General features: G+C 67.0%; 49 protein-coding genes (2 of these 49 only partly in view). 23 read left to right on the forward strand and 26 right to left on the reverse strand.

Features of this window, described 5'->3' with window-relative positions:
- Positions 1-1,073, forward strand: the 3' portion of a protein-coding gene (locus tag BMY29_RS07635; protein ID WP_049988591.1) for a PKD domain-containing protein. The gene continues 148 nt to the left of window position 1, outside the view; the window shows 1,073 of its 1,221 coding nt (coding positions 149-1,221); the start codon falls outside the window, past its left edge; the stop codon is at positions 1,071-1,073.
- Positions 1,074-1,288: 215 nt separating this feature from the next.
- Here the strand turns inward: BMY29_RS07635 and BMY29_RS07640 are convergent, their stop codons facing one another.
- A complete protein-coding gene (locus tag BMY29_RS07640; protein ID WP_049988592.1) occupies positions 1,289-2,617 on the reverse strand; it encodes a polysaccharide deacetylase family protein in 1,329 nt (442 codons plus the stop codon).
- Between the two features lie 229 nt (positions 2,618-2,846).
- Here BMY29_RS07640 and BMY29_RS07645 point away from each other — a divergent pair, with 229 nt between their 5' ends.
- Positions 2,847-4,553, forward strand: coding sequence for an asparagine synthetase B family protein (locus BMY29_RS07645; RefSeq protein ID WP_049988593.1), 1,707 nt, complete (start codon positions 2,847-2,849; stop codon positions 4,551-4,553).
- A 128-nt stretch (positions 4,554-4,681) separates the two neighbouring features.
- Positions 4,682-5,248 (forward strand): hypothetical protein, encoded by a 567-nt coding sequence (locus tag BMY29_RS07650; protein WP_074854667.1) that lies wholly within the window; start codon positions 4,682-4,684, stop codon positions 5,246-5,248.
- A gap of 27 nt (positions 5,249-5,275) precedes the next feature.
- Here the strand turns inward: BMY29_RS07650 and BMY29_RS07655 are convergent, their stop codons facing one another.
- Positions 5,276-5,887 (reverse strand): DUF7344 domain-containing protein, encoded by a 612-nt coding sequence (locus BMY29_RS07655; protein ID WP_049988594.1) that lies wholly within the window; start codon positions 5,885-5,887, stop codon positions 5,276-5,278.
- Between the two features lie 390 nt (positions 5,888-6,277).
- Here BMY29_RS07655 and BMY29_RS07660 point away from each other — a divergent pair, with 390 nt between their 5' ends.
- Together BMY29_RS07660 and BMY29_RS07665 are read left to right on the forward strand one after the other, a co-directional pair.
- On the forward strand, positions 6,278-7,276 hold the full coding sequence (locus tag BMY29_RS07660; RefSeq protein WP_049988595.1) for a DUF1616 domain-containing protein: 999 nt from the start codon (positions 6,278-6,280) through the stop codon (positions 7,274-7,276).
- Between the two features lie 5 nt (positions 7,277-7,281).
- Complete coding sequence (locus BMY29_RS07665; RefSeq protein ID WP_049988596.1) at positions 7,282-7,863, forward strand: metal-dependent hydrolase; 582 nt, start codon at positions 7,282-7,284, stop codon at positions 7,861-7,863.
- A gap of 460 nt (positions 7,864-8,323) precedes the next feature.
- Here BMY29_RS07665 and BMY29_RS07670 read toward each other — a convergent pair whose 3' ends face one another.
- Genes BMY29_RS07670 through BMY29_RS07690 form a run of 5 tightly spaced genes read right to left on the reverse strand, consistent with a single transcriptional unit; the run spans position 8,324 to position 14,792 of the window.
- The gene (locus BMY29_RS07670) at positions 8,324-10,309 is read right to left on the reverse strand and encodes a hypothetical protein (protein ID WP_049988597.1); all 1,986 of its coding nucleotides are present in this window, start codon (positions 10,307-10,309) and stop codon (positions 8,324-8,326) included.
- Positions 10,299-11,261, reverse strand: coding sequence for a glycosyltransferase (locus tag BMY29_RS07675; protein WP_049988598.1), 963 nt, complete (start codon positions 11,259-11,261; stop codon positions 10,299-10,301). Before BMY29_RS07675 ends, BMY29_RS07670 begins: the two co-directional genes overlap by 11 nt.
- Positions 11,262-11,263: 2 nt before the next feature.
- Positions 11,264-12,334, reverse strand: coding sequence for a DUF354 domain-containing protein (locus tag BMY29_RS07680; protein WP_049988599.1), 1,071 nt, complete (start codon positions 12,332-12,334; stop codon positions 11,264-11,266).
- Positions 12,334-13,392: a glycosyltransferase family 2 protein gene (locus BMY29_RS07685; RefSeq protein WP_049988600.1), complete on the reverse strand. Its 1,059-nt coding sequence runs from the start codon at positions 13,390-13,392 to the stop codon at positions 12,334-12,336. Before BMY29_RS07685 ends, BMY29_RS07680 begins: the two co-directional genes overlap by 1 nt.
- A complete protein-coding gene (locus tag BMY29_RS07690; protein ID WP_049988734.1) occupies positions 13,392-14,792 on the reverse strand; it encodes a nucleotide sugar dehydrogenase in 1,401 nt (466 codons plus the stop codon). Before BMY29_RS07690 ends, BMY29_RS07685 begins: the two co-directional genes overlap by 1 nt.
- A 351-nt stretch (positions 14,793-15,143) precedes the next feature.
- Here BMY29_RS07690 and BMY29_RS07695 point away from each other — a divergent pair, with 351 nt between their 5' ends.
- Both BMY29_RS07695 and glmS read left to right on the forward strand, forming a co-directional pair.
- Positions 15,144-15,803: a helix-turn-helix transcriptional regulator gene (locus BMY29_RS07695; protein WP_049988601.1), complete on the forward strand. Its 660-nt coding sequence runs from the start codon at positions 15,144-15,146 to the stop codon at positions 15,801-15,803.
- A gap of 792 nt (positions 15,804-16,595) precedes the next feature.
- Positions 16,596-18,404, forward strand: coding sequence for a glutamine--fructose-6-phosphate transaminase (isomerizing) (glmS, locus tag BMY29_RS07700; RefSeq protein WP_049988602.1), 1,809 nt, complete (start codon positions 16,596-16,598; stop codon positions 18,402-18,404).
- A gap of 341 nt (positions 18,405-18,745) precedes the next feature.
- Here glmS and BMY29_RS21715 read toward each other — a convergent pair whose 3' ends face one another.
- Both BMY29_RS21715 and BMY29_RS07710 read right to left on the reverse strand, forming a co-directional pair.
- On the reverse strand, positions 18,746-19,147 hold the full coding sequence (locus tag BMY29_RS21715; protein ID WP_049988603.1) for a hypothetical protein: 402 nt from the start codon (positions 19,145-19,147) through the stop codon (positions 18,746-18,748).
- 340 nt (positions 19,148-19,487) lie between these two features.
- Complete coding sequence (locus BMY29_RS07710; protein WP_049988604.1) at positions 19,488-20,513, reverse strand: carboxypeptidase regulatory-like domain-containing protein; 1,026 nt, start codon at positions 20,511-20,513, stop codon at positions 19,488-19,490.
- Positions 20,514-21,252: 739 nt separating this feature from the next.
- Here BMY29_RS07710 and BMY29_RS07715 point away from each other — a divergent pair.
- Positions 21,253-21,714 carry an SPW repeat domain-containing protein gene (locus BMY29_RS07715; RefSeq protein WP_049988605.1) on the forward strand — a complete coding sequence of 154 codons (462 nt, stop codon included), beginning with the start codon at positions 21,253-21,255 and terminating at the stop codon, positions 21,712-21,714.
- 107 nt (positions 21,715-21,821) lie between these two features.
- On the opposite strand, the gene BMY29_RS07720 is transcribed toward BMY29_RS07715, so the two are convergent.
- From BMY29_RS07720 to BMY29_RS07730, 3 genes are all read right to left on the reverse strand, one after another.
- Positions 21,822-22,802, reverse strand: a complete 981-nt coding sequence (locus BMY29_RS07720; RefSeq protein ID WP_049988606.1) for an SDR family oxidoreductase — start codon at positions 22,800-22,802, stop codon at positions 21,822-21,824.
- A gap of 125 nt (positions 22,803-22,927) precedes the next feature.
- Positions 22,928-23,542 (reverse strand): hypothetical protein, encoded by a 615-nt coding sequence (locus BMY29_RS07725; protein WP_049988607.1) that lies wholly within the window; start codon positions 23,540-23,542, stop codon positions 22,928-22,930.
- Positions 23,543-23,818: 276 nt separating this feature from the next.
- Complete coding sequence (locus BMY29_RS07730; RefSeq protein WP_049988608.1) at positions 23,819-24,253, reverse strand: PPOX class F420-dependent oxidoreductase; 435 nt, start codon at positions 24,251-24,253, stop codon at positions 23,819-23,821.
- A 194-nt stretch (positions 24,254-24,447) separates the two neighbouring features.
- Between BMY29_RS07730 and leuS the strand changes: the two genes are divergently transcribed.
- The gene (gene leuS, locus BMY29_RS07735; RefSeq protein WP_049988609.1) at positions 24,448-27,213 is read left to right on the forward strand and encodes a leucine--tRNA ligase; all 2,766 of its coding nucleotides are present in this window, start codon (positions 24,448-24,450) and stop codon (positions 27,211-27,213) included.
- 92 nt (positions 27,214-27,305) lie between these two features.
- Complete coding sequence (locus tag BMY29_RS07740; protein WP_049988610.1) at positions 27,306-27,596, forward strand: DdfA family disk-determining factor; 291 nt, start codon at positions 27,306-27,308, stop codon at positions 27,594-27,596.
- Positions 27,597-27,824: 228 nt separating this feature from the next.
- Here BMY29_RS07740 and BMY29_RS07745 read toward each other — a convergent pair whose 3' ends face one another.
- On the reverse strand, positions 27,825-29,504 hold the full coding sequence (locus tag BMY29_RS07745; RefSeq protein WP_049988611.1) for a transposase: 1,680 nt from the start codon (positions 29,502-29,504) through the stop codon (positions 27,825-27,827).
- A gap of 146 nt (positions 29,505-29,650) precedes the next feature.
- A complete protein-coding gene (locus BMY29_RS07750; protein ID WP_074854668.1) occupies positions 29,651-29,989 on the reverse strand; it encodes a DUF6176 family protein in 339 nt (112 codons plus the stop codon).
- A gap of 183 nt (positions 29,990-30,172) precedes the next feature.
- On the opposite strand from BMY29_RS07750, the gene BMY29_RS07755 reads away from it, so the two are divergent.
- The 3 genes from BMY29_RS07755 to BMY29_RS07765 all read left to right on the forward strand — a co-directional run bounded on the left by BMY29_RS07755 (position 30,173) and on the right by BMY29_RS07765 (position 32,567).
- Positions 30,173-30,784, forward strand: a complete 612-nt coding sequence (locus BMY29_RS07755; RefSeq protein ID WP_049988612.1) for a DUF420 domain-containing protein — start codon at positions 30,173-30,175, stop codon at positions 30,782-30,784.
- Positions 30,785-30,931: 147 nt separating this feature from the next.
- Entirely contained in the window at positions 30,932-31,831 is a 900-nt protein-coding gene (locus tag BMY29_RS07760) for a thiamine-phosphate synthase family protein (protein ID WP_049988613.1), read from the forward strand.
- A 31-nt stretch (positions 31,832-31,862) separates the two neighbouring features.
- The gene (locus BMY29_RS07765) at positions 31,863-32,567 is read left to right on the forward strand and encodes a class I SAM-dependent methyltransferase (RefSeq protein WP_049988614.1); all 705 of its coding nucleotides are present in this window, start codon (positions 31,863-31,865) and stop codon (positions 32,565-32,567) included.
- A 31-nt stretch (positions 32,568-32,598) separates the two neighbouring features.
- Here BMY29_RS07765 and BMY29_RS07770 read toward each other — a convergent pair whose 3' ends face one another.
- The 5 genes from BMY29_RS07770 to BMY29_RS07790 form a co-directional block, all read right to left on the reverse strand.
- Positions 32,599-33,009, reverse strand: a complete 411-nt coding sequence (locus BMY29_RS07770) for an acyl-CoA thioesterase (RefSeq protein ID WP_049988615.1) — start codon at positions 33,007-33,009, stop codon at positions 32,599-32,601.
- A gap of 80 nt (positions 33,010-33,089) precedes the next feature.
- On the reverse strand, positions 33,090-33,857 hold the full coding sequence (locus BMY29_RS07775; protein ID WP_049988616.1) for a DUF7001 family protein: 768 nt from the start codon (positions 33,855-33,857) through the stop codon (positions 33,090-33,092).
- A gap of 80 nt (positions 33,858-33,937) precedes the next feature.
- Entirely contained in the window at positions 33,938-34,828 is an 891-nt protein-coding gene (locus BMY29_RS07780) for an NAD-dependent epimerase/dehydratase family protein (RefSeq protein ID WP_049988617.1), read from the reverse strand.
- Between the two features lie 75 nt (positions 34,829-34,903).
- Positions 34,904-35,833, reverse strand: a complete 930-nt coding sequence (locus BMY29_RS07785; protein WP_049988618.1) for a sulfide-dependent adenosine diphosphate thiazole synthase — start codon at positions 35,831-35,833, stop codon at positions 34,904-34,906.
- A gap of 188 nt (positions 35,834-36,021) precedes the next feature.
- Positions 36,022-37,491, reverse strand: a complete 1,470-nt coding sequence (locus BMY29_RS07790; RefSeq protein WP_049988735.1) for an MATE family efflux transporter — start codon at positions 37,489-37,491, stop codon at positions 36,022-36,024.
- Between the two features lie 225 nt (positions 37,492-37,716).
- Between BMY29_RS07790 and BMY29_RS07795 the strand changes: the two genes are divergently transcribed.
- The gene (locus BMY29_RS07795; RefSeq protein WP_049988619.1) at positions 37,717-37,983 is read left to right on the forward strand and encodes a hypothetical protein; all 267 of its coding nucleotides are present in this window, start codon (positions 37,717-37,719) and stop codon (positions 37,981-37,983) included.
- 5 nt (positions 37,984-37,988) lie between these two features.
- Here the strand turns inward: BMY29_RS07795 and BMY29_RS07800 are convergent, their stop codons facing one another.
- Positions 37,989-39,029, reverse strand: coding sequence for a zinc-binding metallopeptidase family protein (locus BMY29_RS07800; RefSeq protein WP_049988620.1), 1,041 nt, complete (start codon positions 39,027-39,029; stop codon positions 37,989-37,991).
- A gap of 239 nt (positions 39,030-39,268) precedes the next feature.
- On the opposite strand from BMY29_RS07800, the gene BMY29_RS07805 reads away from it, so the two are divergent.
- Positions 39,269-41,749 (forward strand): DNA topoisomerase I, encoded by a 2,481-nt coding sequence (locus BMY29_RS07805; protein WP_049988621.1) that lies wholly within the window; start codon positions 39,269-39,271, stop codon positions 41,747-41,749.
- A 163-nt stretch (positions 41,750-41,912) separates the two neighbouring features.
- On the forward strand, positions 41,913-46,280 hold the full coding sequence (locus tag BMY29_RS07810; protein ID WP_049988622.1) for an outer membrane protein assembly factor BamB family protein: 4,368 nt from the start codon (positions 41,913-41,915) through the stop codon (positions 46,278-46,280).
- 120 nt (positions 46,281-46,400) lie between these two features.
- Here BMY29_RS07810 and BMY29_RS07815 read toward each other — a convergent pair whose 3' ends face one another.
- Together BMY29_RS07815 and BMY29_RS07820 are read right to left on the reverse strand one after the other, a co-directional pair.
- On the reverse strand, positions 46,401-47,039 hold the full coding sequence (locus tag BMY29_RS07815; RefSeq protein WP_049988736.1) for a TlpA family protein disulfide reductase: 639 nt from the start codon (positions 47,037-47,039) through the stop codon (positions 46,401-46,403).
- 385 nt (positions 47,040-47,424) lie between these two features.
- On the reverse strand, positions 47,425-48,009 hold the full coding sequence (locus BMY29_RS07820; protein ID WP_049988623.1) for a TlpA family protein disulfide reductase: 585 nt from the start codon (positions 48,007-48,009) through the stop codon (positions 47,425-47,427).
- Between the two features lie 223 nt (positions 48,010-48,232).
- On the opposite strand from BMY29_RS07820, the gene BMY29_RS07825 reads away from it, so the two are divergent.
- From BMY29_RS07825 to BMY29_RS07835, 3 genes are all read left to right on the forward strand, one after another.
- Complete coding sequence (locus tag BMY29_RS07825) at positions 48,233-48,871, forward strand: class I SAM-dependent methyltransferase (protein WP_049988624.1); 639 nt, start codon at positions 48,233-48,235, stop codon at positions 48,869-48,871.
- Between the two features lie 110 nt (positions 48,872-48,981).
- On the forward strand, positions 48,982-49,203 hold the full coding sequence (locus BMY29_RS07830; protein ID WP_049988625.1) for a hypothetical protein: 222 nt from the start codon (positions 48,982-48,984) through the stop codon (positions 49,201-49,203).
- Between the two features lie 440 nt (positions 49,204-49,643).
- Positions 49,644-49,880, forward strand: coding sequence for a hypothetical protein (locus BMY29_RS07835; RefSeq protein WP_049988626.1), 237 nt, complete (start codon positions 49,644-49,646; stop codon positions 49,878-49,880).
- Between the two features lie 204 nt (positions 49,881-50,084).
- Here the strand turns inward: BMY29_RS07835 and BMY29_RS07840 are convergent, their stop codons facing one another.
- Positions 50,085-50,804, reverse strand: a complete 720-nt coding sequence (locus BMY29_RS07840) for a hypothetical protein (RefSeq protein WP_049988627.1) — start codon at positions 50,802-50,804, stop codon at positions 50,085-50,087.
- A 253-nt stretch (positions 50,805-51,057) separates the two neighbouring features.
- Between BMY29_RS07840 and BMY29_RS07845 the strand changes: the two genes are divergently transcribed.
- Positions 51,058-51,738 (forward strand): LysE family translocator, encoded by a 681-nt coding sequence (locus BMY29_RS07845; RefSeq protein WP_049988628.1) that lies wholly within the window; start codon positions 51,058-51,060, stop codon positions 51,736-51,738.
- Between the two features lie 264 nt (positions 51,739-52,002).
- Here BMY29_RS07845 and BMY29_RS07850 read toward each other — a convergent pair whose 3' ends face one another.
- Positions 52,003-52,677 (reverse strand): HD domain-containing protein, encoded by a 675-nt coding sequence (locus BMY29_RS07850; RefSeq protein WP_074854669.1) that lies wholly within the window; start codon positions 52,675-52,677, stop codon positions 52,003-52,005.
- A gap of 235 nt (positions 52,678-52,912) precedes the next feature.
- On the opposite strand from BMY29_RS07850, the gene BMY29_RS07855 reads away from it, so the two are divergent.
- Genes BMY29_RS07855 through BMY29_RS07865 form a run of 3 tightly spaced genes read left to right on the forward strand, consistent with a single transcriptional unit; the run spans position 52,913 to position 55,476 of the window.
- Entirely contained in the window at positions 52,913-53,329 is a 417-nt protein-coding gene (locus BMY29_RS07855) for a cobalamin B12-binding domain-containing protein (protein WP_049988630.1), read from the forward strand.
- Between the two features lie 20 nt (positions 53,330-53,349).
- Positions 53,350-54,477, forward strand: coding sequence for a methylmalonyl Co-A mutase-associated GTPase MeaB (meaB, locus tag BMY29_RS07860; RefSeq protein WP_049988737.1), 1,128 nt, complete (start codon positions 53,350-53,352; stop codon positions 54,475-54,477).
- Between the two features lie 54 nt (positions 54,478-54,531).
- The gene (locus BMY29_RS07865; RefSeq protein WP_049988631.1) at positions 54,532-55,476 is read left to right on the forward strand and encodes an alpha/beta fold hydrolase; all 945 of its coding nucleotides are present in this window, start codon (positions 54,532-54,534) and stop codon (positions 55,474-55,476) included.
- 219 nt (positions 55,477-55,695) lie between these two features.
- On the opposite strand, the gene BMY29_RS07870 is transcribed toward BMY29_RS07865, so the two are convergent.
- Together BMY29_RS07870 and BMY29_RS07875 are read right to left on the reverse strand one after the other, a co-directional pair.
- Positions 55,696-56,088, reverse strand: a complete 393-nt coding sequence (locus BMY29_RS07870; protein ID WP_049988632.1) for a Zn-ribbon domain-containing OB-fold protein — start codon at positions 56,086-56,088, stop codon at positions 55,696-55,698.
- A protein-coding gene (locus BMY29_RS07875; RefSeq protein ID WP_049988633.1) for a thiolase C-terminal domain-containing protein crosses the window boundary here: on the reverse strand, positions 56,085-56,864 show its 3' portion. It continues 390 nt past the right edge of the window; 780 of the gene's 1,170 nt are visible here — the last part of the coding sequence; its start codon lies off the right edge, out of view; it ends in the stop codon at positions 56,085-56,087. Before BMY29_RS07875 ends, BMY29_RS07870 begins: the two co-directional genes overlap by 4 nt.

The following is a 56,864-nucleotide window of genomic DNA, read 5'->3' on the forward strand; positions in this document are numbered from 1 at the left end:
TCATTCGCGAGGGTACCGACGAAGAGACGACGGTGTACGTCACGACCGCGGACGCCGACGGCCCGACGGCCGTCGTCGTCGGCGGGATGCACGGCAACGAGATCGCCGGCTACACGGCCGCCGAGCGGATCGCCGACTGGACGATCGACGCCGGGACGCTCGTCGCGATCCCCGAGGCCAACGCCGTCGCGATCGAGCGCGGAACCAGAAACGACGACGAAGGGAACAACCTCAACCGGCAGTTCACCGCCGGGGGGCAACCGGAGACGGAACTCGCCCAGGAGATCTGGGCCGTCATTAGCGACTACGACCCCGACGTGGTCGTCGACCTCCACGAGTCGACCGGCATCTACGCCGGCGACCCCATGGACGGCGTCGGCCAGGCGATCTTCCATTCGGCGGACCAGGCGGCGGTCGACGCCGCGGCGGACGCCGCCGACTACGTCACGCGGAACTATGTGGACGATCCCGACCTCGCCTTCGAGATCGGGCCGTTCTCCGCGCCCGGCACGGACCCGGACGGGCTGCTCGTGCACAAGGCGGCCCGCGAACTCGGCGCCGAGGCCTACCTCGCGGAGACCCTCTCGACCGACATCGAACTCGGGACCCGCGTCCAGTGGCACTCGGCGATCGTCGACCGACTCTTCCAGGACGATCTCCTGCTCAACGAGCCCGCCGAGGGCACCGCGCCCGACGAACCGGCGGACGACGAGTCCGACGAGTCCGAAGCGCCCGCCGAGGACGAGGGTGAGGACGAGGCCGAGTCCGGCGACGGCGGCGAGGAAGCCGACCGTGAACCGCCTGTCGCCGAGATCAGCACCGATCCCGCGAGAGCGGGCGAACGGGTGCTCGAACCGGGCCAGACGGTGACGCTCGACGCGTCGGGCTCGACGGCCCCGGACGGCGAGATCGTCCGCTACGAGTGGCGCGTCGGCGACGGCCCGTTCGACGAGACCGGCGAGACCATCGACGTGACGGTCAGTGCGAAGGGCGACCATCCGGTCGCGCTGCGCGTCGTCGACGACGCCGACCGGACCGATACCATCACGCTCACGCTCTCGGCTGACTGCTAACTCCGCAGCCGCAATTCGGCATCGGGTCCCCGCTGTCCACGGCGACTGCGATCTCGTCGCAGTACTGCCTCCTCCTTCGCAATGATCGACGGAGCGGCCGCTCCGAACTCCGGATCGGCGTCGTCATCGTTCGAGTCGAGAAATAGCGTCGCTTCGTCCTGCCCCGTGGGGATCGCGACGGTGCTACCGGTGAATCGGTCGTCGACCGGGTGTCGTTACTCGCCGCCCGCCCGCAGTTTCCAGAGGTCGTCGAAGGTGATGACCTCGACGTCGGCGTCGTTGATGTGTTCGAGCAGCGTCTCGTAGTCGCCCTCGGGCATCGTGTTCTCCATGCCGAACTCGTGGAAGTTGAGGATCGTACACTGGTTGTGCTGGGCGGCGAGATCGACGCTCCGTTTCGCGATTTCGAGGTCGTGGCCGATCGTCCGCGGCAACACCAGCGGGTCAAACCCGTAGACGCTCGTCAGGTTGACGTTACCGGACTGGTTGAACCCGCCGCAGTAGTGGTAGTCGGTCGCGAACTCGAGGCTCGTCTTGTCGAAGCTGTTGTGCGGGAAGACGATGTAGTTCGCCCCTTCGAAGTCGTTCTGAACGAACCACTGCTTGTCCTGTCTGAGACGGGTCTCGATCGACTGCTCGTCGTCGAGTTCGTGGATGGGGTTGTGCGTTCCGTGGACGACGATCTGATCACCCTCGGCCTGGCGCTCCTGAAGTTCGGAGAGGGACATAACGCCGTCGCGGGCCTGTTCGACCCACTGCGGCACCGGTGCCTGGACCGCCGGGAACCCGTACTCGTCGTGCATTGGCGCGGCCGTCTCGTAGAAGTCGCGCATCCCGTCGTCCCAGCTCAGCATGACGTAGCCCTTATCGGGCGTCTCGTGCGTGCGCAGGTCGTCGATCCAGACCTCCGCCTCCTGCGTGGAGTGAAGCACCTGAATCTCGATCCGATCGAGGAGGTCGAGCGAGGGCTCGTACTCGCTCTGCTGGAAGACGCCGGGGCTCGCTCGGAACCACCCGATATCGGGCGTGCGGTACCGGATGTTACGCAGCGAGTACACCTTCTCGCTGCCGAACTGATCGACTAGCCGCAGGTTGACCGCGATGTTCGGCGTCGTCGTCCGCACCGCAAACGACAGATCCGTCTCCGTCAGGTCTTCGTCCCCGACGGACCGCTCCGCGATGATGTTCTGGCTCCCATTGGACTGGAGTTTGAAGCTCTGATCCCCGTCGAAGACGATATCCGTGTCAGCTTCACCCGAGCCGCCCGAGACGGACCAGGCGTCGATATCGCTGAAGTCGTCGAAAGACTCGCCGGGGTCGCGAAACTCTTCGCGGCTGTCGAAGTCGGTCTCGAGCGACGGCACGCCGTCGGCGAGTCCCGGCACGGACGAGTCGTCCGAACTGTCCGAGAGTTCGTCCGAGACGCCGTCGCCGATCTCGTCGCCTGCAGACTTGAGCCGATCGGTACAGCCAGCCATTCCGGCGAGGCCGGTCGCACCCGCCAGCGTGAGGAACCGTCGTCGCGTCGAGCGTTTCCGTGACATGTGCGACCCGACGGTACAAACAGTGTTCCCATTATTATAGATCCGATAGTCGGGGGCCGGGGGCGCGAGGTACGGCGCAGTAACGGCCGCGTCGACGCTTAACGATGACATAGTAATGGAGATCACAGTCGAGGTGAGATGACGATGGCGTACGTGAGCGCGGTCCCGTCGAACGCGACGGCCACGCCGTGATCGAACGCGTACGCCGGTCGCGAGGTGGTCTTCGACGATGCATAGGGAACTCTTCGGTGTGTTCGGTGGTATCGGGACGTTCGAGCGGCTTCGATCGAGTGACGAGTTCGACGCGGTCCTCACCGGGCCGACGCTCACGGTCGGTATCCGGGACGCCGATCTCGGAACGCGCGGCTGGAGCGCCGTCTACGACGGTGACGAGGGGTGTTGCGTGATCTGGGGAGAGGTGTACGTCCCGGACGACGCGGACGAGACCAACGCCGCGCGCTGGCTCCTCGAGCGCTACGAGGCCGACGGCCGCGACGCGCTGTCGGCGCTCAACGGCTCGTATCTGGCCGTCGTCGATACCGAAGCGGGCGACGACGCGTTCGTCGCCACGGACCCCGTTCGCTCCCGGGAGTGTTTCTACACCGACGAGCCTGGCGCGCGCGTTTTCGGTACCGATGCCGCCGAGGTCGGGCGGACGATCGCGGAGCCGACGCTCGACCGCGACGGGATGCTCGAGTTCTTACACCTGGGCGTGACCCTCGGGGAGAAGTCAGCAGTCGAGGAACTGTCCCGACTGCCGATCGACAGTCGGCTCACGCCGACGACGGTCGACTCGCTCGAGCGGTTCGTCTACGAGCCCCGGTTCAGTCGGGAGGCCGACGCCGTCGACGAACTCGCCGACCGCCTCGAACGGGCGCTGGCGCGGCGTTCGGTGCTGCCCGGCAGCAAGGGTGTGCTCCTCTCGGCGGGCTACGACTCGCGGATCATCCTCTCGCAGATCGACGTCGACCGCAGTTACACGGTCGGGTCGTTGGACGCACAGGAGGTCCGCGGCGCGCGGTCCGTCGCCGCCCAGTACGGCGCGAGCCACACCGCCTTCCCGCCGGACGAGCGATACCTCCGGCCCGACGAGTCGAAAGTGCGCTACTCGCAGGGGATCAAGGAGTCCTTGCACATCCACCACGCCGGCTATACGGACGATATCGGGGTCGACACGATGTATCACGGCCTCCTCTGTGACACGTTCTTCCGCGGTCACTTCACCGCCTCCGAAACCGTCGACGTCCTCGGCAAACGGATCCCGACCGGCCGACTCGATCCCGATCCGGATCCCGTCGAGAATCTCCTCCAGAAGTTCGGCTACGACCGGGATTCGAGCCTCGAGCTGGCCGAGCGAACCGCCTTCGACGTCGATCCGACGACGTTCGTCAGGGACGCGATCGCCGACGAACTCGCGGCGAGGCGGTGGCGCGCGGACATCGTCCAGAACGAGCTCACGTGCTGCGGTATTGCGAACCAGCCGTCGGTCCCGTTCCACATGCACCTGTCCGATCACTTCCTGACGTCGTTTCTGGCGTCGGACCGCGAACTACTCGACTGGCATCTGCAGACGCCACCGGAACACCGGACGACGGACACGTTCCTCCGGGCGTGCGAACGGATCGACGACGACATCCTACGGCACAGACCGCCCGACCGACCCCACGATACCGCCCTGTTCAACGAGGTTGAGGGGTTCGTCCGTCGCAAGACGCCGTTTCTCACCTCGTTCGAACCGCCGTGGCCCGACCGCGAGACGCTCTTCGAACAGTACGACTTCGATCGCCGACTGCTGGGCGACCACGAGCACGTCCACGCGCTACCGGCCAGGCATAAACTGCGCATCACTGACCTCCGTAGCTGGCTCGCGACCTGGTCGGAGTCCCAGGACCGGTCGCTACCGTGGCTTCACTCGTCCGAGGCCCCGATCGCGTGATCGCCGGCCGTCGCCGGACGGAGTCGAATCGGATCGGCCGTGTTGCGGGATGCTCCCGCCGGAGTTATACCGTTCATAGGTGGTGAACCGTGAAAGTTCTTATATATCATGAACGGGTAGCGCGGAATATGCGTCTGACGCCGTCCCGGTTTCACACTTCGTCGACCGGGACTACCGAGGAGGGGACCGGGGAGTCCAAGACGGGTTCGGGAGTGACGTTCGTATACGAACCCAGGGAGGAACGCTCCGAGTCGGGGGCGGATTCCGACGACGGGGATCGTGCGTCCGAGCTGTTGCCGGCGACCGATACCGAACTTCTGGCCGTTCTCGACGACCTGGACACGCCCGTAACCGTCGACGAACTTGCCGACGAACTGATCGGTCCGCGACGACCGCCGATCGAAACGTGGGCGGGCGTCCACGAGCGGTTGTGTCGACACCGGCTGCCGGCGCTCGACGCGTCGGGTGCCCTCTCGTTCGACGAGTCACAGGGGCTCATCGAGCGGTCGACCGCGTCTCCCGATCGCGCGAGCGAGACGGAGACGCCGCGGTTCGTACCGGCCATCGTCGCACTGATTTCGTTCGGCGCGGTGTTCGGCGCCGCCGCCTTCGTCTCGACGTCACTGCTGGTCGCGCTGACGGTCACGCTTCTCACGAGCACGTTCGCCGCCTGGATCGTTCCGGCGTTCGTATAAGGGACTTCGCGCGTGGTTCGCTCGTCGTCAGTCGAGCATCTGGCTGACGGTAAGCAGCGTAAAGAGGAACAGAATAACCGCGCTCAGACCGATCCCCGAAAGGAACGAGACGAACGGCAGTTCCATGACTGCACTGATCAGGACCGCATAACAGACGACCGTCGCACCGAGGTAGTAATCGTCCCACGCCCCGTCGTCGGCCGCGGCCTCGTCGGTCGTCTCGTCGGCGTCGTCGAACTCGAGGTACTTGTCGACGTGATCGGCGAACGGTTTGCGCTCGACGACACCGCGATCCTGCTGATAGTCGATGAATCCCGCCTCGTCGAGCTTCGAGAGATGCGACTGATAGAGCGGAATGTAAACACGCTGGCGCTGCTCGGACGTGAGCTCCGCGACCGTCGTCTCGTGTTCCCACGCCGCGACCTGTTCCGCAACGTCACGCATGCGAACGGGCCCGTCAGACCCCCGGAGATACCGGAGGACCAGGCGACGCCGTTCGTTTTGCAGGAGGTGAAAGATTTCGTCCTTCGAAATCGCGGCCTCGTCGGCGGACTGCGCGGCGTCGGCGTCGACATCGGCATCGTCGTCGGCCGGACCCTGTTCGTCCTGCCCCTCCGAGCTGATATGTTTCGCCTTCATCGCTCTACTCACCCCCACTCACGAACGGCTAATAAAGGATAGAAACCGTGTATTCGTGAACGGAATACTTTAGCCAGATTCACTGGAAGTGATTTCTTTTTTGGTGTTTTTGAAACCGCTGAATGTTGTCGCAGCGGACCTAACTCTCCGGAATAAGATTTCCGACCGCGCTGTTCATTACGAGAATTCCGTGCTGAGTATTAATCGGGATTAATCCAGAATTTTCTGTCGTTCTATTCACCGGAACAGTCCAGAAGCACCGAAAGCGCTATCAGTGGACTACATATCTTAATTCTGATGTATGTTTGTCAGACGACCGGCAGACGACCCCCGCTCACCGGGGCTTATTCGGGCGATAATAAACCCCCTCTGGCGCCCAGTAGTCACGAAATGAGCGACACCAACTGGTGGTTCGTCGATCAGGCAGCCGTGATCGCGGTCACCGGCGCCATCGCGCTCGGGATTATTTCGGGGCTCGACGGCGTCGCGCGAACGGTGATAGCGATTCCGCTCGTGCTCTTTCTCCCCGGCTACGCGCTCGTCTCGGCCCTCTTTCCGGACGGACCGAACGACGAGTACCAGTCGTTCGACGAGGAGAAGACCGGCCTCGGGAACCCGCTGCTGGTAACCGGCGGTCTCGAGGCGATCGAACGGGCCGTCCTGTCGATCGTCTTCAGTGCCGCGATCGTTCCGACGATCACCCTCATCGCGTCCGTAACCCCTAGGGGAGTGACGGTCGAACCGGTGGTCCTCGGGCTTTCGATCTTCACGGTCGCCCTCGCGATCGTCGCGATCGTCGCCCGTTACCGCTGTGCGCCCGACCGCCGGTTCACTCCCTCGATACCGCTGCCGTTCTTCACGCGGACACAGCCGACCTCGTTCGGACAGCCCAACTACCGTCCGTACAACGTGGCGATCGCGATCGGCCTGGTCCTGCTGATCGCGAGCGCCGGATTCGCGGTCGCCAACCCGCCACAACACGACGGGTTCACGGAGTTTTCGGTCGCGACGGAAAACGTCTCCGGCGAGACCGACACGATGTACGAGACGACGTACACCGCCGGCGAGCCCCATGAGTTGGAAACCGAGATTACAAACCAGGAACACGAGGAGCGAACGTACACGTCCGTGGCGCTGCTTCAGCGGGTGAGCGCTGAGGGCAACGAGAGCGACGACGTGACCGTCCAGGAATCGAACGAACTGGGCAGACAGACGACGACGGTCGCCGACGGCGAGACCCGCAGCCAGACCCTCGAGATCACGCCGTCGATGCAGGGCAGCGGGGAGGAGCTTCGGCTGACGCTGTTGCTCTACGTCGGTGACGCCCCGTCCGAGCCGACGGGCGATGACGCCTATCGCGAGATCCACCTCCCGGTGGAGGTCGAATAACATCGATGTGGCCCTGGGAGCACCTGGCGTTCGCGTACGTCTGTTACTCGCTGGTCGCGAACCTGGGTCTCCGGCGGTCGCCCTCCACCCGCGAAGCGATCGCCGTCGCCGTCGCCTCGCAATTCCCGGACCTCGTCGACAAGCCGCTCGCCTGGTCCCTCGGAATCGTCGAGGCGGGCTACGCGGTCGCGCACTCGGCGTTCGTCGCGCCGGTCGTCTGTCTGGGAGCGGTCGCTGTCGCCGCTCGGCGCGGCGACCGGGCGCTCGCGGGGGCGTTCTCGATCGCGTACGGCTCGCATCTCGTCGGCGACCTCGTCTATCCGATACTCCGGGGCCAGGGGTTCGACCTCCGGATCGTGCTCTGGCCGCTTGCGACGCCGCCGGCGGACGAGGTCGGCGGCTTCGCCGACCACGTCGTCGGCTACCTCCTCCGGTACGTATTCACGCTCCTCGTCGGCAGGCTGACGCCGCAGATCGCCTTCCAGTTGCTGTTGGGCGGAACCGTCCTGGTGCTGTGGCTCTCCGACGGGGCACCGATCGTCGCCGACGCCTGGCGGGCGGTCCGCGAACGGCGACAGTCGCGGTAATCGACGCGGCGGACGCGTAGTCCGTTACTCACACGCCGTTTCGAAGTCGTGCACCGGGCCGGTCGAATCTAGCCCCGACCGGCCCGGTCGTCGCCCGCACTTCGGATCGCTTCGATCTCCTCGAGTCTGACGACCGGACAGCCGGCACAGGGCGCCTCATCCACGAGAAAGAGGACGCGAGTCGGTGCCGAGTGCACCGACGCTTGCCGTTTCTCTTCCCGTTCACATGCACCGTCACCGATCGCTCGACACCGTCGCCGATTGTCGCGTCGGTTCGTGACGCGAATTCGGTCCGACCGGCGAGTCCAGCGTCTCCTCGTCGAGAGGGGCAGCTAGAACGACTAGTGCACTCGATCGTCGTGAGACGCCGCTGACGCGGCGAGAGTACCAACGGGAGAGTCCGAAAAGAGAGCAGAACGACCAGCGGATCGGTCCGCGAGCGGCGGGCGAGTCGCGGCGCCTACGTCGTCGTCGGCCCCGGCGTACACATCGTTACGTCGCCGTTCGTGTAGACGGTCGCCTGGTCGGGCCGGCAGAGCTGGTCGTGAGAGACCTTACGGATCTCTGCGCGACCGGACTCGTCTCTGAAGTAGGACCCGTCGGTCGACTGCCTGGTTCGATGGACCGTGTAGTCGTGTTCGACGGCCTGGTCACCTTCGACTATCGCGGGGTTCGTCGCCGACCGCGGATACGCGCCGGTCCGGCCGATCAGCGTCTGATACGGGTGATCGGTGTGCAGGTGCTGATCAGGGCGGATCTCGTCACCGTCCGGCGAGCCGGTCAGCTCGCCGATCGACTGGGCCGCGGCGAGCTCCGACTGATCGTAGGCCAGGCGCTCGTGGTGCTCCGAGAAGACTGGATTATCGGTGGTGCTCTCGGCGGCGAACATCATCGCGCCCGGATACGCGAGCGTGCCGATCAGCAACACGGCGATGACGAGCCCCGGCCGGAGGTTCTGGCGGAGCGTCCGGAGCCCGATCGCGCTGAGGATCGCCATCGGCGCGTAGAGGAACGCGAACCAGCGCGTCGGGATGAAGTTTCGGATGCCGAACATCGGCAGCCCGAGGACGAACACCAGCATGAACGCCGCGGCCAGCAGGAGCGTGAACACCGACTGCTCGGCGCGGCGCCGGTGGACGACGTACAGACAGCCGATGAATGTGGCCCCGAGCAGGAACAGGAAGCCGAGGTTGTCCACGTAGGGGACGATCTGGTCGAGCAGCGTCGTCGCCGTCTCGGCGGCCGCCTCCTCCGACTCGGCGGAGCCGCCGGAGGCGATGTTGAGAAAGCCCGCGCTCTCCTCTAAGGTCTCCGTGAAGTAGCTCAGCACCGTCGCCAGGAACGAGTCCTGCCGGTACGGCGTCAGCGACCAGACGAAAATCGTCAGTCCGAGGTTGAAGACGACGAGCCCGACGAGGTTGACCGGCTTCTTCGTCCGGAAGACGCTCGTGTCCAGCCGCGTGAGTCCCAGCGGACCGACGACGAACACGAGCTGGGCGATAAACGCCGCGAGCAGGAACACGAGCATGATGAACGTCGACACCTGATGGGTGAGGATGACGGCGACGCTCAACAACACGAGCATCGCGAAGTCCCGAACCGTGTACTCGATCCGCATGACCCGGATCAGCGCGTACACCAGCGCCAGGAAGAAGACCAAGCCCAGGCTCGTGGCGATGAGGTGCATCCCCCACCGTGAGACGTGGCCCGCGAGGGCGTAGAACGCCGTCGCCAGCGTCGCCCACCGCGCCGTGACCAGCAGGTTCGTCGCGGCGTAGACGAGTAACACCGAGAGGGGCATCACGACGCCCACGGAGAGGTACAGCGCGGAGCGGACCGGGAGGTCGTACAGCAGCGCCGCGGCCGAGACGAACAGGTGGTAGAACGGCGAGCCGTAGTGCTTGTCGTGAGAGATCGCGCCGAGCGACTGCTCCGAGAGGATCGACTCGACGAGGCTGCTGTGGGTCCAGATGTCGATCCCGATGTACCCCGGCGTCACGTACAGGGCGGTAAACCGGAAGACGAACGCGAACAGGACGATCTGGAGCACCACCAGGCCGGGCCGGAAGTCGTCGTCGTTCGTGAACAGGACCTGGCCGATCAGGAGCGTCCCGACGACGCCCGCCAGGCCGAAGAACGCCGGCGTGCGCGTCTCCTGAGCGACCGCTAGCAGGACGAGCGCCGTCAGGCCGACGAGGACGACACTCGGCAGCGCCATCGACACCGGCGACGGCAGCGTCGGCAGCGCCCGCGTATCGTCCTGCTGGTACAGGGCGGTGAGGTAGAGGATGCACGCGGTTCCGAGGACGATCGGGACGGTTTTGAGATAGATCTGCGACGCGAAAAAGCGCAGCGGGAACAGTGCCAGCGCGATCAGCAGGCCGCCGATCGCCGCGACCGTGTCGAGACGCAGCGGCCGCAGTTCCGACAGCGATCTATACTTCATGGCTCACCCCCGTCCGGCGGGCCGTTCCGTCCGGTCGATCGAGCGCGCGGCGGTACACGCCGAGGAGGCGATCCCCCATCGCCTCGAGTCCGAGTCCGTCGACGGCATCCCGGCCGTTCGACCGGCGGGAGCCGTCGAGGACGCGCTCGAGGCCGGCGGCCAGGTCGGCGTCGGTCGACCCAACGACGCAGTCGTCGACGTCGGCGATCGTCTCGCGGACGAAGCCGACGTCGGTCGAGACGATCGGGACGTTACAGGCGGCGGCCTCCTTGACGACCATGGGACCGCTCTCCCGCTTCGAGGTCACGAGGAGGACGTCGCTCGCGTTCATGTAGTACGGCATCTCCTCGTAGGGGACGTCGTCGATCGTTCGCACCTCAAGGTCGACGTCGGCGCGCTCGGCGACGCGTTCGGCCCGCGGGTAGTCCTTGACGTCCCGGCTCGGATCGTACGGAAACAGCGCGATCCGCTCGTCGGCGTCCCAGCCGATCCGTTCGCGAGCCTCCTCGCGGGGGATCGGCCTGAACCGCTCCGTATCGACGCCGAACGGAATCTCCGCGTGCTCGACGTCGAGCTCGCGGGACATCACCGGGCTCGGGACGATGGTCGCGTCGGCGAGCCGAGCGCCGGCCCGGCTAATCCGACGGAGCCAGCCCATGTCGCTCATCAGGTCCGTTCCCCACAGGCTCAACACGACCGGCCTGGTCGGCTGGGCGAGCGCGAACGGCGCGACCAGGCCGTAGTGGCCGTGGACGAGATCGTACTCGTCGGACAGGACGTGCGAGAGCACTCGCGGATAGAAACGGAGGTAGTCCAGCGGCGTCCGCGGGGAGTCGGCGCTGTACTCTCCGGGCACGCCAACGACGGTACACTCGACGCCGCGGTCCTCGAGGACCGCGACCTGCTGTTCGAAGAACGATCGCGTGGACGTGATGAGATGAAGGACGTGCATAGTTAGCCGGGGTTCGGTGCGAGCGCCGACCGGTCCGGATCGCTCGCGGAGCCCGCCGTCTCAACCTCCCGGACGACGACGTCGGTCACGTCGATCCGGTCGGCGAGCAGTCGGTCGCGTCGGCGCTGCCACGTCGTCTGGTCGTCGTCGTCGACGATCGAGACCGCCCGTTCGATCGAGCGGGCGTGGCGGTCCTCGTCGTTGTAGCTGAACACGAGACCGTACTCCTCGTCGAGTTCGGAGACGTACCCCAGCGAGAGCGAGTTCACGTACACTGCCGGGGTTCCGAGGACCGCCGCCTCGGCGGCCATCGTCGCCCCCTCGCCGACGAAACAGTCGGCGTAGGCGAGCAGATCGTGCATCCGGTCGGGCGCCAGCGTGTACCGGTAGTCCTCGAGTTCGGCCGGCAGGTCGACCTCCGAGGTGAGTAGAACGGTCGCGCCGGCGTCCTCGAGCCGTTCGACGACGTCGACGGGGTCGTCGAACCCGCCCTGACCGACGTCGTGCGAGGAGTCCCAGCTGCTCAGCCGCATCACCGCGATGGTGTCGTCCGGCTCGACGCCGGCGTCGTCGAGGACCGTGGGATCGGGCTCGAACCGGTCGGGATGCAGGTACGCGAGTTCGTGATAGCCGGGGTACCGAATCTGTTTCGAGCCGATGTCGCCCCGGTAGCACTCCGGCGTGCAGACGACGTCGGCGAACGGGTAGGCAAGTCGCTTGATGATCGTCGCGTGCTCGGTGTCGTAGAAGACGACGCTCGTCGCGCCGACCACCGAGGCGACGTGGGCCGCGGCGACGCCGCCGATGGCCGTGATGACGTCCGGCTCGATCCGCCGCGCCCGTCGCAGGAGCCGCGTCTCGTAGGTCGCCTGAACCGCGGCCAGCGAGAGCAGCGAGTCCGACTCGCCGGCGAGCACCTCGTGGTCGATCTCGGCCCGTTCGAGCAGTTCGACCGTCACCTCGTTCTCTCGGGCGAAGACGTGGAGCTCGTGGCCCTGTTCCTGCAGTTCCCGAATCGCGTGCTTGAAGAAGTGGACGTGGCCCGGGTGCTGGATCGTGACGATCACGCGCATCAGCGACGCACCCCCAGGTCGGCGTTGTCCCGCGCGTCGACCCGCATCGCGAGCAGGAAGAGGCCGGCGCTCGCGACGAGCGCGAACGCGGCCGCAATCGGTTCGCGCGCGGACGCCTCGCCGCCGACCGCGTTCGCGCCGCCGACGGCCGCGATCGAGCCGGCCGCTGCCAGCGCGGCGATTCCCGCCACGTAACAGCACACGGCGGGGTTGAGACGGTTGGCGGCGAACTGCGCCGCCATCCGCCGGCAGAACCCCCGAAGCAGGGTGATCGAGGTGGCCGGGACGAACGTCCGGTACTGAATCGTACTCTCCTCGTCGTCGTACACCGCCGGCATCGACACGTCGGCGACGCGCATGTCCGCGACGTTCAGCCGGACGAGCAGGTCGTTGGGGTAGTCGTGATCGTCCGGGAGCGACTCGGCGTCGATCGCCGACAGCGCCTCGTGAGAGATCGCGGTGTACCCATTCTGGGGATCCTGCAGCCGCCAGTAGCCGCTCGCGATCTTCGTGAGCTGTGTCAGCAGCCAGTTGCCGAACAGCCGGAACGGCGGCATCTCCCGTCGGGAGGCCCGATCGGCGAGCCGGTTGCCCTTCGCGTAGTCGGCGTCGCCCTCCACGATCGGGTCCAGCAGCCGCGAGAGCTGGTCGGGATCCATCTGGCCGTCGGCGTCCATCGTGACCGCGACGTCGACGCCGTCATCGCGCGCGCGAACGTATCCGGTCCGGAGCGCGCCGCCGGCGCCCTGGTTCTCCTCGTGGCGGATAGGGACGATTTCGGTCCCCGACTCGACGACAGCGCCGCCGTCCGGAAGGGAAGCGCGGAGCCGCTGACCACCGGCCTCGTTTTCGGAAGCGACGGCCGCCGCGGACTCGTCGCTCGCCTCCCGCGAGGCGGCTGCGTACTCCCGGATGATCTCCCACGTGTCGTCCGTCGAGCAGTCGTCGACGGCGTAGATCCGATCGACGAAGTCCGGAATCGTCGCGAGCACGTCGCCGACGTGGGCCGCTTCGTTGTACGCCGGGACGATCACGCCGATCGTGTGTCCTCGATACATTATAGTCCGCGGTAGACGAGTTCGGCGTCGGCTGCTTCGTCCGAGTCGAACGATCCCGCGACGTCGATCAACGCGCCGTCGTCGTCGAGCGCCGCCGCGACGTCGTCGAGTTCGAGGTCATCGAACTCCGAGTGCGAGGTCGCGACGAGGACGGCGTCGAACCCGTCGATCGAGAGCGATTCCTGCACGTCGATATCGAACGCGTCGCGGACGGTATCGTTGTCCGCGTACGGATCGTATCCTTCGACGTCGATGTCGAACTCCCGGAGGTGCTCGACGACGTCGGCTACCTTCGAACTGCGGATGTCCCCCACGTCCGACTTGTACGTGAGACCGAGCACCAGCACGCGGCTCTCGCGCAACGTCTTGTGACACTGGTTGAGCGCCTTGATCGTCAGTTCGGCGACGTGACTCGGCATCGATTCGTTGACCGATCGGCTCGTGAGGATCAGCTCCGGATCGACCCCTGCCCGTTTCGCGCGGTGGGCGAAGAAGTACGGATCGACCGGAATGCAGTGGCCGCCGACGAGCCCCGGCCGGTACCCGTGGAAGTTCCACTTCGTCCCCGCCGCTTCGAGCACTTCGCGGGTGTCCAGGCCCAGTTCCTCGAAGACCCTCGCGAGCTCGTTGACGAGCGCGATGTTGACGTCGCGCTGGACGTTCTCGATGACCTTGCAGGCCTCGGCGACCTCGATCGACGGCGCGCGGTGGACCCCCGCGTCGACGACCGACGCGTACAGCGTCGCCACCTCCTCGAGGACTCGATCGTTTTGCCCACTGACGACTTTGACGACGTCCTCGAGGCCGTGTTCCTCGTCGCCTGGCGTGGCGCGCTCCGGCGAGTAGCCGACGAAGAAGTCCTCGCCGGCGGTCAGATCGGCGGCGTCTTCGAGCGCCGGTAGGAGGACCTCGCGCGTCGCACCCGGGTAGACCGTCGATTCGAGGACGACGGTCGTTCCGGGTTCCATCTTCGAACCGACGGTGGTCGCCGCGCTCTCGATATAGTCTAAATTCGGCCGATCGTCCTCGTCGATGGGTGTCGGCACGGCGATGATGACGTAGTCGGCCTCGCCGATCTGGCTCGCATCGGTAGTATAGGAGATGTCACCGTCCTGGACCGCCGCGTCAGAGAGGTCTCCGGTCGTGTCGATCCCGTCCTGAAGCCGCTCGACCGTCGTGTCGTCGACGTCGTACCCGATCACACGGTAGTTCGACCGCGCGAACCCGACCGCGAGCGGGAGGCCGACGTAGCCGAGCCCGACGACACAGATCGTCGCGTCGCGCGTGGCCCGCACCTCGGTGTGCTCGAGCGCAGTACTGCCCCTGTTCGAGTCGACCCCGTAGCGGTCGCTCTCTCGCTCGTCCGCTCGCTGCTCCGTGTCGCTGATTATCTGAGTCATGGCTGAGACGTTGTCGCTGAACCGTCGCACGACCGGTGCGACGGAGATCCCGAATCGTTGCACCCGCGATCCGCGGGCGTTCCTCAGCCATATCGACTGCCCAAGGGGGGTTTACTATAGCTCGAATAAGCGGGTGCAAGAGTAGTGCGCAGCGGCACCCGACGGCCACGACCGCTGGCGCTGGCGTCGACGGCCGCGCCAGCCCGCCGAGCGAACGCTTAAATCGTTGTTAAACTCGACTGTACCAACCTATAATGAAGACCCGTGGCCTCGGAGTTTCAGTGCGGTCGGTGAGCCCGCGACCGGCGCAAGTCGGTCGGACGCCGGCCGCGACAGAACCGTGACAAACCCATGGTGCCCACTTCCCAGATCGAAGTCCGAACCGCGTTCGAATCGATTCGTCGCACCGTTGCGGTCGATATCGGTCCGGCTTCGAGTCACTACGACGAGGCACGCGTGACTGCAGTGGAATTCGTCCCCAGGCTCGGCGACCACTCCGGAGAACCGTTGTCCTGGTTGCAACTGCTTCGCGTGTCCTCGAGTTGGGAAGCGGCCCTGCTCGCGGTTCTGTTCCTGCTGATCAGCGGGCTCGTCGGGATCCGCGCGGCCGAAGTGGTCTCGGACCGCGACGTCGATCTGCCCACGCTCCCGCTGATCGCGTCCGCCGCGGACCAGGCGGACGAATCAGACGGCACACGCACGGACGATCCACGGGGGTACGAGTACTACCTCTCCCCCGACACACCACCGGAACTCTTGAGCGACGAAGGAAAGGTAGTCCGACTGCTCGTCGCGAACCACGGTCGCATTCGCCAGCACCAGATCGCCGAAGAGACGGGCTGGTCGAAGTCGAAGGTTAGCCGGATCTGCTCGCAGATGTACGCCGACGGCACGATCGAGAAGCAATCGGTCGGCCGAGAGAACGTCATCACCCTGTCCGAACGGCAGTCCGACGAGACAGCGTCCGACGACGAGAGCCAATCGGATGACGTCGAGAATCCGCTTCCGTGACCGCACACCGAACACCGACCTCGGTTGGCCGATCCTCGTTCGAACGGCTCGAACCGCTCGAGTCGTTCGAACCGATCTGCTCGCGAGAGGAGTCGGATCGAACCTGCACCCCTCGGCGGAGGCTACCGTTCCGAACCGTCGCGGGTCTGTCGTAACGGCGGCGTCGGGATCGCCGTCCCACGAGTCCCGATCCGTCATATCGGACCCAATTCGCAGCGATCGGTGTGGCGCCCACCGTCACGCTCGATGGATGAACGGCAGTACGCGCCCGATCGGAATTATTTTCGTCCGTTCGGCCCGGCGACGGCGAGTGTAACCCGACCGCCCGATAACGCCGGTTAGTAGCTCGATAAGTCCCTCGACGCGACTAACGGCTCGGCACCGTCACCGGCTCGGATACCCGTCTCGGACCGGTTTACACCCCGCCGCGGCCGCACGAGAATCGAACGAATGCTCGGTCGATCACTGATTGTCGGATCGATTAGCTATCGATTGCAGAATCTGCAACCGAATTCCGCATTATAATCCGGATAGCTACCGTCTTATTCGTCGTATAGTAATGCCCGCTGTCGAGAGTGGTTGGAGTAACGCCCGACCCGTGGACGGCGGGTCCGGGACCACCACAACAATGACACGACACGAATCTGGCACTGCACTGCAGGCAGCGGTCTCGAACCGACTCGATTCGACGGCGGACGCCGATACTCGTCGCGTCGCACACCGTTCGCCTGGCGGTGCGCCGTGCCCGCCGTTGACGCCGACACCCGCCGCGGAAACGGAGGTGAGCGGCTGATGTGCGGGATCATCGCCCGCGTCGGTAACGGCAACGCGGCGGAGACGCTGCTGTCGGGCCTGGAGAACCTCGAGTATCGGGGCTACGACTCGGCGGGGATCGCCGTCCAGAACGGCTCCGGCGTCAAGGTCCACAAGTGTTCCGGCGAGGTCGACCGCCTCAAGTCGTCGCTGGACACCCGCCCGAGCGGCAACATCGGGATCGGCCACACTCGCTGGAGTACCCACGGCCCGCCGACCGACGAGAACGCCCACCCGCACACGGACACCGCGGGCGACGTCGCGGTCGTCCACAACGGCGTCATCGACAACTACGACGAGCTGCGGGCGGACCTCCAGGAGAAGGGACACGTGTTCCAGAGCGATACCGACACGGAGGTCATCCCGCACCTCATCGACGAGTACCTCGACGAGACCGACGACACAGAACGAGCGGTCCGGAAGGCCGTGGACACGCTCGAGGGCAGCTACGCGATCGCGGCCATCGTCGACGGCGAAGAGGCGGTCTACGCCGCCCGGAAGGGCTCGCCGCTCGTCCTCGGACTCGACGACGAGGAGTGGTTCCTCGCGAGCGACGTCCCCGCCTTCCTCGACCACACCGACCAGGTGATCTACCTCGAGGACGGCGACCTGGTCGTCCTCGAACCCGACTCCTATCGGATCACCGACCTCGCCGGCGAGCCGATCGAGCGGTCGATCGACACCGTCGACTGGGACCCGGACGACGCCGGCAAGGGCGAGTACGACCACTACATGCTCAAGGAGATCCACAACCAGCCGACGTCCCTCTCGAACACGATCGAGGGCCGGATCGAGGACGGCGACGTCGCCTTCGAGGACCTCGCGGCCGGCTCGTTCGAGGACATCGAGACCGTCCAGTTCGTCGCCTGCGGGACGTCCTATCACGCGGCCATGTACGGCGCCCAGCTGCTGCGCGCCACCGGCGTCCGGACGGAGGTCCTGCGCGCGAGCGAGTACGAGTCGATGACCGGCCCGGTCGACGAGGCCACCCTCGCCGTCGCGGTCACCCAGAGCGGTGAGACCGCCGACACGCTCGACGCGGTCCGCGAAGCGGCCGACCGCGGCGCGCGGACGCTCGCCGTCACCAACGTGGTCGGCTCGACCGCTGCGCGCGAAGCCGACGACGCGATCTACATCCGCGCCGGGCCGGAGGTCGGCGTCGCCGCGACGAAGACGTTCTCCTCGCAGGCGGTCACGCTCGCCCTGCTCACCCAGCGCATCGCCGCCGACGTCCCGTCGGCGACGCCCGTCGAGGACCGCGCGACGATGCTCGAGGAGCTACAGCGCCTCCCGGAGCACGTCGAGTCGGTTCTGGAAACGACGGACGCCGACGACCTCGCCCGGGAAACCCTCGACAGCGAGTCGTACTTCTTCATCGGGAACGGGCTCAGCCACTCGGTGGCCCTCGAGGGCGCGCTGAAGTTCAAGGAGATCACCTACGAGCACGCCGAGGGCTTCGCCGCCGGCCAGCTCAAACACGGTCCGCTCGCGCTCGTCACCGACGAGACGCCGGTGTTCTCGATCTACACCGGGATCGGCGACGAAAAGACGCGGACGAACGCGATCGAGGCCCAATCCCGTGGCGCACCGATCGTCGCCGTCGGCCCCGACGACCACCCGCTCGTCGAAGTCGCCGACGCCCGCCTGGCGGTCCCCGACACGCACCCCGTCTGGGCGGGACTGCTCGCGAACGTCCAGCTGCAGTTGCTGTCCTACCACGCCGCCAAGCAACTCGACCGACCGATCGACAAGCCGCGCAACCTCGCGAAGAGCGTGACGGTCGAATGATCGCCGCGGTCGCCCGCAGCAGCTAACGACTTTTCGTCGCGCCCGTTCGATTCCGGATCGCAGTTATCCCCCGAGACCGTCCTCCCCGCTGTCGTGTTCGAGAGCTACCGCTCCCGTCGCCTGGCGGGCACCGTTCGAACGACCAGAACCCGCTCACGTGGTGACGCACAGCGCGGCTTCGACGCGCGATCGATCCGCGTCCGGATAGCAGAGGGCGATCGCTTTAGCGGGGGTCGTTCGAACTGCGAGAGACTGGGGACGGTCAGCGATCGGCCACATCCACAGCTCCGATCGCGCGGAAAACAGAGGTCGCGCCGGCGACGCGCGAACGGCCGCCGCAGCTACTCCCCGTGACCGAACTCCCGCTCCCGTTCTAACCGCTGACAGCCGATTACTAGCGGATCGGGAATCTCGGTGGCGTGGGAGTGAAGCGCGTCGAAAACGACGGCGACTTCGTCGAAACGGGGTCCGCGAGTCGCAACGAGGGGGTCGCGGTCCCAGTCGATGAACTCCAGCTCGGCGAGCGTGGGTAAATGGTTGTGAAACAGGGCTCGTCGCAGCGTCTCTGGAGCTGCAGGGGCGTTCGGATTGACCGCACTCTCTGGGAGCGGAACCGACTCGTCCGGCGACGAATCCAAAAGCGAAAGGAGGAGTTGGCGACGCGGTTCGGCGGAGATCGCTCTGAATACGTCGTTCCACCGTCGGATGACGCGAGTTCCGTTCTCTCGTCGCGCGGACACCATACTCCCGTCCTCGCGCCCCTCCAACAAATCGTTTACTACGGATACAAATAATGGTATCACTGGTGGAGACACTCCGTCCGCAGCGGTACTAGGCGGCGTGCCACGTAGATCGAATGCGACGGCGCGTACGGCACCGATACCGGACGACACACTGGCTGCGCTTTCGCATACCGAGTCGGGGTCTCGGCCGCGGCTAACGGAACTGAGTTCGTCAGCGCCGTCCGCGATCGCGTCGAGACGCGAGGCGGATCAGTAACGAACGTACCCATGAGAAAAGCTGTCGGCCGGGCATCGGCATCAACGGCCGACGAACCGGAACGGGTTCCGAGTCGCAGCCCCGTTAGTCGTCTGCTTCGAGCTCCAAGGTGACGGACTCGTCGTCGCCGTCGATCTCGACGGTTTGCTCCGTTTCGTCGTAGTCGTCGGCGGACGCGGTCACCGTGTAGTCGCCGTCCTCGAGATCCTCGAACTCGACCTCGCCATCGTTGCCGACGTCCTGCTCGTCCTCCTCGCCCGAGCCGAGGAGACCGACGTTCTCTTCGAGTTCGACGGTCGCGTTGTCGACCGCGTCGCCGCTCTCATCTTCGACGGTCACCGAGAGTGTGTGCGAGCCGTCGCTGTCATCGCTGTCGTCACTATTGTCGGTGTCGTCGCTCGAATCGTTTTCGTCGAGGGTCAGCATCACCGTCTCGTCGTCGCCGTCGATCTCGACGGTTTGCTCCGTTTCGTCGTAGCCGTCCGCGTTCGCCGTGACCGTGTACTCGCCGTCCTCGCGGTCGAACTCGGCTTCGCCGTCGCCGTCGACGTCCTTCTCCTCGTTCGATCCGTCGTCCTCGACCGTGACGGTCGCGTTGTCGATCGAATCGCCGTCCTGATCTTCCACGATCGCCGTCAGCGTCTGGGTCTCGTCGGCGCCGCCACCGCTATCGTCGGTATCGCCATCGCCGGTGTCGCTATCGTCGTCGCTCGAACCGTCGCTGTTATCGCCGTCACCATCACCGTCACCGGACCCGTCGTTCCCGTCGGCCCCGTCGCTCTCGTCGCCCGCGCCATCACCGCTGTCGGACCCTGTCGTTTCGTCGTCGCTGCCGTCTCCGTCGGTCTCGTTCGTCGCACCACCGTCGGTCTCGTTATCACTGCCACCGGCGTCGTCATCGGTCGCCGCGTCGCCGTCGTCAGAGGATTGGGAGTCGTCCCATCTGTCGGTCGCCGAGCCGAGCGCTCCGCTGACGGAGGCGCCGCTCGCGGCGAGTATCAGGCCCGCCAGCAGGAAAACGATCCCGCTGACGATGAGCACGACTTGAACGCTGGTCTGAATCGAGCGCGTCTCCGCACGCTGTCGTTGGACACTGCTGTTGCCACGCATGGTCAGTGTATCAGTGAAATTAATGGCCGGCGTTCGAACTCGTCGGTTCGCTCGGTTCGCCTGGTGCCGCGACCGGAACGGAGCCCGGCCGGGCTGCGATCGACTGGGGACTGCGCCGCCCGCAGCGTGCAGTTAGGAGGGGTTTCATTACGCTGTAATTTCAGCGCCCGGTAATTCACTATACAGCAGCCAAGCCGATTGCAGTCACTGAAACAGTCGCGGAAGCGGCTGCAATGCCGGCTGCGGCGACGGCTCGGTGACGAGCGAAGCGGGCGGTCGATGCGGGACGGCTCGCCGACCCGGGTGCGACGGGGGACGGATTTCGATCGGAGGCGGACCGGCCGGTCGTTTATCTGGTCGCTAAGAGGGGTGAGCGGTTCCGAATAATTCCGTTCGGTCGCGCTCCGAACAACCGGTGATTCCCTCGGGTCGGGTCCGCCGTCGCTGGTCGTCGAGCGGAGCCTGGCCCGTCCGCTCGAATCGGCCCGACTCGATCGCGAGTCCGCGTTCCTGGCCGGATGATTTTTTTGGTCAGACGGCGGATAGTAATCGGGTTTTACCGAGCGTTCGAGGGCGTGGCCAGTCGGCCATTGGCCGATCGTAAACCGGTGTTGGCCCGCCTCACGGCTCGTTGACGGCCCGCCACGCGAGCGGTCACCGACGCGGTTTTCCGGCGAGTAGCTGGAACGGTCGTCGCGCTTTTTCCCGCTCCTCGCGGTAGCGTCGATTAGCAGAGACCATGAGCGAATCCACGACCGACGAGCCGACGACCGGTGAATCGCACGCCCGCGACCGACGCGACCGGGCGGGCCAGAAGTGGCTCAGCGGGTTCGTTTCCCTGATCGGGTTCTGGCTGGCCGCCGCCCCGTTCGTCTACGAGCCGGCCCAGTCGATGCTCTGGAACAACCTGCTGGTCGGCGGCGCGATCTTCCTGCTGGCGGGCTACAACTATTACCGGCTCTCCACCGGCCACTCGACCAGTACCGGCGTGATGTCGCTGGTCGCGCTGCTGGCGCTGTGGACGGCCGTCTCGCAGTTCGCCATCGGCGGCCAGTTCGCAATGGACTCCGTCGGCGTCGCCGACACGGGCCTGATCTGGAGTAACGTCGTGTCAGGACTCGTCGCGGCGGGGCTGTCGGCGTACATCGCCTACGCGGCCGGCCGCGACGTCCGCACCGGCACGGCGGCCGGAACGCGATAACCGGCCGTCCCCGTCCTCGACGATCCGTCGGCGTATTTTCCTCACTCTCGTCTCCCCGCCTCGCATCCATCCAGTCCCCGTCCCCGTCTCCGGATCAGACTCGGATCCTACTCAGCGTCCGCGGCCGCCGCGCGCCGCTCGAGCAACTCCAGGACGGGTTCCGTCGTAGCCAGGCGAATCCCGAGTCGGGTGAGCCGGTCCCGTATCGCGGCGGGGACGAGCGTACCGTACAGCGATCCGAGCAGGGGAACCGGACCGACGCGGTAGTGCGTGTCCGGGTTCGAGACGGTCGCCGCCTGGCGGACCGTCGCGGCGACCCGGTCGGGGTCGTTGATCAGCGGGCCGCCGCCCTCGACAGCGCGGACCCGCCGGAGGACGCGGTAGAGGTCGGCGTAGTGGGCGGGCCTGACGACGTCCGCGTCCGTTTCGGTCTCGTTTCCGTCTGACTCTACGTCGGCTTCGGATTCCGGCGGGGCCGGCAACGGGGATCGCGCCGCCGCGGCCGCGTCGTCGACTTCCCGCACGGCTCGGTCGTAGAACGGCGTCTGCACGATCCCCGGCTGGACGACGATCACGTCGATCTCCGTGCCGGCCAGTTCCTGACGGAGCGCGTCGCTGAGACTGGCCATCGCCCACTTCGAGGCGGTGTAGCCGCCGATGCCGGCCAGCGCGAGCCGATCTGCGGCGCTGGTGACGGTGATGATCCGGCCGTCGCCGCGCTCGCGCATGCCGGACAGCACCGCTCGGATCAGGCGGTGGGGCCCGAAGCAGTGGACGGCGAATTGACGCTCGAGTCGCTCCGTCGGCACGTCCTCGACCGGACCGAACTGGCCGTAGCCCGCGTTGTTGACGAGACAGTCCACGCCGCCGGCCTCGTCGCGAATCCGGTCGACGACGCGCTCGATCTCCGCGGGCTCGGTCAGGTCTAGCGCCGCGGTCTCGGCCCCGCGGTCGGCCAGGACTGTCAGGCCGCTCCGGTCGGAATCGCGGGCGGTCGCGTAGACCCGCCAGTCGCCGGCCAACAGCGCGTGGGCGGTTTCGAAGCCGATTCCGGACGAACAGCCGGTCACGAGTGCGGTAGGCGGCATAGGTTGACCTACGACGGCCGCGGGGAAGACGGTCCCCGTCGGTCGGGGTCGGTGAGTGTCACGGCCCGCGACTGGTTCGACGTTCGCGACGGCGGCGGCCGGAATCGACCGCGGAGGCCGCGCGATCAGTCGAACGGACCGACGTCGTCCGGTGGGCCGACATCATCCGGCGGGCCGGCGTCCTCGGGTGGTCCCGCGCCCGCGGGCGGCCCGGGATCGCTCTCGCCGGCCCCGTCCTCGTCGTCGGACCGGTCGGCACGATCGAACGCCCACTCGATCGCGTCGAAGTCGTCGTCTCCGTCGTCGCTCGCGTCATCCCCTCTGTCCCCGTCCGTTCCGTCTCCTGGCGCGCCGCCCCCATCGCCGTCCGGTTCGGCTTCAGCGTCGTCGCCAGGCTCGGTCTCGCTCGGCGGTTCGGCGTCGGCCGGCGGCTCGTCGTCCGACACGGCGGCGTCGCCTGGCGGATCGGACTCGTCGGGCCCCGCGGCCGACTCGGCACCGTCGGTAGCGGTGTCGGAATCGGAATTGGGCTCCGTGGCGTTCGCGGACTCGACGGGCGTCGCGTTCGAGTCGTTCGCCGCGGCGTCCGCCGTCTCACCCTCGGCGGCCGACGGATTCACGTCGTCCGCCGTCATGTCCGGCCCGAAGACGGTCACGATCGCGGCGAACGCGACGAGGACGACCGCGATGGTAACGAGCAGTGCGACCGCCGATGGCGCGTCGTCACGGAAGCGAGACATTCGACCGGACGGTGAGAGGCGGCCGATCGGCTTTGTTAATCTCAGCCCACAGGAGCGACGGGCGGGCTTTCCGGCCGGATCGTCGTCGGTCGCCGGTGGTCGTCGTCGCTCGTCGGCTCGGTCACGGCGTCCGATCGAACACTGCTGCGGCCGCGACGCGGGCTGACGCTCCGCGCGTGGCCGAAAATACTGTAGCCGCCACCGGGTGGGTGCCGACGAGCCGAGGAGCGGACGCGAGCGACGGTCGGTTCGGTCGAACTGTTCCGACTCGCCGTCTTACTCCTCGTACTCGCGTCCGCGGGCGACGACGTGCTCCGCGGGAATCCGAACGATGATGCGCGGTTCATCCTCCTCGTCGTGGTGGGGGTACTCCTCGACGTCGAGGTATCGTCGGGCCACCTCGTCGATGTGCTCGTCGGCCCCGTCCTCCGAGAGCGTCGCGCGGCCGCGAACGGACACGTATCGGTACGGATCGTCGGGATCGACGATCGAAATCGAGACCTTCGGGTTCGTTCGGAGATTTCGCTCCTTGGTGCGGCCGCGGAGCGTGTTTATCAGCACGGCCTCCCCGTCGTCGTGGTCGACCCAGACGGGACTGCTGTGGGGATGCCCGTCGGAACCGATCGTCGCGATGTGGCCGAACGATCGCTTCTCGAGAATGTCGCGGTGCGATTCGGGGATCCGTCCGCTGTGCGTTTCGAAAGCGCCCATCACCACTGACGAGCGTCGGAAGCAGGTTCGGTCTTTCGATACGAACGATTCCCGAATATCGAAATTCCACGCGAGGGGCCGCGGGACGATCAAACGATACGCCCGCCGTCGTCGATCACCTCGTTTCGCCGAACGGCCGAACAATGATATAGCCGGCACGTCCAGTGGTTGACAACGGAACGGATCGCAAGCCAATGACGAGTCATTACGATCACGCGCAGGTGCAGGAGTTTTGGCAGTACGTCTGGGAGCGCGACGACGTCTACGAGGTCGCCGACGATGCCGCGGACCCGACGTACGTCCTCGGGATGTTTCCCTACACGTCGGGAACGCTCCACATGGGCCACGTCCGCAACTACGCGATCACGGACGCCTACGCCCGCTACCGACGGATGCAGGGCGACGAGGTACTCCACCCGATGGGGTGGGACGCGTTCGGGCTCCCCGCCGAGAACGCGGCCTTCGAGCGCAAGACCGACCCCCGATCCTGGACCGAGGCGTGCATCCGCCGGATGCGCGAGGAACTCGAGACGATGGGCTTTGGCTACGACTGGTCCCGGGAGATCACCACCTGCGAGCCCGACTACTACCGCTGGAATCAGTGGCTCTTCGAACGGCTCTACGATGCCGGACTCGTCGAGTACCAGGCGGCGACGGTCAACTGGTGTCCCGACTGCGAGACTGTCCTGGCGGACGCCCAGGTCGCCGAGGACGACGGCGATCGAATCTGCTGGCGCTGCGAAACGCCCGTCGGACGGCGAGAACTCGACCAGTGGTTCTTCACGATCACCGACTACGCCGAGGAGTTGTCCGAGGGACTCGACGACCTGGAAGGCTGGCCAGACGGCGTCCGCGAGATCCAGCGCAACTGGATCGGTCGCCAAGAGGGCGCGCGGATCGCCTTCGAGGTCCCCGACGCCGACGCCGGCGACGGGACCGTCGACGTCTTCAGCACCCGCCCGGAGACGATCCACGGCGCGACCTACCTCGCGGTCTCGCCTGGCCACGACCTGGCGCGGGAGTTAGCCGACGCGGATGAGCGGGTCGCCGACTACGTCGAGACCGTCCGCGAGGAAGACCCCGACGAGGTCGGCTTCTCGGGGATCGAAACGGACGCGACCGCCGTGCACCCGCTGACCGGCGAGGAACTGCCGGTCTACGTGGCCGGCTACATCCTCGACGACGTGGGAACGGGGGCCGTAATGGGCGTCCCCGGCCACAACGAGCGCGACCACTCGTTCGCGCGCGAGCACGACCTGCCGATCGAGCGCGTGATCGTTCCGGACGAGGGCGCGGCCGATAGTAACGACGGCGAACGCGGCGAAACGACGCCCTACACCGGCGAGGGAACGCTGACGGCCAGCGGCGAGTACGACGGCCTTGACAGCGCGGTCGCCCGGGAGCGTCTGGTCGACGACGACGGGCCCGACGCGATCGAGGCGGACGTCACCTACCGGCTGCGTGACTGGCTGATCTCCCGCCAGCGCTACTGGGGGACGCCGATTCCGATCGTCCACTGCGACGACTGCGGGTCGGTTCCCGTGCCCGAGGAGGACCTCCCGGTCGAACTGCCGGAGTTCGTCCGGACGACCGGGAACCCGCTGGACGCGGCCGAGGAGTGGAAGCGCACGACCTGTCCCGACTGCGGTGCGGACGCCGTCCGCGAGACGGACACGATGGACACCTTCGTCGACTCCTCGTGGTACTTCCTGCGCTTTCTCTCGCCCGATCTGGCGGACGCGCCGTTCGACGCCGACCTGGCGAACGACTGGCTCCCGGTCGACGTCTACGTCGGCGGCGAGGAACACGCCATCCTGCACCTGCTGTACGCCCGCTTCTTCACGAAGGCGCTGGCGGACCTGGGACTGCTCGAGCACCGCGAGCCGATCGAGGAGCTTCGGAGCCAGGGGACCGTGCTCTACGACGGTGAGAAGATGTCCAGTTCGAAGGGCAACGTCGTCGCGCCCGAGGAGTACGGCGCCGAGACGACCAGGCTGTTCGTGCTCTCGGCGGCCCACCCCGAGCAGGACTTCGAGTGGACCGCGAACAACGTCCGCGGGGCCTACGACCTCCAGCAGACCCTCTACGGAATGGCGGCCGACTTCGTCGAGGAGGGAGAGACCCGCGTCGAGCGCCGGGTCCACGACGAGTACGTCGCCCGGGAGATCGACCGGACGATCGCCGCCGTCACCGAGGAGTACGAGCGGTTCCGATTCCACCGCGCCGCCACCGAAATCCGGGAGCTCGCGCGCCTACTCCGGCGGTACCGCGAGTACGACCGGCCCCGCGGACCCCACGGCGAGGTCTACCGCCGCGGCCTGGTGACCCTCGCGGCGCTGATCGCGCCGATGGCGCCCCACCTCGGCGAGGAGTGCTGGAACAAGCTCCGCGGCGAGGGCCTGGTCGTCGAGGCCGACTGGCCCGTCCCCGAGGGCGACGCGTCGGATTACCGGCTCGAGCGCGCGCTGGTCGACCGGACCCTCGAGGACGTCCGCGACATCGTCGACGTCGCCGCCATCGACGAACCCGAGCGGATCGACCTGGTCGTCGCACCCGACTGGAAGTACCGGGCCGCCGAACTCGTCCGGGAACGGGCTGCCGACGACGGTGACGACGGGGGCGGCGACGAAGCCGCGACCGCGGACGTCGACGTCGATTCGATCGTCGATCAGGTGCTCGAGACCGACGCGGCCGACGGCGTCGACAGGGGGACCATCACGGCCGTCGTCGGCGACCTCGTCGACAGCGACGGCGGCCGGGAGGCCGGCCAGGCGTTCCCGGCGGACCGCGAACGCGAGCTACTGGAGCGGGCGGCCTGGCTCGTCACCGACGAGTTCGGAGCGACGGTCACCGTCCGCCGAGCGGGCGTCGACATCGGCGCGGCCACCGACGCCGACGTCGACGGCGACGACCTGGCGGCGAAGGCGCGGCCGGGCAAACCCGCGATTCACATCAGCTGACGCGGTCGACGGTCATTGGACGGGCGCCGACCGGATCGGCCGAATCCGGGAAAGACAGTTTTATTCCATCAGGTTCGGAAGGAGCAGATACGATGGTGGAGGGTGGAGACAGCGTCGATACGGACGAGAGACCGCCAAGCCAGGCGGTGGTCGAAGCAGTCGCCGAGGCGGAGGACGTGCGACCGACGGACCTAGCGCCCCCGGAGTACGAGTCGCTGCACGCGGTCGTCGATCCGGCGGCGCTCGATGCGCTGTTCGCGGATCGCTCGAACAACACGCGCAGACCACGCGGGACCGTTTCGTTTCGCTTCTGTGACTTCGACGTCACCGTCGATCGGGACGGACGGGTCACGCTCGAGGAGCCGACCGAGCAAGCGGAGTGACGGTGACGAGGCTCTCGCGGGCGGTTTCTGCGGATCGACAGTACGCCAAAGTTTGAGTAACTCACAGTATCCAGAACAGTGAAACGAAGTCACTTCTCGGCGTTGTTCTGACGGCGCTGGCGAGGGCACGGCAACGCTACTTGCAACGGACGCGATTCCAAACGAAAGCTAGGGGTGCGAGCGACAGCCGTCGCTCACGAGAAGGGAGGACTCGGCGCTCAGAACCGCCTATCCCGGGTCGAACGAGTAGAACACCTTGGCGAACGACCGTGCGGGCATCACGGGTCGGTCGTCGGGGGCTTTCTCCGGGTGGTCGGCCCGCAGGAACACATCGAGCAAGACCCACGCGTCGTACAGCAGGCAGGCGAACAGCCAGTAGAACACGCGCACGCTGAACTTCCGCGAGGTGGTCTTGGCGAGGAAATCGTGCTTGATGACGCGGTAGTTCGTCTCGATGACCCAGCGCCGCGCGTAGACCTGCGCCCACGCCTTCGGGTCGTCGCCCGCGTCCTTGATGTTCGTCACGTACACCACCCACTCGCCCTTGAGTTTGGGCTCGTCGGGTGCAGTGCTGTCCGCGAAGTCCGTGAGTGCCGTCTGCTCGGCGTCATCGTCTTCTTCGCCCCACGCGGCGCGTTTGGCAAGCATCGTCACGCGCAGGCTCTCGCTCCGCGTGTTCGGGCTGATGGTGTGGGGCTTCGAACCAGCGTCCCCGTCAAGCGAGGCGACCCAGTTCTTGATGTCTTTCCCGGCCTTCCGGTACTGGACGACGAAATCAACGTTCTGCCGCTCAAGGAACGACAGCAGGCCCACGTCGATGAATTCTGAGTCCATGTAGAGCCGCTTGACGGAGAGGAGTTCCTTCGCACGGCGCACGAGGTACATCGCGGCGATGTTGAGGTTCCCTCGGTCTTTCAGTGTGAACGAGGCGAGCTTGACCGTCCGTCCTCGGGTGCGGGCGCCGACGGTGATGTGCTTGTATGCCCATGTCGTGTTCTTGCTCTTCTTCGTGCCGACGACCCCCTCAGGGATGATGAGGTTGTCGTCATCATCGTAGGACTGTGGGTAAAACGGGATGTCCGTCCCGTCTATCATCACTTCGATGGGACGGTTAAGCATCCCTGCGCCCTTGGCGACTGTGACCACGCGCTCGAACACGTCTTCGAACTGCTCTTGCCATTTGACGGCGCTCCGCGACTCGATGGTGTTGAAGTGCGTCGGGGCATTCGGCGCGACTCCGCCATCAGTGCGGAACTCGTCGATGTTCTGCTCGGCAAAGCTCCGCTCGCGGCTGATGAGCGCCTGAAAGTCGAGGAACCAGTTGTCGTGGAACGTCGTGTTCTCCGCCCGCCCGAACGACAGAAGGTCGAACACGAGCGGGCGGATGTTCTCGATGGCTTCCTGCTTCTCGCTGTCGCTGATGTCCTTGGGGTCTTGGTCGGGGAGTTCCACGTCAAGCAGGCTCGCGCCAGCGGGCAGTCCCATGCTGAGAAGGTGGTCAGCCAGTTCGGGCCGAAAGTACTCTGTGACGATAGTCTCGGCGGCGTCGCGCCATCGCTCTTCGAGACGGTTACGCCACCACTCGCGGAACGTATCGCCGCTCGGAACGGATTCGGTGAATCCGAGAAGTCCCGCGACCTTCGGGCGTCCGTTGAGGTGCGACGCGAGGCCGTGGAATGAGTCTATACTCACGAGACGCTGATAGACCAAAGCTTTCATCATCATCGGCGCGTTGTAGCGCCGCCCGGTAGCGAAGTCGTGCGTGAACTCGTGGTCTGCGAGGAACCCAGCGGTGGCGATGAGCCACGGTTCTGTTTGTTCGTCTCGGAGAACGGACGGGTGGACTTCACTGAATGGATACTCTGGTTTGAGGATAGCGTCTACCTTCTCCGGTGGGATTTCGTCCACTAATGCCTAGTACGGAAAAGCTGATATATAATGGTTCGACACTCTATTTTCTCTACCACGTTTTGAAGTCTTGAATACTTCAGACTAATACAGACCCGTGCTGGCTGGGGATAGATAGGTTAAAACTCGCCACTAACGCTTGCCTGTTACCGTAGCGAGGGGTTCGTAAAGTGACCGATTGTTTCGAGTTCCTCCCAGTCACCAGTCAGAGTTTCTCGGAGAACCTTATGATGTTCTTCGTCAATTTCGTATTCTTCTTTGTCACCGGCTTCATCCGCTGTTTCGAGGTTTTCCGCTTCCATGTAAATGTAGAGAAATGAAGCGTTGACTAGAGATTGAATAAATGCAGTCTCCGTGTAGACACCTTCATGCTGAAGAGTCTCAATAACTTCAGATTCACGCTCGTGCATTTCCTTGAACCATGCACGAAGCTGGTCTTCTTTCCCAGAAGCAATACGCGCACGAGCAATCATAACCTCGGACATGACAATAATTACTTAAGACACGTATTAATGTTCTTCGCCAAGATTATTCCGGTGTTTTTCAATCAGTAGTTTCTATCCGTCAAAAATCCAGATTTTGGCCTACTGTCGAAGCGACCGACGAGGGGGCCCGCGACTCGTGGCGGAACAGCAAGCGTGATACGGTGGTGCTCCTAACGGCCGGTAATGGCAACCGCTGACGCGAGACGGCGGCTCCGCGAGTGGCCGAAGGGCGTAACGATCCTCCTGACGATCGTCGGCTACGCGCTGGTGATCGGCACGTTCCTGCTGGACATCCCGATCTACCCCGACCTCACGCAGGGCCAGATCAACCTGCTCACGCACGCGATCGCCGTCATCAACACGGCGGCGACGATCCTGCTGATCTGTGGCTGGTACTGGATCCGCGTCGGCGATGTCGAGAAACACCGGCTCTCGATGATCGGCGCGTTCGCGCTGATCATGCTGTTCCTGGTCGTCTACCTGGTCCGCGTCGGCGGCGGCGGCGAGAAGTACTTCCAGGGACCGGACCTGGTCTACTACGTCTACCTGCTCATGCTGGCGATCCACATCCTGCTATCGATCGTTTCGGTGCCGGTCGTCCTCTACGCGCTGATCCTCGGGCTGACTCACACGCCCGCGGAGCTCCGGCGGACGGTCCACGCTCGGGTCGGCCGCATCGCCGCCGCCGCGTGGATCCTGAGCCTCGTCCTCGGCGTCGTCACCTACGTCCTGCTCAACCACGTCTTCTCCTACGAGTTCGCGGCGATCGTCGCGCCGCTTCCGGGCCTGGTCTGAGTTCGCCTTCTCGCCATCCCCGTTCCGTCACTGTCCCGCGTCCCGGTGTCTCACGGTACTCGCTGCCATCAGCGGTCCGTCTCCGGTCCATACCGGCGGACCGGACCGACAAGTTATCCCGTGGCCGCGCGTAGCGGTAACCAACGAATGCAATTCGTCGAAGAAATCGTCGTGGACGAGTTTCTCCCGACCGTCCGGTCGCTGCTCGCCGGCGACCTCCGCGACCGAGGACTCACCCAGAGCGAGGTGGCGGACGTGCTCGGCATCAGTCAGAGCGCCGTCTCGAAGTACGCCCACGGCGACGTGACCGTCAACAACCGCATCGCCGACGACGACCGCGTCCAGGAGACCGTCGAGGAACTCGGCACCGGCCTGGCGGCCGGCGAGATTTCGCCGGTCCAGGCGCTGATCGAGATCGAGGTCCTGATCCGCAACCTCGAGGCCGGCGGTGACCTCCTCGCGCAACTGCACGAGGAGGCCGTCCCGGAACTCGCCGACCACGGCTCGGGCTTTCGCGTCCACGACCCCGAGAGCGATCTCCGGACGAGCGAACGGGTCCTCTCGTCGCTCCGGCGGGGCCTGCGGATCCTCGAGACCACCAGCGGGTTCACCGGGCTGATCCCCGCGGTCGGTTCGAATCTGGTCGCCTGCACGCCCGACGCCGAGCACGTCGACGACGTGGCGGGCGTCCCGGGTCGGATCTTCGACGTGAAAGGCCAGGCGACCGTCCCCGCGGACCCCGAGTTCGGCGTCTCCGAACACGTCGCACAGGTGCTGTTGGCCGCGCGCCGCCACGGCGCTGACGTCTCGGCGGGGATCAACGTCACGTACGATCCGGAACTGATCGACGAACTAACTCAGCGGGGCCACGTCGCCGCCGAGTTCGACGAGTCCGACGACGTCACTTCGAGCGTCGGTGCGGCGATCGAGGAGCAACCCGAAGCGTCGGTGCTGTACCAGACCGGCGGCATGGGGATCGAACCGCTCATCTACGTGCTCGGGGCGGACGCGGAGGACGTGGCGGACACGATTCGGTCGCTGGTCTGAGCCCGGCACAAATTCGGATGCAACGACAACGATGACGGAATCCGCACGGGAGTTCTACGGCCGCTGGGCCCGCCTCTACGACCTGATCGCGCGCCGCACGCCCGGTATCGCGCGGCTGCGACAGCGCGCGGCCGCCGCCTGCCGCCTCGAACCAGGCGATACCGTCGTCGAGATGGGCTGTGGCACGGGCGCGAACCTCCCCTTCCTCCGCGAACAGGTCGGCAGCGAGGGGACCGTGATCGGGATCGATTTCACCGGACCGATCCTCGAGCGAGCGCGCGCGGCCACAGCGGCGTACGACAACGTCCACGTCGTCCGGGGCGACGCGACGCGGCCGCCGGTCGGGCTCGGAGAGGGAGTCGAAGCGAAACGACCCGTCGATGGCGATGGAGACGTCGACGCCGTGCTCGCCACCTTCGTCGTCGGCATGCTCGACGAGCCGGCCGGCGCCGTCGACGACTGGTGCGACCTCGTCGGGCCCGGCGGTCACGTCGTCCTCGCGAACGCGGCCAGGAGCCGCGCGTGGTACGCGCCGCCGGTCAACGCCGCCTTCCGGGCGATCGTCGTCCTCTCGACGCCACCGACGACGCAACTGCGCTACGAGACGGATCCGACCCGCCGACTGAACGCGAAGATCCGCGCCGCCCACGCCAGGCTCCGCGAGCGGTCGGCGGCCGTCGCGGACGAGCGCCACGTATTCGGCGTCGTTCGGCTCACCGGCGGACGAGTCGCCTGAAGCGAGCGCTCACCCGTCGGTTTCCGGTCGATCACGCCGTCGCTTCGACACCGTCGCGGGCCACGATAGGCTCGCGGATCTCGTCGGGCAGCGGCGTCGGTCGTCGCGTCTCGGGATCGATGTGGACCATCGTCGTCTCGGCGGTCGCGGCGACCGCGTCGCCGACGCGGATCTCGTACTCCATCGTGCAACTGGATTCGCCGAGGCGGGAGACCCAGAGCGCGACCGTGGGGTCGTCGCCCTTCGTGATCGGCCGCTCGTAGGAGATTTCGAGATTGGCGATGACGAAGGAGATGTCCGCGGCGGCGATGTCGACGACCTCCTCGAGGTAGTCAGTGCGGGCGACTTCGAGGTAGCTCGCGTAGACCGCGTGATTGACGTGATCGAGCGGATCGAGGTCGCGGTACCGGACCGGTACCTCAACGGTAAACTCAGCACTCATTGTACGTTGTTACAGGTGAGTAGGACAAAAGTACGCACCGGTTGCGGGAATTCGCGCGAGAACCGTCGCCGCTCGCGGACTCACGCCCGCTCGTACAGCTGCGCGTGCTCGCCGCAGAACGCGGGCTCGCGCAACTGGGCGTCGATCAGGTCCTCGTGATAGTGGGCGTTGAACAGCCGACACCCCTCCCGGTCGCAAAACGCCTCGCCGGTCTCGAGGTAGTGGTAGGCCTGCAGGACGTACCCCTTCAGCGCGTCGGTGGTTCGGGGGTCGTCCTCGACTAAAAAGTCGCCCTCGACCTGATTCTCCAGAACCTCCCGGGGCGGCGCGTCGCCGGAGAGGAGCGCGTGACGTTGCTTCTCCTTGTAGTACGCCTCGGGCTTCGCGGGCGCCTCGTAGAGCCCCGGTACCGAGACGAGCGCGGGCTGGCCGAGGACGTTCACGCGCTTGTGCCAGCGGCCGTCGTGGTCGCCCCAGGTGCCGATCGCCCGGTCGAGGACTGTGACGTGCAGCGTCTCGAGACCGCGTTCGTCCTCTGGAAGCGCGGCGTTGAGCGCCCGTTGGACCTGCAGACCGTCGTAGAGGACGCCGCCCTCGCGCTCGGGGTGGTCGAGCGCCCGCTCCTCGTAGCGGATCGTCCCCAACATTGTGTTGCCCGTCTCGCGCTCGTACGGCGAGGGGACCCGCGCCTCGGCGAACCGCTCGGCCAGGCCGTCCGTGCGATGGACGTCGAGGAATCGATCCCGGACGGTCACCGCGGCGTCGATCCGTTCGCGCAGCCAGGCGGCGAGTTCGTCGACGTCGGCGACGGTCGTCGGACTCCGGTAGAGCGTGACTCGGTCGACCATGTATGATCTAGTCGTACCACTCGTGAATTAGTTGCGGTCGTAGTTCGCTACAGGCTGTCACGAACGCCCGCGAGCAGGAGTCAGCCGATCAGGAATGACGGCCCCTCGACGTTCTCGTTCCGAGCCTCGCGCCAGGAGTGGACGGGCTCCCAACCTAGCTCCCGCCGGGCCTTCGCCGTCGAAAAGGCCGACTCGTCGCCCTCGAGGTCGCAGTCGTCGGGCAGGTCGTCGAAGACCGCCTCGATCACGTCCGCGGTCGGGCGGCCGAGGTAGTTCTCTGCGGCCATCGCGTGGTACGACTCGTGGCCGTCGATCTCGGCCTCGAGCGCGGCGTCGACGATCGAGACGACGTCGCGGACGTCGACGTAGGACCAGAAGTTGCCGCTGCGGTCGGCGGTCTCGGGATCGAAGTCGGTGCGGCCGTCGATCGCCCGATACTCGCCGGGATACTGGATCCACGAGGGGCGGATCGAGGCCACCGAGATCGCGTGCTTTCGGACCGTCTTCGCGGCGAGTTCCTCGCCGACGAGCTTCGAGGCGCCGTAGCCGTCTTCCGGCCGCATCGGGTGGGCCTCGTCGATCGGCAGGTAGTCCGGGAGGAACGGCTCCGCGGCGAAGGGCATGCCGTAGAGGCTCTCGCTCGAGGCCCAGACCACGTCCGCGCCTGCTCGACCGGCGGCCTCGAAGACGTGGTAGGTCGTCTCGACGTTGGTCAGAAAGGTCTCGGTGCCGGTCGTCTCGCCCATCCGCGGGATCCCTGCGGCGTGGACCACCGCGTCCGGATCGTGCGCGAGGATCGCCTCCCACGCCTGCCCCTGCTCGCTGAGGTCGGCCGCGAGGAACGCGACGTTCTCGCGCCCGCGGGGCGGCCGCTCGAGGTCGACGCCGACGACGTCGTGACCCTCGCTCGCGAGGTGCTCGACGATCCAGCTTCCCGCACCACCGGTCGCGCCGGTGACGACGATGTTCATGCACGAGCGGTACCGCTGGGACGCGAAAACAGTGTGGATCTCGGCGAGCCGGCAAGCCGGTGCGGCGACGACCGCTTAGTCGTCGGCCGGGGTCGCGCGGCTCGTGATGTCGACGGGCTCGGCGTCGACGCCGAGTTCGTCGAGCGCCTCCTGGGCGGCGCGCTTGCCCGAGACGAGCATGGCGCCGAAGGTCGGGCCCATCCGCGGCAGCCCGTAGGTTGTCGCGGTCGCCATCCCGGTCGCGATCAGTCCGTCGTGGACCAGGCCAGTGTGCTCGACGACGGCGTCCTCGGACTTGCCGACCCACATCGAGTCGTGGCCAGGCGAGTCGTGGCCGGGGGCGCCGTAGCTGTCGTCGCCGGTCTGGTCCATACCCGTCGCGTTGGCCTCGGCGTCGCCGATGCCCGGCGCGTCGAGGACGCCGCGCTCGTCGAGTTTCTTGACCGCCATCGCGTCGTGGCCGGTCGCGTCGATGACCAGGTCGGCCTCGACGGCGATCGGGTCGACGCAGGTGATCTCGCGAGGCAGCGCGTGGACCGGCGTCCAGTTCATCACGATCCCCGAGACCTTGTGGTCCTCGCGGATGACGATGTCCGTGAACTCGGTCATGTTCTGCATCTTCGCGCCGGCGTCGCAGGCGGCCTTGATGAGTCCGGAACAGGCCTCGGGGCCGTTGGCGATGTACAGGCCCTCGCTATCTTCGGACTGTTTGTAGGAGACGTCGAGTTCGTCTAAGATCTGCTGGGCGGGGTCGCGTACCGTGACCTTGTTCATCAGGAACCCGCCGAGCCAGAACCCGCCGCCGAGGTAGTTGTTCTTCTCGACAACCATCGTCTTGACGCCGCGCTCGGACAGCTCCTTCGCGGCGGTCAGCCCCGAGGGGCCGCCCCCGACGATGATGACGTCCGAGTCCGAGAAGTCCATGAACTCCTCGGTCCACTCCTGTCCGATCGCGCGCGTGACGTCGGCCTCGCCAACCTGACTGAACTGCTCGAATTCGCTCATACAACTAGGTGGTAACACTAGGTAGTGATAAGTCTATTGCAGCCGCTCGTGACATAACTATATTTCATCATATTATCGAGAGGAATCAGCCGGCCAGGAGAGAGGGGTTCGCACAGCGTTCGGCGACGTGAGTCTCGAGACGGCGCGAAACGGCACGGAGTGACGCGAACCGAACGGAACCGCTCGGCTCAGTCGACGGAATCCGGTTCGCTTCCGCCGGCCGACGATTCGTCCCGCTGGCGATCCCCGCTGTCAGCGTCGGTCCGGTCGTCCTCGATGACGCCCTCCGTCCAGGTTCCGAGCCGGAACCAGGCGACGGCCACCGCGAAGGCCGCGCCCATCCCGACGGCGAAGGCCCACCAGATGCCCACGACGCCCCAATCGAGGCCGGCGATCGTGAGCGCAGCGCCGGTCCTCGGGATCGGCACCGTCACGGCCCAGCCGAACGCGAGGACGAGCGCCAGCGGGATCCGGAAGACCCACCGCGAGAGGATCGAGAGGACCATCGCTTCCCGGGTGTTGCCGGCCCCGCGGAACGCGCCCTGGATGACCATCACGCCGGCGAAGGGCGCCCAAAAGAGCGCGGTGATCCGCAGGAACGCCACGCCCTCGGCGATCACGGCGGGATCGCCGACGAAGGCCCGAATCGCCGCCGCCGGGAACGCCAGCAGGAGCCCCGCGACGGCGAAGATGATCGCCATCGTCGCCGCGGTGGCCGTCCGCGCGACCGCGGCCGCCCGCTCGGGCGTCGCCGCGCCGAGGTTCTGCCCGACGCCGGTCGCCGTCGCCTGGCCGACCGCCCCCGCGACGGCCCAGGTCACGGACATCAGTCGAACGCCGATCCCGTAGGCCGCGGTGGGCGCGGGACCGAAGCGGGCGACGAACCCGGCCATCGCGACCGCCGCGAAGCTGCGGGCCCAGCCGTCGAGGGTGGCCGGCGCGCCGATATCGACCAGGCGCGCCTGGATCGAGAGATCGGGCGCGAGATCGCGGGGCCGGAGCCGGACCCCGAAGCGGCCGTCCAGCAGGATGACGATCCCCGCAGCGGTAGCGAGCCCGCGCGAGAGGAAGGTCGCGATTCCCGCGCCCCGCGTCCCCAGCGCGGGGAACGGCCCCCAGCCGAGGACGAGGAACGGGTCCAGAACCACGTTGAGTCCGGCCGAGACGACCACGAGCCACATCGCGGTCTTCGTGTTCCCCGCGCCCTGTAGCGAGGCCCGGAACGCGAAGAAGAGGAAGGTGAACGGCAGCGCCAGGAAGATTACCTCGATGTAGGCGAGCGCCTCGACGAACACCGGGCCGCGGGCGCCGATTAGGTCGAGCAGGGGCCGGCGGACGGCCAGGCCGAGGGCGGCCAGCGCGGTCGAGACGGCCAGCGTGAGGAAGATCGTCTGCGCGACGACGCGGTCGGCCGTGCGGTCGTCGCCGGCGCCGACGTACTGGGAGACTAAGGCGATGGTTGCGGCGGTGATCCCCATCGCGGTCGAGACGAACATCCACGAGAGCGGAAACATCAGGGAGACCGCGGCGACGGCGTCGCTGCTCACGCGACCCACCCAGAACATGTCCGCCAGGTTGTAGACCGTCTGGAGGAGGTTCCCCAGAACCAGCGGCCAGGCGAGGTGGAGGAGCTTCGGGGGGATCGACCCCGTCGTCATGTCGACGCGCTTGCGGTCCGGGCCCGAGCCCGAGTCCGGTTCCGTCGCTGCCACGAGTAGTTCCCGTGGTTTCTCACCGGTGAGGGAGAAAAGCGCTCGGCTCGCTGACGCGGGTTACCTTTGATATCGAGATGAACTTCTGGGGAATTGACGTCATTCCATGAATGCTCTCGATAGCGACCTTCCGGAAGAACCTTCAAGTACCGCGACAACTCATCCTCGTATATGTCCGAGACCGTGGAATCGCAGTTCACCGTTCGAGATATTGTGAACGATGATATCTGGCTCAAAGATCTAAACCGCGGTCTCACAGTTGCAGTCGAAGCGACTAGCCCCCACTATACCGCTGAAATCAGGCAAAAAATCAGCGATCTCTCGACCGGAGATACGATCACCGCCGAACTCGAGAGCCAGAATCAGTTACGTACGATTTGGGTCTTCGACGACGTAGAGGTCGAGACGGAAGGGACGGCCCATCGAGCGACGGTCTAGTATCCTTATTGATACCACGGTGAATTTCTCTGCGGGTCCGGGGACTCGTTTTCGTTGCTATCGTCTTCGAGCAGCGCGGTATTGGCGACCAGAAAGTCGGTAAATAGATATTCGATAAACTCCTCCTCATAGTCTTCCTTCAACTCCCAGAACAGGTAGGTAAACAGTGCGTAGCCGAGACAGATCGTCCAAACGGACATCCAGAGGTCGAACGCTACTGGCCGCCAGGGTTCTATCCCAAGCGTCGTAGAGAGAAACGAGACGATCCGTGGACACGACTGCGCGATGCCGATGAAAACCATCAGTACAAACGATGAGTAACACGAGATCCACATTCCCCGATGGAAATTGCGGAGGGCCTGAAATCGAAACGCCCTCGAGCTCTGAGTGTGGCTCTCGACATCGCTTGACATCAGATGCAAGAGATCCCCGTATTCGTTATATGTGGAATCCAAGTCGTACTTCACCCGGCAAACGGTCCACGCCTTCCCCGCGACCGTCACGTCCGAAAGGGGGCGATCTCGTTTGATCCGTACCATCACGATCGCTTCGATTATCGCCCGGTAGAAGCGGGCCGGAATACGCTTTGATCGGTCCGTGATCGGTTCGCTCTTCGGTATTTGATCGTCAACGGATGACGTATCTTCCTCGGACTTGGAGCCAACGTTGAGGGCGTCATCGAGGTTCCGCTCCGCCGGTTCGTTGGGATGCAAACGCGAATAGATGCCGTACAAGCGGGGATGCACTGTCGGATTCGTGTCGAAATTAAGAACGGGGGATCGACCGAGACTCTGGTGGAGAAGGATCGAATTTCGGAACGTTTCCCGTTGGCCAACCGCTCGAGCGGCGTAACTCTGGATTAGATGGCCGAGCGCGAACGTGATGACGCCGAGAACGAGAACTACTGCGAGCGATGGCGAAGTAACTTCCTCGAGGCGGTCACTTGGAACGAGCAGGAGTACGCTCCCCATCAGAACGACGCCCGGTACGAAGTTACCCAGCAGATCGAAAACGGAGAGGTCCCCGAATACCCTTCCGAGAGGCATCTCTTTGGGTCACTCTTTCGCCCAATCATAACTATTTCTGAATTTGCGATCTCACCGAAATGGAGTTCGGCCATCGTGCGGTACTCGCGCATGCGCGATCGCGAGCGCCCGCGACCGCACGCACATCCGCGCTGTCGGCCGGTTTTGGCGAAAGCGTTATCAGATGCTCACTCGTATCGAGCGACGATGCAAGACACTCGTCCGTCGCCGGGACCGGTCGCTCGAGGGGGTGATCGACGGTGGAGCTGATAATTACGGAGAAGGACAACGCAGCCCGCCGGATCGCCGACATCCTTAGCGGCGGGACCTACGACTCGAGTCGCGAGAACGGGGTGAACGTCTACGAGTGGGGCGGCAAGCGCTGCGTGGGGCTGTCCGGCCACGTCGTCGGCGTCGACTTCCCGCCGGAGTACTCCGACTGGCGGGACGTCGAACCCGTCGAGTTGATCGACGCGAGCGTCGAGAAGACGGCCACGAAGGAGAACATCGTCGCCGCGTTGCGGCTGTTGGCCCGACGAGCCCAGCGCGTGACGATCGCGACCGACTACGACCGCGAGGGCGAACTGATCGGTAAGGAGGCCTACGACATCGTCCGGGAAGTCGACGAGGACGTCCCGATCCGCCGGGTCCGGTTCTCCTCGATCACGGAAAACGAGGTTCAGGGAGCCTTCGACGAGCCCGACGACCTCGACTTCGACCTCGCGGCCGCGGGCGAGGCCCGCCAGATCATCGACCTGGTCTGGGGCGCCGCGCTCACCCGCTTCCTCTCGCTGTCGGCGGGCCAACTGGGTAACGACTTCATCTCGGTCGGCCGGGTGCAGTCGCCGACGCTGAAGCTGATCGTCGACCGCGAGCGCGAGATCCAGGCGTTCGATCCCGAGGACTACTGGGAGCTGTTCGGCGACCTGACGAAAGACGACACGACCTTCGAGGCCCAGTACTTCTACCGCGACGAGGACGACAACGAGGCCGAGCGCGTCTGGGAGGAGGCCGTCGCCGACGACGTCTACGACACGCTGGCCGAGCGCGACAGCGCGACCGTCGTCGACGTCAACCGCCGGACCCGGACCGACCGGCCCCCGGAGCCGTTCAACACCACCCAGTTCATCCGCGCGGCGGGTGCCATCGGCTACTCCGCCAAGCGGGCGATGTCGATCGCCGAGGACCTCTACACCGCCGGTTACATCACGTACCCGCGGACGGACAACACCGTCTACCCCGACGACTTGGACCCCGAGGAACTCTTGGACGACTTCGTCGGCCACTCGACGCTCGGCGACTCCGCCGAGTCGCTGCTCGAGGCCGACGAGATCGTCCCCACCGAAGGCGACGAGGAGACGACCGACCACCCGCCGATCCACCCGACGGGCGAGATCCCCTCTCGCGGCGACGTCTCCGACGACGAGTGGGAGATCTTCGAACTCGTCGTCCGCCGGTTCTACGCGACCGTCGCCGACGCCGCGGTCTGGGAGCACCTCAAGGTCGTCGCCGAGGTCGACGACTCCCGGCTCAAGGCCAACGGCAAGCGCTTGGTCGAGCCCGGCTACCACGACGTCTACCCGTACTTCAGCACCGCCGAGAACTACGTCCCCGACGTCGACGAGGGCGAGGAACTCGCGCTCACGGACGTCGAACTCGAGGAGAAACAGACCCAACCGCCCCGCCGGTACGGCCAGTCACGGCTCATCGAAACGATGGAGGAGATGGGCATCGGGACCAAGTCGACCCGCCACGAGACCATCCAGAAGCTCTACGACCGGGGCTACATCGAGAGCGACCCGCCGCGGCCGACGAAGCTCGCGATGGCCGTCGTCGAGGCCGCCGAGAACTACGCCGATCGGGTCGTCAGCGAGGAGATGACCGCCCAGCTCGAGCAGGACATGGACGCCATCGCCAACGGCCAGGCGGACCTCTCGGACGTCACCGACGAGTCCCGGGAGATGTTAGAGGAGATCTTTGCGAACCTGGCGGACTCCCGCGACGAGATCGGCGACCACCTGCGCAAGTCGCTGAAAGACGACAAGCGGCTGGGGCCGTGTCCCGAGTGCGGCGAGGACCTGCTCGTGCGCCGGAGCCGCCACGGCTCCTACTTCGTGGGCTGTGATGGCTATCCCGACTGCGAGAACACGCTGCCGCTGCCCTCGACGGGCAAGCCGCTGATCTTAGAGAGCGAGTGTGAGGACCACGGCCTGAACGAGGTCAAGATGCTCGCCGGCCGGCAGACGTTCGTCCACGGCTGTCCGCTCTGTAAGGCCGAAGACGCCGGCGAGGGGCCCGTGCTGGGCGAGTGTCCGGAGTGCGGTGACGAACACGGCGGCGAGTTGGCCGTCAAGACCCTCCAGAGCGGCTCTCGTCTGGTAGGGTGTACGCGCTACCCCGACTGCGAGTACTCCCTGCCCCTCCCGCGACGCGGCGAGATCGAGGTCACCGACGAGTACTGCGACGAGCACGACCTCCCCGAACTCGTCGTCCACAGCGGCGACGACCCCTGGGAGCTGGGCTGTCCGATCTGTAACTATCAGGAGTTCCAGGCCCGCGAGAGCGACTCCGGTTCGGACCTCGAGGCGCTGGACGGCATCGGCGCCAAGACCGTCGAGAAGCTCGCCGAAGCGGGCATCGAGAGCATCGACGACCTGACCGACGCCGATCCCGACGCGGTGGCCGACGACGTCGACGGCGTCAGCGCCGACCGCGTGCGGAGCTGGCAGGCCGAGGCGTAGGCGGCGCGACTCCGTTTCACGTCACCTTCTTCGTTCCCGTCCCGCCGTCCGCCCCCTCCACGTTTTTCGGCTGTTGCCGGGTCTAGCATTAACTGAGCGTATCTGTTCGTATACTGATCACCTAGCGTGCGTTGCACGTGCATCGTGCGACCGCCGTGTTACTATGTCTGGGACGAACGAGATCACGACCGGCTCGGGAGACGGACAGGGACAGGAACAGAAACGGAGCGACGGACTCGAAGTCACCGTCGGCATCGACCGCCTCGAGAACTTCTTGACGGCCGACGACCCCGAGGTCAGGGAGTACGCGGCCCGGACGCTGGCCGACCAGGCGGCCGACAGACCAGGCGACGTGCGATCGACGGTAGCGACGCTGACCGAGCGCCTCGACGACGAGCCGCCGATCAGAACGCACGCGGCCGCGGCCCTGGCGGCCGTCGCGGCCGTCTACCCCGAGGCGACCCAGGACGGTGTCCCCTCGCTGACGGACCGACTCGAGGGATCAGCGGCCGTCCGCGCGGACGCGGCGGACGCGCTCGCCTCGATCGCGGCCGCCGAGCCGGCGGCCGTCGCCGACTCCGCGACGGTCCTGGCGGCGTACGTCACCGACGAGGAGGAACGCGTGCGGATCCGGACGACGGAGGCGCTCGCGGCGATCGCCGACGCGGCCCCCGAGCGAGTCGCGCCGGTCGCCGACGACGTGGCGGCCGCAATCGACGACGGAACTGCCACGGTTCGGGAACACGCGACGGCGGTTCTGGCGACCGTCGCCGCTCACGATCCCGAGGCGGTCCCCGCCGTCGACTCCGATCCCAACGACGACGTCGACGCCGACGTCATCACCGATACCGATGCCGTCGCACGCCTGGTCGACCGCCTCGACGACGAGCCGGCGATCAGGGACCACGCGGCGCGGGCGATCCGCGCGCTCGCGGCCGACCGGCCGACGGCGGTCGCGGCGACGGTCGAACCGATCGCGGCGGCGCTCGCGGACGATCGCGAGTCCGTTCGAGCCGACGTCGCCACGGCGCTCGCCGCCGTCGCGGCGGACCGCCCGGACGCCATCGCCGGCGCCGACAGCACAGTCGTCGACGACCTCGCTGCGAGCCTCGACGACGATCCCGCCGTCCGCCAGGAGACCGTCCGCGCGCTGCGTTCCGTCGCCGAGAGCGCCCCCGACGCGGTCGTGCCGGCCGTCGACGCACTCGTCGATCGGCTCGACGATTCGATCGCAGAGATCCGAACCGACGCGGCCGCGACGCTCGCGATCCTGGCCGACGCCCGCGTCGAGGGAGTCGAACCCGCCGTCGAACCGCTCGCGGGTCGCCTGGCCCGCGACGAGCCGACGGTCCGGCGCCACGGGGTCGCTGCTATCGCCGCGGTCGCCGACGACGCGCCCGCGGCGGTCGAACCCGTCGTCGCCGAACTCGCCGGGGTGCTCGAGGATGGGGACGAAACCGTTCGGCTCGCGGCCGCTCGGGCCATCGCGGCCGTCGCGGAAACAGCGCCCGACTCGGTCCGCCCGGTCGCGCCCCGCCTGGCCGACCGCCTCGACGATCCCCACGAGCCGGTCCGTCATCGGGCGGCCGATGCACTCGCTCCGATCGCGGTCGCATCGGCTCCCGACGAGGCCGACGTCCGGGCGCTCGCCGACCGCCTGGCGGACGCGGAGCGCGACGAGTGGGTCCGCGGGGACGCCGCCCGCAGGCTGGCCGACATCGCCGACACGGGCGCCGGCGACGCCCATCCCGCGATCCGATCGCTACGGCGGCGGCTCGCGGACGACGGCGCGGCGGTGCGCCGCGCGGCCGCGCGGGACCTGGTCCGGCTCGCGGGCGAGCGCCCCGGGGAACTCCGCGGGACCGTCCCGGCGCTCGGCGACCGGCTCGCGGACGACGACGCGAGCGTCCGGAACAACGCCGCGCTGGCGCTCGCGCGGATCGCCGAGTGGAGCGGATCGACGGGGACGGACGCGCTCCGGCCCGCGCTGGCCGGGCTGTTCGGCGCGCTCGACGATTCGGACCGCAGCGTCCGCGGGACCGTCCGCCGGGCGCTCACCGAGGTCGCTCCCGACGAGTCGGGCGACTGCCGCCCGACGGTCGCCCTGGCAGTCGCGGAGACGAACGCCAACGACGAGGCGATCCGGGTCGCTGCCTGCGCGGCGCTGAGCGCGCTCAAGATCGAGAGCGACGCCGAGGCGGCGGCCGCCGTCGAGGCCGTCTGCGACGCGCTCGTCGAGCCGACACCGACCGTCCGCGCCGCGGCGCTGGACGCCCTCGAGACGCTGCTCGCCGCGGACGGCGAGACGAAGACCGGGCCGGCGCCGATCGAAGTCGTCCGCGACCGTCTGGCGGCCGGCGACGAGCGCTCGGCGGCGGTCGCAGCGGCCCTCGCCGACGTCGCCAGGCGGAACCCGGAACTGATCACCGACGCGGCGACGCCGCTGTGCGACCGGCTGCGGGCGGCGGACGGCGACGAGCGCCGGGCGCTCGCCCGCGCGCTGACGACGGCGCTCGCGGCGGCCGACCGGCGACCGGTCACGGCCCGCCTGTGCGACGACCTCGACTCCGATTCGGGGGATCGACGGGCCGTCGCGAGCGAGATCGCTCGCCTGGCGGCCGTCGCGCCCGGCGACGCGGCGACCGCGCAGGATCGCCTGGTCGACCTGCTGGCGATCGACGACGAAGCGGTTCGCGGGTACGCGGCGCTCGCGCTCGGCACGCTCGCGGTGACGGGACGGGACGACGGGTCGGCGCTGGCCGAAGCGCTCGAGCGGCTCGACGATCGGTCGGTCGACGCCGCCGCGTTCGTCAGCGGCGGCGAGACGCCGACCAACGCGGACGGCCTCGACGCCGAACTCTCCGAACTGGGGCGACGCTTCGACGACGACCCGTGGGCGGCTGGCCTGGCCGTGCTCGCGGTGTCCGCACTCGCCGACGAGTCCGACCGCCTGCGCGAGACCGGGCTGTCGACGATCGGCGACGCGCTTTCGGCCGAGAGCCGGGTCGTACGCGTCACCGCTGGCCGGACGCTCGCGACGATGGCCGACGACGATCCCCACGGGTTCGACGCGGCGACCGACGACCTGCTCGCGGCGCTGTCTGATTCCGACGCCGACGTCCGGGCGACGGCCGGCCAGGCGGTCGCCGAGGTCGCCGAAGTCACCGGCGGGATCGAGGGTGGGACCCGTAGTCTCGAGGCGATCGCGGCCGAACTCCGTCCCCGCCTGGCCGATCCGGACGGGCGCGTTCGAGCGGCCGCGATCCGGACGCTGGCGGCCGTCGAAGCCGTCGACCCGCTGCCCGCGGTTCGGCCGCTGGTCGACGACCCCGTGCCGGCGGTCTCGGGCGCCGCGACGGCCGCGACGGAGCGCCTCGAACACGTCCGCGACCGCGAGTCGGCGACCCGGCGCGCCTGGCCGATGGCCGGCGCCGGCCCGGCGCGGACGGGGCACGTCCCGGACGGCGATTCGCTGCCGCTTCGCCGGCGACCGACGACGCAGTGGCGCGTCGGGTCGGCTGGGGGCGACGCGCCGCCGGCGCTGGTCGACGATACCGTCTTCGCGGCGAGCGAGGACGGCCTGGCCGCGCTGGCGCTCGGGGGCGGGGACGAGCGCTGGCGGACCGAGACCGACGCGCCGGTCGAGACGACGCCCGCGGTCGTCGACGACACCGTCTACGTCGCCGGCGAGACGGCGGTCGCCGCGCTCGCAACCGAGACGGGCGAGCGGGCCTGGCGGTACCGGACGGACGCCCCCGTCCGAACGGCGCCGATCGTCGCCGACGGAACGGTCTACGTCGGCGGCGAGGCCCTCCACGCGATCGACGCCGAGACCGGGCAACCGGCCTGGTCGGTGCCGATCGACGGCTCTCTCGTCGGACTCGCCGTCGACGACGGGGTCGTCTACGCGACCGGCGAGGAGCGCGTGCTCGCGGTGGCGGCCGCGGACGGGCGCCGCCACTGGGAGACGACCATCGACGCCGCGGGCGAGATTCGGACGGGGCCTGCGGTCGCGGACGGCCGTCTCTACGTCGGCTGTGACGACCGGCTCCACGCGCTGTCGACCGCCGACGGCTCCCGGCGGTTCCGGTTCGACACCGGCGGCCGGCTCGTCGCGTCGCCGGCCGTCGCGGACGGCCGCGTCTACGCCGCCAGCGCCGACGGGAGCGTCTACGCGATCGACGCGGCGACGGGCGCCGAAGCCTGGCGGGCCGCCGTCGGCGAGGCGGTGACCGACCCGGTCGTCGTCGACGGCCTGGTCTGTCTGGGTACCGCCGACGGGCGCGTCCGGACGCTGGCGGCCGCCGACGGATCGCAGCGGTGGGCCCTCGAGTCGCCGGTCGACGACGTCGTGGGCGCGGGCGCGAGCGCGGATGCAGACTCAGATCCGGGCACGGCGTCGATCGCGGTCGCGAGCGGTCGCCTCTGTCTCGCCGGTCCGGACGGACTCGCCGCGATCGGGAACGGGCAGTCGTCGTGGAAGGAATCGCTCTCCGGGCTGTTCACGCGGTTCGGATCCGACGCGCCGTAGCCCGTCCGGCTCTGAGTTCGGTCGGGCTGGGACCGCGGACGGTCCCCGGCGGCGCGACGGGCGCGGCAGTCGCCCGTCGGCCAGGCGCCGCTCCGATCCGCGATTCCGACGGCCGCAAAATCAGGCTGTCGTCGACTCGTTCGTCTCGTTTTCGTCGTCCGGGCTCGAATCCGCGTTCGAGTCGGTCGACTCGTCGGCGCTGGCTTCGAGCACCGACTCGGCCGCGTCGACGATATCGGCGGCGGGGACCAGGCGGGTCACGTCCCACTGCTTCTCGCCGTCGGCGTCGAGGACGAGGGTGGCCGGATAGCCGACTGCCCCGTAGGCGCTGGCGAGCGACGTGTCTCCGTCGTAGCCAACCGACCACTCCCCGCCGTGCTCGCGCCACCACTCTCGGAGTTCGGCCGCCGGGAGCCGGTCCGGCGACTGGTAGGTCACCGAGAGGAACGAGACGCGGTCCCCGTACTCGGCGGCGAGTTCGGTCCGCGCCTCGGCCAGGCGGGGAATCTGCGCCTGGCAGTTTCCACACCCGGTGACGAAGAACGTGACGACCGTGACGTCGTCAGTAGGGACGGTCATCGCGCCAGCCTGGCTGCCAGGCGCGTCGACCGTCTCGACCTCGATCGGCCCGTCGGAATCGTCGTCGCTCGTCGCGGAGGATTCGTCGGCGAACGACGGCAGGCCGCGGAGGGCGACGCCGGTCCCCCCGGCGAGGACGCCGATGCTCCCGAGTCCGGCGACGAGTTCGCGGCGTTTCATGGGTCGCTCACCGGTACCGGCAGCGTCACCGTCACCGTTGCGGTTCCGGTCGGCTCGGCCGGGGACGGGTTCGGGATCGGATTCGAAGCAGTCGCAGTTCTCGATCGCTCGCGGTCGGCCGTCGAGGCTGTTTGGGTTCCGGTTCGAGTTCGGATCCGGTTCCCGGTCGCGGAACGCGGGACGTGATGCGTCGCTGTGCCGTGCATGTGTACTGAGACTGAGCGCGCGGTGGACCGTCGCGGCGATGCGCTCGGCGCTTGGTGCTCGTTCGTTCGCCGCGGCCATCAACCTAGGGCCGAGACGGGAGCGCTCGGACGAGCGGATGCCGGCCGGGATTCGATAGCCGTGGCCCGTTCGGAGCGGCCGCGGGCCGGCGACGGACGCTCTATTCTCCGGTGTCGTCGGCCGTCCCGAGGATCGACTCGACCTGTTCGACCATCGTGTCCGTGCGGTTGGGACCCGTGTCTATCCAGCAGCTCTCGCCGTCGCCGTCGATCGCGACCGAACTGGTCGGACCGGGAACCCCGTACCGCTCCCGGAACCGCGCCTCCGGATCGTACGCGACGGGCCACTCGCCGCCGTACTCCGCCCACCAGTCGCGGACCTCGTTCTCGGGAACCGTCCCGGGCGGATGGATCGTCACGGAGAGGAACCGGACGGCGTCGCCGTACTCGTCGCGGAGCCGCTCGCGCGCGTCCGCGGCGTTGGCGACCTCCTCCTCGCACGGATCGCAGTTCGTCGAGAACACTGAAACGAGCGCCGCGTCGGCCCCCTCGGGCGGGACGCGGATCGACTCGTCCCGGCTGCCGGGCGCGTCGATCGCGTCGACCGTGAGCGGGCCGGAGGGCTCGTCGTTTGTCTCGGAATCCGAGCCCGATCCGGACCCGAACCCGCCGCGCAACAGGACCGCGCCGGCGCCGCCGAGCACGCCGACGCTCCCGACGCCGGCGACGAGTTCGCGTCGGTTCACGGCCGGTCCACCTCCGCTCCCGGTGCTGCGAGCGGGCCGCGAGCGGTCCGGTCCCCTGCGCTCGATCCGGACCAGGCGCCTCGCCCGCGAGCGATCGAGTAACGCGTCATACGAGGGCGGACGCGATCCGGGGAAAAGGACCCGTTGGTTCGCGCGCCGAAACCGGGCGGTTCGCCAGGCTGCGGCGGCACGAACTAAGGGCGGCCCGAACGTCGCCGATCACGTGACCGACGATCGCGAGCGCTGGAACGACCGGTACGATCGACCCGACGACGATCGGGATCCCGACCCCATTCCCGAACTCGAACGCCGCATCGACGCGCTCCCGGACGGCCGCGCCCTCGACGTCGCGACCGGCCTCGGCGCGAACGCGGTCTACCTGGCCGACCACGGCTACGACGTCGACGCGGTCGACATCTCCGACGTCGCCCTCGAGCGCGCCCGCGACCGGGCCGCCGACCGCGGCGTCGACGTGAACTGGCTCCGCTCGGATCTGGCCGACTTCGATCCCGGCCGCGAGCGCTACGATCTCATCACCGTCCGCTACTTCGCCGCCCTCGAGCACCTGCCCGACCTGAAGGCAGCGCTCGCGCCAGGCGGCGCGCTCGTCTACGAACACCACCTGCGCTCGAGCGATCCGGTGGCGGGGCCCTCGAGCGACCGGTATCGCTACCGATCGAACGACCTGCTCCGGGCGTGTCTGGACCTGACGATCGATGTCTACGAGGAGCGGCGGCGGCCGGTCGACGGCGGTGCGGATGACGGGGGCGACGCCGAGGCGGTCGCGACGCTCGTCGCGCGGAAGTCCTGCGGCGGGACGCAGTCGTATCCGCTGCTCGCGCGCGACGGCGACGAATCGTAACCGGTCGGTCAGCCAACGAGACGATACGCGAATCAGAATAGGAGAACTGGTTGCTCCCAATCTGCTGATAAACCAGTAGTCTTTTCGATACTGGTCCTCGATAGACCGATATGGCCCTTCGAGACCACTTTGAGTCCGACATCCGGTTCTATTACGCGATCGGGGTCTTCATCATTTTAGTCTACAGCGTCGCAATCGTCGTCGCGACGATCGCGGACCTCGCCGTCATCGATCGACGGATGATTCCGCTCACCGTCGGCTTCTTCTTATTTATGTTCGTGTACTTTATCTCGATAAGCGTCCAACTTCTCGAACCGGACGAGTCACCGTAGACGGACGCTGGCAGCGGTATTCGTCTCTACCGCGTCTCCGGAATTAGTCGACCGATACTGGCCGCTCACCGTCCGTCGCAGATCGTCTCTCCTCGCGCCGCGCTCGCGTCTTCTATTCGACTCGCTTGTATTCGGTGCAGCGCCGACTAACGGGTCCATATTACCAACACCCGTTAACAGTAGATATAAGTCCACACAGGTCAACAATCAGAACGGAAGCCGATCTCCGAACCGGGGACGTACGGAAACGTCCCGGGTGGACCTAGCACCCGAGACTCGGCTTCCATCCGAGCGGATCGAAGCCATGATTCCGTACATTCTACCGGGATATAAACGTCCCGAACGACCGCCGAATCGCTTGCGACGATCAGCCACGGCTCCATTTTCGGGCATCACGAGGAGCAACGCGGTCGATAACCGCACCGCCAACGGGGGAACCGATGAGTAGCGACTGCTGCGACGACCAGGCGACCGTGGAGAACGGAGAGACCGCGGGGACTACGGAGACCGCGGAAACCGCGGACGCCGACGCACCCACCCGGCCGCCGCTCCCCGACTGCCCCCATTGCGGCGACCCCGTCCTGATGGTCGTCGCCACCGGTCCCCACGAGGGCTCGGCCGTCCCCTGCGGGTGTTCGGTGCCGCCTGGCCTGATCGAGCGCCAGCGCGACTCGTAGCGCCGGCGGCGCTCGGTCTCACGCTCGGGATCGAGCGCCGACTCCGAACTGCGGACTCGCGCTCGGCGCCTGGCGGACAGCCGGCCGCTCGGCGGTGTCGATCGAAACCACCACTACGACCACACTACCGCATCGACATCGTCTTACGGGCGGTCAGTCCGCGAACGGGGCCGAAACGCGAATTCCTTCAGTATCGCGAGCGAATTACTCGAAGTAGCTGCGCACGAATTCGTCTATCGAGCGAGCGGAAAATGCGGGGACGAATTCCGTTGCCAGTGATCTCCGGATTTCGACGTTGGTTTCAGTCGGTTCGCCTTCGATGACGTCGTTTCGCTTGGCAATCGCGTCGATCGCGTTCGAGAGGTCGACCGTCGCAATCGCTTCTTTCGTCTCTCTGGACCGGACGTCTTTGGCCCAGAGTACCCAGCGGAACCCGTCTGTGCCGATCGCAACGAGATATCGTTTCTCCCGACTCTCGAGGTACTTCGCGAACGTATTCGACTCGACGTACTCTTCGATGTCAGCGGTCGCATGTCGTTTGGCTCCCGACAGCTGTTCCTCATTTGCAGCCTTGGCTTCCAGAATGCAGTCGATTCGCGGCGAGACGTTTTTGAGGAGATAATCCGGGCGTTTAATCTCGATTTTACGATAGGTGCTCGGACGACGGACGAAATGCGGGCCCGTTCCGGTATAGTCCTCGGAAATTGGATTGAAATACCCGAGCCCGTGAAGCACCGGCTCGATGAGATACTGTTCCGTGAAGTGTTCTCGCGCCTGGTCGACTCGAGGACCCGATAGAGTATGTGGTGTACGACAGAGCTTCCGTAATTCTCCACCTTCTCCCAATTCACGAAACTTCTCGGGGAACACCTCGAGTTGTTGGCGGACGCGTTCCGCGAGAACCATATCCGCGTCGAGCTCCATAGTAGGGTTATCGGCAGTCATTCGTCGACAATTCGGGCCTGCCCCTCGATCGTTTGAACCCGCTCTTCTAGGGAAGGTCTCGGAAAGAAAGTCGAATTCGCGCAGTGGCAATCCGACATCTTCGTCTGTCTCATAATACCTGACATCTGGAATTGTCACATCAAGAAATCACTGATCGACCAGACGTCCTCCATCGATCAGAGCAAAGTCACTACCCTTTTCACGACAGCTCACCGACTCGATACCGAGAACAGTGGCTTCACTCGTCGTTACAGGCTTTGCAGGCGTGCTCTTCGGACTCGCTCTCGCGGCTCCGCCGGGGCCGATGAACGCGATTATCGCCGAGGAGAGCGTCGTCCGCGGCTGGGCGGCCGGCTTCCGGGCCGGTCTCGGCGCCATGCTCGCGGACGTCCTCTTCTTCGTGCTCGCGCTGGCCGGCGTCGTCGCCGTGATCGACCGCTATCCGGCCGTCCGGCCCGCGCTCTACCTGGCCGGCGGCTGTCTGATGCTGTACTTCGCGATCGGCGCGGTCGAGGAGGCCAGAGCCGCCACCTCGTTCACCGACGGCGGTCGCGCCGCGACTACGGGCTTTCGCAAAACGTTCGTCCTCTCGCTGACCAACCCCTACCAGATCGGCTTCTGGCTCACCGTCGGCGTCGGCCTGCTCGAACGGGGGACGCTGGACGTGCTCGCGTACGCCCCGGCCGTGGGCCAACTGCTCGAGGGCGTGCTGGTCGTCCAGACCGGCTCGCCGGCGCTGCTGCTCGGCTTCTTCGGCGGGATCGTCGTCTGGGTCGTGGCCTACCCCGCGGCCCTGGCCGCGGCCGGGCGGCGCGTCGACGCCTTCGCGCCCGCCGTCGCGGCGCTGAGCGCCGTCGTCCTCGTCGGGTTCGGCCTGCTGTTCCTGGCTATGGGAACGCTGCGGGTGGTCTGAACCGGCGCTGACGTCGACGAGGGGCTCGTCGTCAATCGACTCGATTAGTTCGGCACCGGTCGACCGACTACCCGGGGTCGGCGAACGTCGCCGCGTGGATGCGGATCCAGCCATGCGTCCCGGTCCACTAGTCTGCGTCGAGACCCCACCGCTCTGAACGCCTGGCCGTTCCGAGACGTCCCGGGTCGCGAGCACCGCGATCACGTGATCGACGAGCCGCGGCCTGGTCGGTCGTCGTGTCGGCGAAAAGGGAGTGGGGTCGACCTACTCCCCGAGGGCGGCGATCTCGTCTTCGAGCCACTCGCTGAACCACTTGACGCGCTTGAGTCGCTGGTGGGCGATGCCTTCGGCGGTGTCGCTCTGGACGCGCGAGGCGGCGTCGTAGCCGCGCTCGAGGACCCGCTCGACCATCTCGTCGCAGTCCATGTGCGTGCGGGCCTCGTAGCCCATCCGCAACAGCATCAGGGCCGTGCCGTTCGCGCCGACCTTGTCGAGGAGGTCGGCCTCGATGAGACACTGCGTCTCCAAGGTCAGGTCGGTCAGGTCGCCCTGATAGGAGTGGTGTTCGATGGCGCGACACACCTGCTTGATGAACGACTCGGGATAGTCCGCGCGGGACTCGAGGTACTCGCGGGCGACGCGAGCGCCGGCCTCGGCGTGGAGCTCCTGGTCGGTCTCGAGCTTGGCGACGTCGTGAAAGAGGGCGGCGACGCGGGTGACGTCGACGTCCGCGCCCTCCTCTACGGCGATCTCGGTCGCGAGATCCACGACGTTGAGGATGTGATTGTGCCGGTACTCGGCAGAGTGCCACGGATACCACCGCATCCGACCGCCTTCGTCTTCCTTCTCGACGCTGGCCGCGAGGTACTCGAAGACGAAGCCTTTCATCTCCTCGAACTCGGCGTCGGGCACCCTGGTTTCTTTTATTTCGACGCCCACGAGAGATCCCTCCGCAATAGACGAACGATAGTCATTGACTGAATGTTCGGTCGTTTCGCTCTTTAGCCTTTGGTTCGTGACGGTTTCCGTCCGCCGTGACAGTCACAAACGGCGACGAACCGCCGAAAATCGGCCGTTCGATCCCCGGCCGCCTGGCGGTTGGCGTCCCATCGCGGCGTCGAAAATACCACTAACGTCCGTTAAAGTCAAACAGTCGGCCGAGGAAGGAGCGCGTATGAGCAGCGAACAGGAAGCGGAGTCGATTCGGTGTCTCGTCGCCAAAGTCGGTCTCGACGGTCACGACCGCGGGGCCCACGTCGTCGCGCGAGCGTTCCGCGACGCCGGCTTCGAAGTCATCTACTCCGGGCTACACAAGTCGCCCGAGGAGATCGTCCAGGCGGCGGTTCAGGAGGACGTCGACGTGCTCGGGATTTCGATCCTCTCGGGTGCACACGACACGCTCGTTCCGAAGATCATGGACGGCCTCGAGGAGTACGGCGCCGCGGAGGACACCCTCGTCCTCGTCGGCGGCGTCATCCCCGACGAGGACCGCGCCGAACTCGAGGCGGAGGGCGTCGCGGCCATCTTCGGCCCCGGGACCTCCGTCGAGGAAACCATCGAGTTCGTCCGCGAGAACGCGCCCCAGCGATGACCGCGGGCACGGAATCGGGAATGGATCCCGACGACGAATCGCTGCTCGAAGCCCTGCTCGCCGGCGAGCACCGCGCGCTCGCCCGGACCATCTCGAAGATCGAGAACCGATCGCCTGGCTACCGGGACCTGATCTCCGCGCTCTACGCGCACACGGGCCAGGCCGACGTGATCGGGATCACCGGCAGCCCCGGCGCGGGGAAGTCGACGCTGGTCGACAAGCTCGCGGAGGCCTACCGCGAGCGCGGCGAGACGGTCGGGATCATCGCGATCGACCCCTCTTCGCCCTTCACCGGTGGGGCCGTCCTGGGTGATCGCATCCGAATGGCCTCGACCGTCGGCGACATGGACGTCTTCGTCCGGTCGATGAGCGCCCGCGGCACCTTGGGCGGGCTCTCGACGGCCACCGCGGACGCCGTCAAGGCGATGGACGCCTTCGGTAAGGACAAGATCATCATCGAGACCGTCGGCGCTGGGCAAAACGAGATCGACATCGTCCGGACCGCCGACACCGTCGCCGTGCTCGTGCCGCCTGGCTCGGGCGACGACGTCCAGACCCTCAAGGCGGGCATCCTCGAGATCGCCGACGTCTTCGTCGTCAACAAGGCCGACCGCGACGGTGCCGACCGGACCGTCCGGGAACTCCGGGACATGATCTCCCTCGGCGAGGAAAACGGGGTCGGCGGCGGTGGCCACCACGGCGTCGACGCGATGGGCGACGTCGGCGGTCGCGATGGCGGTGGCGACACCTGGGGCGACGCGACCGAGGCGAGCGCTGACGACGAGGACGCGGCGGCCGAGGGCTGGACGCCGCCGATCGTCGAGACGGTCGCCACGACGGGGACCGGCGTCGACGACTTCATGGACGAACTCGCGAACCACCGCGCGTACCTGGTCGACTCCGGCGCACGCGCTGAGAAGGCCCGCCAGCGCTCCGCCGAGGAGATCCGCACGCTGCTGCGGGAGGACGTCCACTCGCTGCTCGAGGACGAACTCGCGGCCGCCGGCGGCGTCGACGATCTCGCGGAGGCCGTCCGCACCGGCGAGACCGACCCGTACACCATCGCCGACGAGGTGCTCGAACCGGTCGCGGCCTGCATCGAGCACCTGGAGACCGACGCAGACGACCGATCGGACGACGAACCGTAGCAGGTTCTGAATTCCGACCTGAGGTCTAAGGTCGTTGCCGTCCTATGCGGTCCTATGAAGGCCCGAACAGTCCTCGGCGCGGCCCTCGGTACCGTCGGCGGGGCCGTCGTCGGCAACCGACTCCTGAAACGGCGCGCAGGCGACCTCGAGAACCCGCTCCCCGGAATCGAACGGACGTACCGCTGGCGGGGGATCGAGACGACCTACACCGTCGCCGGCGATCCGAACGACCCGGACATGCTGCTTCTCCACGGGATCTACGCGGGTGCGAGCAGCCACGAGTTCGAACCGATCGTCGAAGAGCTTTCCGAGGACTACCACGTCTACGCGGTCGATCTCCCCGGGTTCGGCCGCTCGGAGCGACCGCCGCTGGTCTACTCCGGAACCCTCTACGGCGAGTTCGTCCGCGATTTCGCCGACGAGATCACCGACGAGCCGATCGTCGTCGCCTCCTCGCTGACCGGCACGTTCGCCGTCGACGCCGCCGACGAGACCGACCTCGAGCGGCTCGTCCTCATCTGTCCGACCGCCGAGACCGGCGACGAACGGCCGTGGCTCCGCACGCTCATGCGGACGCCGATCGTCGGCACGACGCTGTACAACCTGCTCGCGAGCAAGCTCTCGATCCGGTACTTCTACGACCGCGACGGCTACTACGACGCCGACCGGATCAGCGCCGAGGAGGTCGACTACGCCTGGAACAGCGCCCACCAGCCTGGCGCGCGCTACGCGACCGCCTCCTTCGCCGCGGGCACGCTCGATCCCGACTTCGACCTGGCGACGGAACTGGCCGCCCTCGAAGCGCCGACCACGCTGATCTGGGGGCGGGACGCCGACCTCGTCCCGCTGCGCGAGGGCCGGGACCTGGCCGAGGCGGCCGATCTGGACCTGGTCGTCATCGACTACGCGACGCAGTTGCCCCACGCCGAACACCCCGACAAGTTCGTCGAGTACCTGAGCGCTGAACTGCCCCGGGCCGATCTCGAGGGCGGCAACTGACCGGGCCGAGCCGCGATCGAGCGCGAAAACGAGAGCGGGGCGCGTCGACCCGAGTCGTGACGTGACGAATCGACGACGCTGTCGAATAGGGTCGCCTGGTCGTCGCGGTTGGTACCGTATCGCTGGCGCTGGGGCCGGATTCGGATCGGATCCGGCCGGGACCGAACCGGGATCGACGCCGATTTTTCGGAGTTCGTTCGGTTCAGGGCCGAGGAGTGCCTATACCGGTCGGAACCCGATCACGCGTTCGTCCGTCGTCTCCGAGACCGCGATCTCGGGTTCGACGGTGAGGCCGGTCTCGACCGCGTCGGGATCGACGCCGACGATCTGGCCGGTGACGCGGACGGGGCCAAAGTCGACGATCGCCGTCGCGTACGGGGCGTCCTCCTCGAAGGCCGGCGTCGGGACGTGCGTGATGGTGAACGTCCGGACCTCGCCGGTGTCGGGAAGGGCGATTTCGTCGAGTTCGGTCGAGCCGCAGTCGGGACAGACCCGCCGCGGCGGCAGGGAGCCGTGCTCGTTCGGACACTCGAGGTAGTAGGCGTCGCCGTCCTCGGCGGCGTCGAGCCACTCGTCGAAGCCGGCGTCGGTGACGGGCTGGTCGTCGCTCATTCTTCCGTCACCTCCAGGACGTGAACGGTCGCGCTCGCGACGGTGCCGCCCGCGTTGTGGGCGACGCCGGTCGTCGCGCCGTCGACGTGCTCGCTGTTGGGATGATCGCCAGCTAATAGATCGGTGACCTCTGCGATCTGGGACGCGCCGGTCGCGCCGACGGGATGCCCCTTCGCCTTCAGACCGCCCGAGAGGTTGATCGGCGTGTCGCCGTCGGCGGTCGTCCGCCCGTCGCGGGCCGCCGAAATGCCCTCGCCGATCGGCTCGATGTCCAGGGCCTCGATCGCGAGCACTTCGGCGATCGTGAAGCAGTCGTGGACCTCCGCGAGGTCGACGTCGCCGGCGTCGACGCCCGCGTCGGCGTAGGCCTCCGCGCCGGCTTCGCGGGCGGCGGGGGAGCGCGCCAGGTGCTCGCGGTCGTGCAGCGCCATCCGGTCGCCGCCCTGGCCGGTGCCGGTGATCGCGACCGGCGCGTCGAGGTCGTTCGCCTCGGCGTACGCCTCGCTGGTGAGCACGAGCGCGGCCGCGCCGTCGGAGAGGGGACAGGCGTCGTAGAGCCCGAGCGGTTCCGAGACCGGCGGGGCCTCGAGGACATCGGCGACGTCGATCGCGCTCTGGTACTGGGCCTTCTCGTTGGTCAGCGCGTTCTCGTGGTTCTTGACGGCGATGTGGGCCAGGTCCTCGCGCTCGCCGTCGAACCGGTCGAAGTAGGCGCGGGCCATCAGGGCGTACGCGCCGGGGAAGGTGACGCCGGCCCGCACCTCCCAGAGGTCGTC

The sequence above is a fragment of the Natrinema salifodinae genome, assembly GCF_900110455.1.
GTDB classification, from domain to species: Archaea; Halobacteriota; Halobacteria; order Halobacteriales; family Natrialbaceae; genus Natrinema; species Natrinema salifodinae.

Excerpts from the sequence above, each read along its gene's own strand:
- BMY29_RS07870 (WP_049988632.1), bottom strand. The coding sequence starts at position 56,088 with ATGAGCGACGACCAGCCCGTCACCGACGCCGGCTTCGACGAGTGGCTC.
- BMY29_RS07650 (WP_074854667.1), top strand. The coding sequence starts at position 4,682 with ATGCGTCTGACGCCGTCCCGGTTTCACACTTCGTCGACCGGGACTACC.
- BMY29_RS07830 (WP_049988625.1), top strand. The coding sequence starts at position 48,982 with ATGGCCCTTCGAGACCACTTTGAGTCCGACATCCGGTTCTATTACGCG.
- glmS (WP_049988602.1), top strand. The coding sequence starts at position 16,596 with ATGTGCGGGATCATCGCCCGCGTCGGTAACGGCAACGCGGCGGAGACG.
- BMY29_RS07690 (WP_049988734.1), bottom strand. The coding sequence starts at position 14,792 with ATGACTCAGATAATCAGCGACACGGAGCAGCGAGCGGACGAGCGAGAG.
- BMY29_RS07865 (WP_049988631.1), top strand. The coding sequence starts at position 54,532 with ATGAAGGCCCGAACAGTCCTCGGCGCGGCCCTCGGTACCGTCGGCGGG.
- BMY29_RS07750 (WP_074854668.1), bottom strand. The coding sequence starts at position 29,989 with ATGTCCGAGGTTATGATTGCTCGTGCGCGTATTGCTTCTGGGAAAGAA.
- BMY29_RS07800 (WP_049988620.1), bottom strand. The coding sequence starts at position 39,029 with ATGCCTCTCGGAAGGGTATTCGGGGACCTCTCCGTTTTCGATCTGCTG.
- BMY29_RS07715 (WP_049988605.1), top strand. The coding sequence starts at position 21,253 with ATGAGCGAATCCACGACCGACGAGCCGACGACCGGTGAATCGCACGCC.
- BMY29_RS07675 (WP_049988598.1), bottom strand. The coding sequence starts at position 11,261 with ATGCACGTCCTTCATCTCATCACGTCCACGCGATCGTTCTTCGAACAG.
- BMY29_RS07685 (WP_049988600.1), bottom strand. The coding sequence starts at position 13,392 with ATGTATCGAGGACACACGATCGGCGTGATCGTCCCGGCGTACAACGAA.
- BMY29_RS07810 (WP_049988622.1), top strand. The coding sequence starts at position 41,913 with ATGTCTGGGACGAACGAGATCACGACCGGCTCGGGAGACGGACAGGGA.
- BMY29_RS07775 (WP_049988616.1), bottom strand. The coding sequence starts at position 33,857 with ATGGTCGACCGAGTCACGCTCTACCGGAGTCCGACGACCGTCGCCGAC.
- BMY29_RS07670 (WP_049988597.1), bottom strand. The coding sequence starts at position 10,309 with ATGAAGTATAGATCGCTGTCGGAACTGCGGCCGCTGCGTCTCGACACG.
- BMY29_RS07855 (WP_049988630.1), top strand. The coding sequence starts at position 52,913 with ATGAGCAGCGAACAGGAAGCGGAGTCGATTCGGTGTCTCGTCGCCAAA.
- BMY29_RS07765 (WP_049988614.1), top strand. The coding sequence starts at position 31,863 with ATGACGGAATCCGCACGGGAGTTCTACGGCCGCTGGGCCCGCCTCTAC.
- BMY29_RS07740 (WP_049988610.1), top strand. The coding sequence starts at position 27,306 with ATGGTGGAGGGTGGAGACAGCGTCGATACGGACGAGAGACCGCCAAGC.
- BMY29_RS07660 (WP_049988595.1), top strand. The coding sequence starts at position 6,278 with ATGAGCGACACCAACTGGTGGTTCGTCGATCAGGCAGCCGTGATCGCG.
- BMY29_RS07790 (WP_049988735.1), bottom strand. The coding sequence starts at position 37,491 with ATGACGACGGGGTCGATCCCCCCGAAGCTCCTCCACCTCGCCTGGCCG.
- BMY29_RS07840 (WP_049988627.1), bottom strand. The coding sequence starts at position 50,804 with ATGGAGCTCGACGCGGATATGGTTCTCGCGGAACGCGTCCGCCAACAA.
- BMY29_RS07780 (WP_049988617.1), bottom strand. The coding sequence starts at position 34,828 with ATGAACATCGTCGTCACCGGCGCGACCGGTGGTGCGGGAAGCTGGATC.
- BMY29_RS07710 (WP_049988604.1), bottom strand. The coding sequence starts at position 20,513 with ATGCGTGGCAACAGCAGTGTCCAACGACAGCGTGCGGAGACGCGCTCG.
- BMY29_RS07835 (WP_049988626.1), top strand. The coding sequence starts at position 49,644 with ATGAGTAGCGACTGCTGCGACGACCAGGCGACCGTGGAGAACGGAGAG.
- BMY29_RS07695 (WP_049988601.1), top strand. The coding sequence starts at position 15,144 with ATGGTGCCCACTTCCCAGATCGAAGTCCGAACCGCGTTCGAATCGATT.
- BMY29_RS07815 (WP_049988736.1), bottom strand. The coding sequence starts at position 47,039 with ATGAAACGCCGCGAACTCGTCGCCGGACTCGGGAGCATCGGCGTCCTC.
- BMY29_RS07760 (WP_049988613.1), top strand. The coding sequence starts at position 30,932 with ATGCAATTCGTCGAAGAAATCGTCGTGGACGAGTTTCTCCCGACCGTC.
- meaB (WP_049988737.1), top strand. The coding sequence starts at position 53,350 with ATGGATCCCGACGACGAATCGCTGCTCGAAGCCCTGCTCGCCGGCGAG.
- leuS (WP_049988609.1), top strand. The coding sequence starts at position 24,448 with ATGACGAGTCATTACGATCACGCGCAGGTGCAGGAGTTTTGGCAGTAC.
- BMY29_RS07720 (WP_049988606.1), bottom strand. The coding sequence starts at position 22,802 with ATGCCGCCTACCGCACTCGTGACCGGCTGTTCGTCCGGAATCGGCTTC.
- BMY29_RS07680 (WP_049988599.1), bottom strand. The coding sequence starts at position 12,334 with ATGCGCGTGATCGTCACGATCCAGCACCCGGGCCACGTCCACTTCTTC.
- BMY29_RS07755 (WP_049988612.1), top strand. The coding sequence starts at position 30,173 with ATGGCAACCGCTGACGCGAGACGGCGGCTCCGCGAGTGGCCGAAGGGC.
- BMY29_RS07665 (WP_049988596.1), top strand. The coding sequence starts at position 7,282 with ATGTGGCCCTGGGAGCACCTGGCGTTCGCGTACGTCTGTTACTCGCTG.
- BMY29_RS07770 (WP_049988615.1), bottom strand. The coding sequence starts at position 33,009 with ATGAGTGCTGAGTTTACCGTTGAGGTACCGGTCCGGTACCGCGACCTC.
- BMY29_RS07785 (WP_049988618.1), bottom strand. The coding sequence starts at position 35,833 with ATGAGCGAATTCGAGCAGTTCAGTCAGGTTGGCGAGGCCGACGTCACG.
- BMY29_RS07795 (WP_049988619.1), top strand. The coding sequence starts at position 37,717 with ATGTCCGAGACCGTGGAATCGCAGTTCACCGTTCGAGATATTGTGAAC.
- BMY29_RS07655 (WP_049988594.1), bottom strand. The coding sequence starts at position 5,887 with ATGAAGGCGAAACATATCAGCTCGGAGGGGCAGGACGAACAGGGTCCG.
- BMY29_RS07645 (WP_049988593.1), top strand. The coding sequence starts at position 2,847 with ATGCATAGGGAACTCTTCGGTGTGTTCGGTGGTATCGGGACGTTCGAG.
- BMY29_RS07640 (WP_049988592.1), bottom strand. The coding sequence starts at position 2,617 with ATGTCACGGAAACGCTCGACGCGACGACGGTTCCTCACGCTGGCGGGT.
- BMY29_RS21715 (WP_049988603.1), bottom strand. The coding sequence starts at position 19,147 with ATGGTGTCCGCGCGACGAGAGAACGGAACTCGCGTCATCCGACGGTGG.
- BMY29_RS07730 (WP_049988608.1), bottom strand. The coding sequence starts at position 24,253 with ATGGGCGCTTTCGAAACGCACAGCGGACGGATCCCCGAATCGCACCGC.
- BMY29_RS07725 (WP_049988607.1), bottom strand. The coding sequence starts at position 23,542 with ATGTCTCGCTTCCGTGACGACGCGCCATCGGCGGTCGCACTGCTCGTT.